Genomic DNA, 57218 nt, shown 5'->3' on the forward strand with positions numbered 1-57218 from the left:
TTATATGCTTATTTTGTTAAAGGTATAATTTTGTCCAATATTAAGGGTTATTTTTCTAGATGCCTGCTTTCACAGGAATAACATAGCATTTACCTTTGGTTGCTCTGGGAAGACCTTGCTTTATTAGTAGGAGTATTAGACGGTGTAAATGAATTATTATTTATAAAAGCAGTAGGACTTTGCTGCTTCATTCTATTAATAATTTGTTGTTGTTTAAGAGTATTTATCTTTTGTTTTCCGGCTATCCTTATAGATTTAGTAATTTTGGCAGTTTCTACAAATATTTCCTTAGGAGTTTGCAGCTGATCAATTCGCTCATAATGTTTTTTAAGAAACTCTTCTTTTATCTTTGGCTTTATTCCTTTTAAATCAACATATGTTCTATATAACTTCTTTAATTTTATTTGTTGCTTGGAAGATTTGTGAGGAAGTGATTTAATCGAATTAACAAGACTACTACCTATTTCTTTTATAATATTAACTGCAGGCGAAGCTATTTTCTTTATTCCTTCATAAATTTTACCTAACCCACTAGCAATAACATCTAATAGTTTAGGCACATATTCTTTAGATATAGGGGGTATATCCCTAATAATATCTCTCGCTTCAGTTAGATTATTAGCTAAATGGAGTAATGCTTTTTTCTCCTCTAACTCGGTAGAGCGATTAGCATATGAACTAGCTATATCTGCCTGAGCATCTATAGTATCGGTAATTATTGATTTAGTATCATTAAAAGAAAGATCTATAGGTGTCTTTTTTTGTGTTATAGGACTGTCTTCTCTTAATTTATCTAGCCTATCACGTATTGCTTGGTCTTTTTGATCATTAAGGCTTTTACTTTTTTGTTCTAGTTTAAGCTCAGATTGCAGCTGCTCAATTAGATCGTCTACTTCATTACCAGATTTTTTTATGGGGATATAAGGTCTATCTTGGAGCTTTGCAAACCTTTCTTCTAATTCTTCAAGTGATGGAGGAGTACCTTTAAGTTTTGCTAGTCTTTCCTCTAATTCTTTTATTATTTGATCGTCCTGCTTTTTCTTAGACATATATATACCTCTATAATAATTCCTAAGTTTTGTAAAAGAAAATTAATAAGATTTTTGCAATAATAGTTATTCCTATTTCAAAAAAATCTTATGATTTACAACAAAAAATAGATTAATTTAATTTTCCGTACGCAAAGCCTAGTTATTAATAACACAAACTACTAACTAAAATAAAGTATTTTTTGATATGAGTTAAGATATAATTATATAAAGCTAGCATTATCCGCATGGATCAGTTTTGCCATTGTCACCTAGTTCCTTGATCACGGGATCTAGTTAAAAATACTAATATTATTAGTATTTTAAGTTGTTTTCTGGATACCACACAATTCAGCTAATTCTGTACATGCCTTATTTTTTCATATAACTTTAAACATTTTTCTTTTTTAACCATTCCCTAACTTTGTCAGTAGTGTAAGTTTTAAAATCAGGGGCATTAAATTCTTTGCAAAGCAATTTTAGCCTCTTCTGAATCTTCTTGTATTTCCTGTAGATAATATTCAATTGCTTTACATACTATAGCCCTTTTGATCTGTCTAAGTTTTTTGCTGACTATGCTAAACTATTATTTAGTTCGTCCGAAATAGTTAAATTCAGTCTTGCCATCTTGTAACCTATCTTTAATTAATAACACATTACGACACATAATAGCACAAACTACAAACTGAAAAAAGCTATAAATACTTATCCAACACATCCGACATAATTTTACGAGCTACAGGGGCGGCGGCTTTACTACCACCTCCGCCATGATCAATAAAGACGGTAACGGAATAACTAGGATCGTGATAAGGAGCGAAGCCTAAGAACAAGGCATGATTACGCCTATCCCAAGCAATAGATTTACGGCTTAAATCATCTTTAGCATTTAGTTTGCCTTGCACCTGCGCAGTACCGGTTTTACCAGCGAGCTGCCTATTTTTGCCTAAAATTCTATTATAATACGCCGTACCTCCCGCAACATTAACGGTATTATACAAACTTTCTTGGATTATTGTGATATTTTCGGGCTTAATATTGACATTATAAAATTCCGGATCATTTTTTAATATTCTAGGCGTATACAGTTTACCGTTACTTGCAATAGCTGTAATAAACCTTGCAAGCTGCATCGGCGTTACCCCTAGAAACCCCTGTCCGATTGCTAAATTAAAACTATCTCCTATTGACCAAGGAAGCTTTAATTTTTTCTTTTTCCACTCTTTTGACGGTACAAACCCGCTACTTTCAGGAGCTAAATCAATACCGGTTTTTGAGCCGAGGCCAAATTCTCTTGCAACTTCAAGAATTTTATCCGGACCTACTATTCTTGCTAATTCATACATATAAATATTACAAGAATGCTTTAAAGCAGACATCATATCTAACGTTCCGTGTCCGCTATGATTCCAACATCTAAAGCTATTAGTACCAAGAGCAGAGCTACCGTCGCAAAAAACGGTTTTATTAGGATTAATGCCTACTTCAAGGGCTGCAAGTACGGTAATTATTTTAAAAACCGAGCCTGGAGGATAAGCATTTTGTATTACCTTATTAATTAAAGGCTTATAAGGATCACTCATTAAACTTTGCCAATAATTTTCCGATAATTTACTGAAATGATTTGATTCAAAACCCGGGGTGGAAGCACAAATTAGTACATTTCCGGTTTTAGTATCCATAACTATTGCCGAAGAACCTTTAGGATGTAAATATTGCTGGATATTTTGCTGAAGAGACGCATCGATATTTAAATGCATATCTTCACCCGATTTAGTAGGGGTTCCTGCTATTTCTCTTACCTGCTTACCATAAGCGTTTACTTCAACTTTTTTATAACCAAATGCTCCTCTTAGTTTGTTATCGTAATATTTTTCAATACCGGATTTACCGATATTAAAATTGCTTAAACTATGTATATTTAATTCCTGCTTCTCTTGCTCATTTATTTGACCAAGATAACCGATTAAATGAGAAGTAATGCTTGAAAAAGGATAAAACCTTAAATAACCTATATCAATAAATATTGAAGCGAGTTTATGCTTTTGTTCTTCAATCATTGATACTTGCTGCCAATCAAGCTGATCAAATATTATTAAAGGAGTGTGGCGACTAGATTTTTTAATTTTTTGCTTAATATAATTATATTTGTCCGGAGATAAATTTAGAATATTACTAATTATTTCTAATTCATCCCTATAATTATTATTAATGCTCCTATCTATTACTAGCTGATAACATGGTTTATTAGTAGCTAAAATATTGCCGTCTAAATCGTAAATTCTTCCTCTAGTCGGTGGCAGTACAACGAAATTAATACGATTCTTATCCGATAAAGTCTTATATTCTTCACTTTTAATAAGCTGTAAATAAAACATTCTTATTCCAAGCAATGATAAAAATCCGAGTTTACCTAATCCGATTATAAAGGCTCTTCGTGAAATTAACTCACCATGTAGTATTTTCTTATTTAGCATACTTTTTAAAGTAATTCATAGGAGAGTCAAGTATAAGACGAATTATATTATAAGAAAATATAGTTGTTAAAAATTGAAAGAAAATTATTAAATATCCGTCTGCTTCTAGCTTCTTGATTGTTATTAGTAAATATTTAAAATTCAATATAAATAAACAATAAACGCAAAAAATAATGAAATTTATTAAATAGTTTTTAGCTACAAAATATTTTGAAGATAATTTATAAATCGTATATGCCGATAAAAAAACTAGCGAATTTGTACCAATAGGCATACCACTTATTTGATCTATAAATAGACCGAAAAAAAATATGTTAAAAATATTTAAGGAATATAACGACATAAAATAATAAATAAATATAATTTCCATCGCCGGAAAGATTCTGCTTTGAATATTTATTTTATAACTCACTAACGGAAATAATATTATAAAAAAACATAGCAAAGCAAACAGCAATTTTAATATTATTTGTAAGCTATTTTTATATATTTCCTGTTTTATCTTTAACATAAATAGTTTTTTATTATATAGTTTTGTACTGCGTCATACCGTGACTTGATCGGCAATTAGGTTGTCATCCCACGACTTGATCGCAGGATCTATATAAACAACATTTTGTGTGGTCATTTTTACTGGACCCCGTGGTCAAACCACGGGGTAACAATAGAAAAATCGCAACCACCCAACAACCATATCAACCGTATACAAAATATAAATTAATTTTCTATTTTGTACAGTTTTAAAAAATGAATATTGATTCTACAATAACTCACAACAACTAGGATTAGGTCTTTTATCATTATCGCTAAGCTCTAATTCTTCTTGTGCCTCGGAACTTGTGGATATAAATAGTTGTTTTGATATAATATTATTTATTGTTGTCGTAGGATAAAAAGACTTAAGCCGTAGGATAGGTATACTAAGTTTATCTGTTATATTTTTATTTTTTGACATATAAAAACCTCCTTTTTAGCTTATAAATGCGTCATTGCCAGAAAATTTAGGCTTTTTGTTGCACAGATCGTTTTATGTCATGCCCGTATATGCGGGGATGACATCAAGTAGGTTTTACCGATCTACGCAACAATGCCTGCTCGCAATGACAAAATCTATAATTATTAGGTAATATTTTAACTTTCTTCCTCACTTTGTTCTATCGGTTCTAAACCATATAAAGATATCATACGTTCAAATACTCTACCGGCAGTAGGGGCAGCTGTCCAACTTGCAGTTGCAAAGCCAAAGCTTTCTTTAGTCGGTTTCGGCTCATCAAATCTAATAAAAATAATATATTGCGGGTTAGATGCAGGCAGCATACCTAAAAACGATGACGCTCTACTATTTTTTAGATATTTCTTTTTTCCCCCTGCCCCTTGTGAAAGTTTTTCTGCCGTACCGGTCTTACCGCCGATAAGATAGCCTTTGACCTCTGCTCTTTTACCGTTACCTTCTTTGACTACCGCTCTAAATAATTTCTTCATTTGGGTGGAGGTATTTTCACTAAAAACTTTTGTACCTATTACTTTTTCATCCTTTCTTTTTAATAAAGTAAGATCATATAAAGTACCGCCGTTAACAACCGGTAACATTGCTCTAACAAAATGCAAAGGGCTAATCGAAATGCCGTAGCCATACGACATAGTAACACTCGTTAACTCATTCCATCTTTTCTCGGAAGGAAATAACGGAGTACCTCGTTCAGGTAATTCTATTTGTAACTGATCTAATAGACCTAATTTCTTTAAGTATTTTTTAAAATTGCTTTTACCGATTTCAAGCATAATTTGACTTGTGCCAATATTTGAAGAATATAGAAAAATCTCAGGTACACTATGCCATCCTTGCCTTGGCGTATAATCCTTAAGCTGGAATCCTCCTACTTTCATATAACTTATATCATAAGCATCATTCATATTTATTGCACCGGTATCAAAGCCGACTGCCATAGTTAATGCCTTAAACACCGAACCCATTTCGTAAATGCCGAGACTTGCTATATTAAACAGCTCTTCCGGTTTGGCTAAACTCGGATAATGCGGATCGAAATCAGGCTTATTTACTAATGCTAAAATCTCGCCATTATTTGGATCAGCAATAATGCCTACTGCTCCTATGGCCTTAAATTGCTTTAAAGTTTTATCAATCTCCTCACTTAAAATACTTTGTAATCTGATATCAATAGATAATTGAAGCGGTTCTTTCCGATTCTTTGGTTCGTTTAATTCATAATCAGAATTAGTTAAATACTTATCATAAGCGAGCTCTAAGCCACTAAGCCCTACCAAGTCTCTACCTACATAACCGACAACATGCGACAATAAATTAGAAAAGGTATAAATTCGTTTCTGCTCTTCTTCAAATTCAAAACCAAGTAACCCAAGGCTAGTGATCTTTTCTTGCTGACTAGGTAGTAAATCCCTTTTTACCCATATAAAGCTTTTATTTGACTTAAGTTCTGCAAGTAATTTAGCTTTATTAATATCAGGTAAAATTTCTGCTAGCTTTTTTACGGAAGTTTCAGGATCAAGTACTATTTGTGGATTAGCAAATAATGAGGCAGAAGGTAGGTTCACTGCTAATAAATTACCGTTTCGATCAACTATTTCTTTTCTAAATTGATGATTTTTTTTAAAGGAATTAATATTTTTATCGTAAACATTCGTAGCAACGATTATCAATCTGTAAGATAAAGTGCAAAAAAGAAAAGAAAAGACACAAATAACCATTAATAATCGGATTTTTGTATTTTTACTACAAACATTCCAAATTGTTAGACTTTTAATTGTAGGTTTCCATTTTTCCAAAATTTGTTTCATATGTTATTTATGGTGTTTCAAACACTAATATTTCTGCAATCCTTATGTCATTTCCACGAAAGCGGGAATCCAGTACTTTAAAACCTTTTCAAAACTTGATTCGAAAAGTAAAAAATCTTTGAAATCAAGATTTTTTGAAAAGCTCGATTTATCTCGCTTTACCCTAGATTCCCGCTTTCGCGGGAATGACATCGAACGCTTTTTCCAAGCCATGCAACAATCCTACCAAGATACGAAGATCAACTGCAAAAAGAGCAAGGAATCCACAAGACAAGAAATGGAGCGTATACTGAATACGTGAGTACCGCAGTACTTAGTAGGATGACGTAGCCAATTTTTGAAGTTCATCGAGTATCCTTCACTCTACTCGAAACAGTCTGTATATACTTATTATTTGTAATTCTTTTGTAACGCCATTTACTACTCTTGGAAATACTAATATTATGATTAAATTTAATATTTTGATCGATATTTGGCCCTAACGGATCTTTGATCATTTGATAAGATTTAACTGTTTCTAATTTTAAATAAGCCGCCGCAAGTTTTTCCAATCTAGCCGGCAAAAGTAGATAAGCTTGCTCTGCTTTTAAAATATGAATATTATTATTCTCACTATTTATCTGTTTTACAACGCTACTTAATTGATAATCAAGAGTTGAGACTCGCTCCTTTATGCTAAACAAACTACATATTGCTATAATTGTTATCAATAATGTTAAATAGTGAAGCTTGCTTATACTCATAATTCATTACTCATATATCGCTTTTGCTGCTCGAAGTTTTGCCGATCTCGCTCTAATATTTAGCCCTACTTCTTTATCTGACGGTGCTAGAGCTTTGTTAGTAATAATCTTAAGCCATTTATTTGGATCAATCGTCATGTCGTCTTTAGCATATTTTGATCTTACTACCGGCTTTTCCGAATTTTCTTTAAAGAAATTCTTAACTATCCTATCTTCTAAAGAGTGAAAAGACACCACAACTAAACGTCCGTCTTTCTTTAATATATTTTTTACATTCACTAAAAACTGCTCTAACTCCCCAAGCTCATCGTTTACATAAATCCTAATGGCTTGAAAGGTTTTAGTTGCAGGATCAATTTTGCCTTTTCTAAATCCTATACTACTTCTAACAATCTCGGCTAACTTGCCTGTACTATCAATGCTCGCCGTTTTTCTATATTCTACAATTCTCTTAGCAATTCTTCGTGAAAAGCGCTCATCTCCGTATTTGTAAATTACGTCAGCTAGCTCTTTTTCCTCTGCCGTATTTACAAACTCCTCGGCACTAAGCCCTTGCCCGCTCATACGCATATCGAGTGGTCCGTCATGCAAAAACGAAAATCCTCTATCTGCTATATCTAACTGCATTGATGAAACACCTAAATCCAGCACTATCCCATCAAATTTTTTTTCCTTAAGCTTTGCAAAACTATCCGCAAAATTTGTTTCTACAAAATCAAATCTCTCACCGTAATTTTGCTGAATTTCTTCGGCTCTTTTAATCACGTTTGGATCACGATCCAAGGCTGTGACATAACAGTTACAGCTTTCTAATATTGCTTTGCTATATCCTCCTGCTCCAAATGTACAATCTAAATAAGACTCACCATCTTTTGGGCTTAAGGCCTCTAACATTTCATTTAGCATTACAGGCACGTGATATTGTATCATTAATGAGCATTCCTTAGAGTTAACCGCTTTTCATGAGCAATTTTTTGAGCGGCATTTAAATATTTCTCAAAATTCTGCGGCTGCCAAATCTCAAAAATCACCCCTTTACCTACAAAACATGCTTGCTCTTCGATTCCTGCATGCTTCATTAAAGATTGCGGCAATGTAACTCTTCCCTCCCCATCAAAGGAAAGTTGTACAGCTTCCCCGAATATCATAGTCTCAAACGCATCACGCTCCTCGGAATAAGGATCAAGCGTCTCTATCATCTGCCTTAATTTCTCGATATGCGAAATACCACACACCTCTATACAATTATTCCTAATCGACGGATAAGCAATTACACCGTTAAATAATTCTTTCCCTAGTACCGCACGGTAATTCGCCGGCACCGACACCCTACTCTTTTTATCAACACCATTTACATACTTAGATAAAAATACATTCATTGGGTTAATTTGGGATTTAATGGGAAATTATAGGATATTATAGGAATATCAAGGAGTCAAGGGTTTTTAACAAGGATGAGTTAAATTATTAAGATGTCATACCATGGCTTGACCACGGTATCCAAAAAAATAATTTAAAATACTAATATTAGTATTTTAGAATGGATTCCGCGATCAAGTCGCGGGATGAAAGAGGGGGAATTGATCCACATAACAACGCCATACAGGAATAACATCGAACCACACAACAAAGCTTAATCCAATGATTTTATGGATTTTTTTTTAAGTGATTTTCACCTTGAACATTCATATTATTTAATATATTAATTTAAGGTAAATGATTATAGTAATTTGATGGCTAAAGTTAGAGAAATAGAAACGAACATGGCTACTCTAATAACAGAACAAACATCTTCTTATGATACAGGTATGGTGTCTGGATATTACCTTACTAGAGCAAGACGACATCCTAACTCCTATTGCTTCTTACAATTTTATCCCTAGCATTAGTTTATCGGCCATTCAAGAAGTACCACTGATATCCTCATCTTCTGCACAAGACTCCGGCTACAACATTACACTAGATAAACTATTCGAACAATTTCATATCACTTACGGAGCATATTCTTTTTACCAATCCAAGTTTTTTCAAACCGCTCAACTAAAACATCTTATAAAAAAGGTTTTAGATCATCAAGGTGATGATATCAATATTCAAGATTCGTTTAATAATACAGTTCTACATAAGGCTATTTACCGCAAACTTTATGATATAGCTGAATTTGTACTAGAAAAAGGAGCTTCAACAGAGTTAAAAGATTTAGATGTCATATATTCAACTCTTCAATTAGTTATTCATGAAGGCTACACAGAAATGGTTAAATTTAATAATATGGAGCAGATCATCGAGATAAAAAACTAATAGAATTAGTACCCGATGATAAACCTGAATTAAAAGCTTTTTTAAGCCTTGCAATAGCGTCTCAAAATAATAATTCTAGCACAATAGATAATTCTCTTGTTACCACTAAAGATATAGAACAATTAAATGATACTACAAATTTCTATACCGGTTCAAAAATATCTAAAATTGTTGTGGTTGCTGATGAAAATCCTGAAGAGTTGGGACTTGAATTAGCTGGTGAAGTACATGAATAGGTTTCTTAAACATACTCAATAATGACATATAGAACTATTTTAATATAGGTTAATTTAAAAAATATTGACTTATTAATTTTTATTATGTTTTATTTGAAATAATTATTGATTAATGTTAATAATGATTTTATTTTTTACATAAATAAAGGTTAATTATGCCGCAACTTAAAATAGGTATTTTTAAAATACATAAATATTGTAAAAATATAAAAACTACAACTCAATCAAACGCTAACTATCCCCTAAAGAAAAAAACTACTGAAAAAAAATTAAACCCCACGGTAAAATATATAAATATGATCCCAACCAAGATATTTGGACACCGGATACTGAACTTCTTGGAACAGATTATGACACATAATTATAAATCTAGCATTCTTGACTACATATATATTGTGAACAAATGCTAAGTTTGAGCTTTAAAATCTAATTTATGTTTAATTTACCTATTGATAATATTATCGTATTCATATACCTAATATCTATTCTACTTATTGGTATATATTACCGAGCTAAACATAGTAGTTTTAAGAACTATGCAAATGTTGAAAGTAAAGCGCAAAATAGTAAGCTGTTATTAATAGCTACGATATTTGTAAGTTCTGTCGGAGGAGCCACCACTTTCGGCATTATGGAAAAGGCTTTTTTGGGGCACGAATATTATGCTTACGCTCTTATACTTACAATACCTATAGATATATTAATTGCAATCTATATAGTGCCTTTAATTGCCAAACATTACGGAGCTGAAAGCATCGGCGATATCCTGAGTACATATTACGGTAATATAGGTCGTTTTATCGGAGGGGTTAGTTCGGTTATCGTTTCAGTGGGGTTTTTGGCTGCTCAAATAAGCGTAAGCGGCTATATTTTTCAATATATCTTAGAAATAAATGATGTAAATGGGGTAATTTTAAGTTATAGTATAGTACTTATATATACTACAATAGGTGGTTTACAATCTATTGTTTTTACTAATTTACTACAATTTTTGGCGATGATAATCGCTATACCAACCATAACTTTTATCAGTTTAAATAAAATCGGTTTTGTAGATTTTATTAATAACCTACCTACGGAAAATGCAAATTTTGATCAGAGCAACCTACTTTCTTATACAATTGCAGCAGCTTTAAGTTTTAGCGTCATGAATCTATATCCTACATTTATTCAAAGAGCTTTAATTAATAAAAATCCTACGCAAACAACTAAAGCAATATATGCAAAATCCGCTATATATTTTTTCTTCTTGATTTGCATTACTTTAAATGGTTTAATTGCTTATAAGCTTTATCCAAACCAACCGTCAAATTTAGTATTACCTTATTTAATCAACCAAATCATCCCGACTTTAATTCAAGGGATAGTAATGAGCGGACTCTTAGCTGCCGTTATGTCTACTGCTGATTCTGATTTAAACGTTACTTCTATAGCTATTGTTAAAGATATAATCAATCCTATTTTTAAGGTTAAAAATCAGCAAAAATTATTATTAATTGCTCAAATTATTAACGTTATAATAGGAAGTTTTGCAATAATTGTAGCTTTAAAATTTAGTAATGTAATTGACTTAGTAGTATTCTTCACTGGTTTCTGGGGACCGGTAATATTAGTACCGTTAATAACAACGCTTTTTGGTATCAGAACATCTAAAACTATAATGGTCTTATCATCACTTGGCGGAACAGCTATCTTCTTAATATGGGAATATTATTCTTTATCGTTGCAATATTTCAACCTTAGAGGAGTGTTTATAGGGACGATGGTGAGTCTTGTGATATTTATTCTAGGATGGTGGTATTCTAATGTCATTACGAGGAAAGTCATATAAAGTATATTACTTAAAGTTTTAAATAATTTAATATATTAACTCAGGTTAATAATTGAATTATGAGGATTTTATGTCTAAGCAAAATAGTATTGAAGGAAAATATAGCATAATAATTCCTATTGAAGACGAGAATGGGAGAATAAAATTTAAGCTTAATTCACGTGATGACGTTAATGGCAGCACTTTAGCTGATATAGCTACGTATTCAGAAAATATGCGTAATATGTATTACTCTACTAAGCAAAAAAATGATGCTGTTAACTCTTTAATGACAGGAACTTTAAATTATTCTATTCATGGTACAATGACTCCATATTATCCTGACTTAACTAAATTTAATATTAATGATTTATCTCAGAATGATGAACCTAAATTAATAGGCGAAGCATGCCAAGAACTTAAAGATCCTATTGAGGATATAAAAAGCTGGCCTTATTGCATGCATCCAGAAACCTGCGCGATATCATTCCTGCGGAAGCAGGAATTCAGTGACAAGTAGAAAATCGAGCTTCTAATTTTTAAAATTTAGTATGTCTAGACTTTTTAGTGACTGGATTCCCGCCTACGCGGGAATGACATAGCGACTCATACAACTAGGTTTTTCATGAGTTATAATATTAGTTTTTTCTGTGCAAAGCATTAAAAATTATCTCAGCAAGTAACTTGTTAATGCCATTTACTTTAGCAAGCTCATCTATGGTTGCGTCGCATACTGCTTTATACGAACCGAAATAATGCAGTAATGCTTTTTTTCGAGTTTCACCTATGCCCTCTATATCGTCAAGGCTTGATATTTTTATAGCACGTGATCTACCTAGTCTATGATTCTTTATGGCAAAATTATGTGCCTCATCTCGCAAGATTTGTAAATATTTCATAACCGGCAAATTCTTATCTAGAGTAAATACTTCCTTACCTATCACATGGAACTGTTCAAAACCGGCATTTCTATCTACTCCTTTTGACATACAAACAAAAGGAATATTCATTTCAAATTTATCCATCACCTCTTTAACGACGCCTAAATGCCCTTTGCCGCCGTCTATAATCATTAAGCTTGGCAATTTATGCGGCTCTTGCCTTAACCTTGTAAACCGCCTTGTTAGGACTTGCCGGAACATCTCATAATCGTCACCTTTTATGTCACCCCTGCAGTTCTTTATGCCATTCCCGCGAAAGCAGGAATCCATTAACCTTTTTGGATCCCCGCTTTCACGGGAATGACATACGAGAGAGGGAGCATGGACATTAAAAACCCGATATTCTTTTTTATCAAAACCGACTTTACTAGCAACTACCATCACTCCAACCGCAAACTTACCTTGAATATGGCTATTATCATAAATCTCAATTCTTTCAGGAATTTCAGAAAGACCAAATAGCTCTTTAATTTCAAACATAATCTCTTGATTTTTTGCAAATTTCTTCAAATACTGCTCTAGAGAAAATAAAGCATTTGTCTCGGCATTTTGAACTAATTTAGCCTTACCGCCTTTATTAGGTACTGTAATATTAAGCTGAAGTATATTGTTGATTTTCTTAATCGCCTCTATCACATTCTCTTTATCATTAATTTCATGATTAATTATAATTGCCGCAGGCACGTGTTGTTTTTGGTAAAATTGTAATAAAAAATATTCTAATACTTCTTCTTTGGTACTATTTTCGGTAGAAGTAAGAAAATAAGGAATATTACCGCATGCTTGCCCTTCCCTATATAAAAACACTTCCACGCAATAATGCCCGTTCTTGTCCACAATAGCGATTATATCTGCGTCTTTAACGACATCTGAAACCCCTGCCTTAAGCTGCACATAACTAAGTGCTTTAATGCGATCTCTAATTTCTGCCGCTTCTTCAAAACGCATCTGACTACTTAGCTCTGCCATCTTTCTAGATAGGTTCTCTTGGAGTTCTTTAGTGCGACCTTGTAAGAAATCTTTAACCTGAGTTACTAAGTCTCTATAGTCTTCCTTGTTTATTTTACCGACGCAAGGAGCATAACAACGTTTTATTTCATATTGTAAGCAAGGGCGAGTACGTGAATTAAAGTAATTATCCGTGCAGGAACGTAATTTAAAAATTTTTTGTAGTTCGGTCAAAGTAGTATTAACTTCCGCACTCGAGGCAAAAGGACCAAAAAACTTCCCGTCACTTAGAATTTTACCTCGATATTTTAGTAATTGTGGGAAATTATGATCTAAACGTAACTTAATGAAAGGAAAAGACTTGTAGTCCTTAAGAAGAATATTAAATTTCGGCTGAAATTTCTTGATTAGCTGTGCTTCTAAAAGTAGTGCTTCAACTTCGGAATTAGTGATGCTATACTCTAAAAAACAAGTATTTGCAATCATCCGAAGCGTCTTATTATCTAAATTGCTTTTAATGTAATTAGTAAGGCGTTTCTTTAAATTTTTAGCTTTACCAACATAGATAACTTGCTTGTTAACATCAAACATTCGATAAACCCCTGAACGTTCAGGAGCATCTATAAGTTTAGATTTAATTAACTCAGTTCCGGTAATTTCTAGGGTCATGTGTATAGTGTCCTATGTCATTCTTAGCTAAAAGCCGAAATCCAGAAAAAATAACCTTAATATTGATATAAAAATTACACATTAAACCTAAAAAAACAAGTTTTTTATAGGTTTTACTGGATTCCCGCCTTTGTGGGCATGACATAGAAGAGTGCACCATGCAACAATAATCTTCAATTCCCCGTTTTATTATACGGATTGTCATTTGCGACTTTAACATTCACTATTTTTCGTGTATTGTCATCAAAGAAAAAGGTTATTTTAAACTCATCTCCTACATTTAAATCTACTTTTGGGTCATAAAGCATAATATGCATGTCACCGGGCTTAAAATCAACATTAATATTACCGGCAATTAAAAATGGATAATCCACTTTTACCATTTTACTAACCCCTTGATCATTAATTGTTTGATGAATTTCTATTCCACTTATCTTATCTGAAGATATATTCACTAAATTATAACTCTTACTTCTACTATTTATTAATGTAAAATACATAGCAGAATTGCTAACTTTACCTTGCACATTTGTTGTAGGTCTTGCCCAAGGCTGTGCAAAGTGAACGGCTGCCTCTGCAGGTAAATCATCGGGCTGATCAGAAGAAGAATTTGTAGCATTAGGATTTTGAGCTGTTTGGTTATCAGCATAGCTTACTGCACAAATTAAAGTTATAAAACTAATTAGTAATGTTTTTAGCATAATAATACCCTTAATAAATTAAAATGAAATATTAGCATAGATTAAATATAAATCTAGTTTTTTAAAAGATATTTTTTGTACACTTCTTGTGGTAATCTCTCTATAGCATAACGAACTGCGGTTCTTGACACTTGTAAAGTATAACAATCCAAAAACTCTATTAATTGTTTTTCATCTTTTTTTCCTGCTTCACGTAGCATCCAACCTACTGCTTTATGCATTAAATCATGTTTATCGTTTAAGAGTAATTTTGCTATTTCAAAAGTCGTATCTAATGTATTATTTTTGATAAAATACCAAGTAGCAACTATAGCTATTCGTCTTTCCCATAGAATTTCCGATTTTGTTAATGTAAAGAGATAATCCTTTTCTTTATCCCATAAATAAGCTCCGATTATATGATGAGCTGATGCATCCACTAAATTCCAATTATTTACGTGTTTTATATTGTTTAAATAAAAATTATACAAAAACTCTTTATCTTGTGCTGTCTGATATTGCATAATCAAAATAGCTAATGCTAAAAATCTCTCTTCATTAAATTCTGAAGTAATAAGTTGGCTTAAATCCTCCATATCCAAATTATAATAACTTTTAGCTATTGTACGTAAAGTCGGCACGGTAACACCAATAAATCAGTCATGCTCTCCATACTCTCCTTCTCTAGTATTCAAGAATAGCGCTCTACATTCTAAAGGAATAGTAACATTCTCAAGTAAAATATTTCTAATTTGTTGTAAATTTTCTCTCATGTTCAATAAGCCATTTTTTACGATGTAATCCCCTGCTATAGCCTCCAAGTTTGCCATTGCTATTAATAATACGATGACAAGGAACAATGATTGCTAACTGATTCATACCATTAGCATTTGCAACAGCTCTATAAGAATTAGGTTTGCCCAAAGCTTTAGCCTGATTTAAATAGCTTCGTGTTTCACCGTAAGGTATATTAATTAATTCTTGCCAACCATTTTTTGAAATGGGCTTCCTAAAAACCATATAGGCGTATTAAATTTTTGTAAAGTACCGTTAAAGTACAATTGAAGATCCTCTTCAATCATTAAAATCGGTTCAGTGCTTCCAGGAATAATAGCAGATTCTGTCTTAATCCTTAGCCTCTCAATTTCACGCTCCAAACCTCTTCTATCAACAAACTCTAGCAAATAAAGCAATTTTTCATCACTAATTGCCAGCATAGAACCAAGAGGCGTATCTAGCCAAGCCGCTTTTAAACTCATTATTTTACCCTAAATATGATTTCTTAATATTATAATATTGATTTTTTATTTAACAATTTTATATTTTTAAAACTAACAATTTATAGGTAATCACTATGATAAAAGCTCATGTTTTTAAATATTCTCAGGTAATTTTAACCAAGAGGGAACTCGCTATAATAAAATTTAGCGAATACAGCGGACTAAGTATACCGGATATTGCTACTATGGCAAAAGAAGAAGAAAAACTAACGGAATAATAGATCAGTATAAAACCGGTAAAATAACTACCGCAAAATTTCGTAAGAAAATGAATGAGCTTATACAAGAAAAAAACGTTAATCCTATATGAGATAATGAGGTATTTGATAAAGGCTGGAATGCTATGTGCAAAATAGCACCTGAAAAGCTAACAGAGCTATATAACTTACAACAGACGCATAAATTGCATATCCACATTATAGGCAATACAAACGAATTACAGTATAATTATATTCAATAAAAAATAGAAAAAGCCCCAAATCAACCCACCATTTCTTATACACTTTCATACAAACTTGGTAACTCAGGTGAGAGAGAATTAAAACATTATACAAAACATTTTTTAGCAGCTCGCGATTATGAACCGGTATGGCATATGGAAGCTCAAAATGACTATGACCAAAACGCTTTAGACATATTAGGAAAATATTACGATAATACGACTACAGATATTATATAAATATTGATAGCTTAAAAATTCTACAATAGCGCATTATGCAATAATTCGCTATTTGCGTTATTTAAGCCAAATCATTTAGCTTCATGATCTTTAGCAAAATCAATTAGGCTTTCCACAACATCACTTAAATTTTCATTATTAAAGTCAATCCTCATTTCTTTTTTAACAACATCAACAAAATAATCATCAATTGAATTTTTCATTTAAAATGGAAGTATTTTTTGTCCAATGAACAATTATTTTCTGCTTAATGATGTCATAGGTATCAAGAGCAATTTGAATAGCATTTTCACGCTGATTTTGATCTTTTCGATTCTGTAAGAAGCTAAGTGCTTTTCTATAAAAAGCTATTGTTAGTGCTGAGTTCACTTGGCACATCATTTTTAAATTCAGCTCTTATTTTTTTAACTCTATTTAAAAGATCACTATCCGATAAACGTTTATTATGATGCTGTATTATTGTGTTATCTATAATGGTAGAAAATTTTTGATAAAAGGCAGGATCGATATCGATATAATCCTTAATAGTATCTTGTATTTGATTAGCCATATCCATGACCGTGATATCTGTCCTTTTGATAAATTGTTCAAATATTTCATCGTCCAAAATGTTAACCGCTTCAGTTTTAGTAATATGACCAGCAATAACATACTCATCAAGCAACTTCATGATTTGAGCGGTATATATTTTTTTATCCGGTTTTTCTTTATAACGCTTTTCCACTATCTCTTTGAGCTTATTAAATTTTATTCATATTGTAAATAAACTCGTTCTTTTTCTTCATAAAATTCATAAGAATTAGAAGCTATAGAAATCAGATTTTTAAATTTATTCAACAAGAAATAAAACTTATTACGTATAGCTTCATCGGCTAAATGCTGTTCGGGCTGTTCAAAATCCAAATCGTTAGGCACATTTATAAAAATATTTTTAATTTCTTGTAGTAACGGAAAAAATGCTTTCAATTTATCATCTACAAAAAATATAGCATCTTCTAAATCTTCTCTATCAAAATTGTTTAAACCATAATTTTCATAAAATTGATGTGCTTGTTTTAATTGATTCGATAACCCTACATAGTCAATTATGTAACCGTATTCTTTAGTTTTCCCTTTTTCTTCAAATAGACGATTCGCACGAGCAATTGTTTGTAAAAGATTATGCTCTTTTAATTCTTTGCATATGTAAATAACGACATTACGCGGTGCATCAAAACCGGTTAGTAATTTTTAATAATTCTATTATTGAATTTTGCTCCATATTGTTCCCTCATGTTTTTTATAAATTTATCTATTTCATTTTCGCTTTCAATATCTTTATAACCGTCCCGGTCATCAGTAGAATATATAACAACTTCAGAACTTACTTTTTATAGTATATTTATGAATTAGCCCACCAAACTTTCTCATAGTGTTTTTTTGCTCTTTTAAAAGCGGTGTACCGGCATATAACAAGCGTTAGGCAAAATAGTTCTCATGTTATCTGCTAAATCACCGTATTGAGTACGATGACCTGCGTCAATAAGAGCCAAGATCTTATCATTAGAATCTTTATAATAATCTTCAAGAACTGAAATGTATTAATTACCGTAGTTATAATAGATACATCGCTTCTGATTAATTTAATTAGCTCTGCCGATATAGTGGCAAGTTTAGGTTCAAGTCCACAAGCTTTAAAAGTACTTTCGATTTGTCCGTCAAGTTCAATTCTATCGGTTATAATTATGATACGTGGACTCACAAGATTAGCGGATTTTAGTAGACATTTGGCAATCATTACCATTGTTAAAGATTTGCCCGTACCTTGCGTGTGCCATATTACCCTACCTTTTCTAATGTTATGCTTTTCACGTTCTCCTATCCTTTTTATAGTTGCATGCGTGCCGAAAAATTGATGATGACGAGCTATTTTTCTTACATCATTATCAAAACCACAAAAATTTTTAACTAAATCAAGTCATCTTTCAGGACGACATAGAGCATAAAGTACTTTATCTTGCTCGGTAGGTGCTACGTTACCTGCTAATTGTTGTTTATCAAAATAATTTCTACAAATAGCAAAATCACCGGCCTAAAGAAGATTTTTGACCTCTTCAGTTAACGGCTAATTAAATTACGTATAATATTGATATTTTGTTTTTTTCTCCCTCTTCTCGCCCAATACTCCAATATTTGTCCGAGCTGCCTACAGTAGCATATTTCGCTTCATTTTTATTTATAGCAATTAATAATTGAGCATAATGAAAAAGATGCGGTATTTCAGCTGATTTTTGATTACATATATGCTGAGATATAGCTTGATCTAATGGCTCGATAGGCGATTTACATTCAATTACTACAAAAGGTATGCCATTAACGAATAATACAATATCACATATACGTATACTACCTTTACGTATGACTCTACCGGCATTTCAAAAACAGCATAATAAACATTATTTTTAGGCGTTATACCTACAATACTATCGGGAAAGGCTGAATCAAAATCAAGTATTACAGTAATTCCTATGTTAGCTGCAATTGCTAATACAATAGTTCCTTTAGGAAATAATCTACTTACTTTTAAGCCTTTTTCGTTTAAAGTCTGTTTATAATATCTAACGTCACTACTTGACTGAGGTATATCACCAGTTTGGATAAAAGGAATTTCACCACCGTAATATCTAGGGTCATTTCTTGGACGAATAGAAAACTTACCACGTTGAATATAAGCTATCTCTCTAAGGGTACTCTTGAATCATCCTTTAACAACCCCAAGCTCTTTTAGATGAATATCCAACTGTGAACGTATATTTACTAAATCTTTTTCGAATTATTGGATTTCTTATTGTTGCAGTTCTGCTATGTTAACTTCTTCCTCATTCTCATATGTATCAATATAACGGGGAATATTTAAATTATATTTATTTTCACGAATTTCTTCGATATTTGCTCGATGAGAATATTTTTCAATGATTTTTCTATTTTTATAAGTATCAACAATTTTATTAATATGCTCGTCTTCTAAAAAATTCTGCCCTTTACCTGCGTTAAAAAATCCACTAGCATCGATAAATAATATATCTTTTCGTTGTTCGTTTTCTCCTTTCTCGTCTCTTGAGCGATCAAATACTAAAATAGCAACAGGAATACTAGTTGAAGTAAAAAGATTAGCAGGCAGACCAATTACTGCATATAATAGATTATCTTCGATTAAACTCTGACGAATTAAAACTTCGCTTCCCCCACGCAATAATACGCCGTGCGGTACTACTATAGCAGCACGTCCACTCTGCGGCTTAGTGGTTTTAATAATATGCAAAATAAAGGCATAATCTCCCTTACTTTTAGGAGGGATACCACGCTCAAAACGATTATACTCATCATTAACTGCGTTTTTATGCCCCCATTTTTCTAAACTAAAAGGCGGGTTGGCAACAACTATATCAAACTCCATAATCTTATCGTTTTCAAGTAACGCCGGATGATTTAGTGTATCACCCCAATAAATATGTGCTCCACCTTCCGCGTGCAAAAACATATTAATCTGTGCTAATGCCCATGTTGTATTAGTCATTTCTTGACCGTAAAGTGGATAATTATCATCCTCTACTTCTTTAGCCGCTCTAATTAATAGTGAACCCGGAGCCACAAGCCGGATAACAAATTGTATTGCCGGACTCCGGAGCAGCAAGCTTGGCAAGTATAAGTTGATACGGCAGCAGGAGTATAAAATTCTCCGGCTTTTGTGCCTGCATCTGAAACAAAGCGTTATATTAGATAAATATAACATTCGCCTATAATATCTGCACTAACTCTATCGGGATTTAAATCTAATTCCGGTTTGTTAAAATCTTCTAACAGCATTTTTAAACGACGATTTCGTTCTTTGATCTTACATAAATTATATTCTGAGTTAAAATCGACACGCAATACTTCACCTAATTTAGCAGAGTTGTCCGAAAACATCATAAAAATTTGCACCTTGTGGTATTACAAATTGTTCTCGTTTTAATTGTTGTTCGGCTCTTAAAGGTTCGTCTTTATATTTTTCTTCATATTTTTTTGCATGCACTTTCCAAACATCTGAAATATATTTAAAGAATAACATTACTAATATGTAATCTTTATAATTTGCTGCATCCATCACACCGTGAAAAGTATCACAAGCAGCCCAAGCAGCACTATTTATTTGATTTTGTTTTACTTGATCAAGCATATCTTTATTTTATCTAGTGATAGATTATATAGGTTAAAAATTGCAAAACAACTAATCTAGTTTTCATAAAAATAGATGGTAACAATTATTTTTCAACTATATGTTTGTTTATAGCTCAAAATTAATAATAAAATATTTAGTTATAAATAAAAACTTACTTAATTTGAACAATTAGTTTATTTGCAGCATATAGAATTTTTAGAAAATTTAGAAAGGTTGGAAAGCCTGAAGATATTTGGTGGAGACAAAGGGGTTCAAGCCTACGACCTGCTGTATGACAGGCAGAGGGTCTATTTTTATATAATTCGAGAACTATCATAATTTCTTCTTATTTCCCCTCTGAAATCCTAATAGTTATAACGTTTTAATCCATTTTATTCAAATAGTCCTTGAATACTATTTTAGATTGCCTTATCTAGCAATTATTATTAAATTCCAAGTCAAATTTTAATTAAATGGAACATATTGGAAACATTATAATTTCGTCAATTGCTATGAATTTTTTTGCAATGATGTTAATTTATTAACTAATCTGTTTTTAGTTAGCAATGCCATAATATTTTTTAAAATTAGGACTTGCATATCCTTTTTAATCGAGTTATATCCGCCGTCAACTTATAGTTAAATATAAAATTTAAATTAAAAAATAATTATGACTAAGGACTCATTTCATTTTACACATAGCGAGCTTATTAAAATTACAATGCCCAGAGAAGGTCAAGTAAAATATAAAGATGATAAATTAGAAGGCTTAGTATTAATAGCATCTTATGGCGGTAGTAAAACTTTTTATTATGGTAAAAAAATAAATGCTAGGTACAAATTAAAGTAATGACTTAACTAAGGCTAAAAAACTTAGAACTGCAAACGTAGCAGTGGAAAGGTTTAAAAGAATATTTAATAAACTTATTACATAGGGTTTTCTTGGAAAGAACCCTATATATGATGATAATATACTTAATGATGAAGAAGAACGAGTTAGATACTTATTAGAAAAAGAAATACAAGCTTTTTTTTAAGCATTTAAAAATGCTACACCGTTAATGAGAGATTATGTTTGTATTTCTCTTTATACTGCTGCTAGGAAAGGAAATGTATTGGCAATGGCGTGGAAAGATATTAATTGGGAAAAAAGACTTGGGAAATTCCAAATACTAAAAATGGGAAACCGCATGTAATACCACTATTGCCACCAGCTATAGAGATATTAGAAAGAAGAAAAAAAGAAACCGACACAAAAGAAATAATTAGCGAGTAAAGCAAAAATAGAAAACTTGAGAATACACGATCTTCGTAGAACCTTAGCCAGCTGGATGGCAAGTAAAAATATTGATACAAATATAATAGGTAAAACTCTTGGTCATAAAAGTATTAAGTCTATTCTAATTTATGCAAGGCTTAATGTTAAGTCAGTAAGAACCCACATGGAACAAGCACTAGAGGGAAAAATACCGATTATTCAATAATGAATATTGTGGCATTTATAACGATTTTTAATAACTTTGAGTTTATTTATATTCATTATCTCTATTTTGTTCGATAGACCAAATATATTTAATTAAATTTCAATTTAAAGCAAAAATAATACTAGATTTATTAAATAATCCGAGCTAAATATAGATCCGGTGATATTGCATAAGGTAATATAAAACGTAGAAATTAGCTAAAGTCGACAAACTAATCTAATTCATACGCACCATTTGAACAATCAAAACAGTGAAGACACATTATGACAAAAATAATACCCCACAATCAAAACACAAAAAAGCTAATCTTAATAATTCAAGCAATACTTCTAAAGTGACCCAAAAATCACATAATAGCTGGGAACACCAAACAAAGCTTTTACCGGTAGTTGCTAGCTTAAAATCCTTAATGGAAGGTGGTAGCGGCAGAAACCATATACAAGAAGACAATTCAGAAAGTGATTGTGATATTCATAAATGTATGATTTTACAAAATGAACTACGAACCACACAACATGAATTTACTTCACGTTACATAGGGGAACTGCTTTGTTTTTATGAAATGCTACACAATGATATTATTGAATTCTTAAAATTAGAACGTGTCAAAAAAAAGCCTTAATTTAACAAACATTAAAAATACTATAGAAGCACTAATAAAACATAGTAATAAATTAATTACTTTCACTAATACTTTGTCACATACTAATCCTTTATTACACAAAAAGATTACTTCTAAAGAACTATGCTATAATAGATTTAATGAAACAGGAAGCAAAGAAAAAGCATTTAAGACTCAGCTATATACCTAAGGAGATGCCTTATACTATAGTTGGGAATTATTATAAGATTAGCAATATATTAAAATATTTAATCACTAATGCAATCGAATATAATGCTAAGGGTGCTATTACAGTAACTGTTAATTCATTTGATAAAGCTCACCAAGCAGTAAAATACGATAAGCCTAAAGAAGTTGTTTTAGCATTCATAATAAAGTCGAGCACACCGATTCTATCTAAAGAGGAAGAGCAACTTATATATTGCTATAACAAAAATTCCGTTTCAATTTAAACATAGCTATAGTAAAACAGTTAATAAACGAAATGGACGGTGAGCTTGATGTTATAAGTACCGAAAAAGAAAGCACCGTTTTTGTTTGTTTTTTACCTATAACTTTACCATGTATTGATAATATAATTAACGAAATAGAATAAATTAAAATTCTTAGCAGAGGATAGAAACTGATTATTTGGTTTCTAATCCTCTGTTTATGTGAAATTTGTCTGAAGAATTAATATAAGCTAATAATTTTTATATTTTTCTTTAACCAATAGCAAAGTAAAAGTACTATTTAGATTACCCTTAATTTAGGCTGTATTTAAGCTTCTTTATCCAAATAAATCCTTTGAATAATCAATTTTTTCATCACTTAATATAAAGCTTTCTTCTGTTATAGACTTTGAAGGAGCAGGATATTCTTGATAACTAACTTCTTTATTCTCTAATTTTTGTAATCTAGTAGTAATTAATGCATTTATTTTATTATTCACTGGTAAAGATAAATTCCTAGTTATTGAGGTGATGTCTTTAAAATTCATTTTTTCAAGAAGTAATGCTGTTATGTCAGTATCACCATTGCTAACAGCCCAATGTAATACAGTTTGACAATGCTTATCAACTGCATTGAAAAGTTGTGATCATTTATTTAAATCAGTGCTAAGAACGCTTAATAGTTTTGTAACTATATTTTTATTACCACTATACACTTCTAAATGTAAAATAATGTAACTGTTGCTATCTTCAGTTGATTTGATAATATTTTCAAAATCCATTGCTTCAAGAAGTAATTTTGTTATATTTGTATTACCTTTGCTAATCGCTAAATGTAATTGCAGTTTGACCACTTTCATCAACAGAGTTTACAAGTCGCAACAATTTTTCTGTGTCACTTAAAAAGCTAAACAATTTTTGAACTATTATTAAATTACTATTTTGTACTGCCAAATGCAAGACAGTATATTTATTACTATCTTTAGTTGGTTTAATAATAGCGTCATTATTCATATTCTCAAGAAGTAACCCAACTATTTCAATGTTTCCTATATCAATAGCCATATGTAAAGGAGTCTGCCCATCTTCATCACATATATTGGTAAATTCTGAAGCAGTCCTCAGCACTGGCTTAACTTTTTCTATACTATTATCTTGTACGGCTAGGTGTAATAGATTTTTCTTAATTTCTCTTTTTAAAATATACTACCTTATTTATCTTTTTGTTACAACTACTTGAAGTTTATTTAGATCTTGTAACAGTGGTTGCATTGCCGGTTGATTACAAAATGTTTCTACTTCAGTTAGCAATCTATCAAACTTCTGTAATTTTGCTCAAGTCGTAATACCTCCCTTTTGTGCAAGATTAGTATTACCTTTATATTTTGTTAATAAATTAATTATTTCCTCTCTACGAGCGGCAAATAAGTCTTGTAATGCATTCATATTTATCTCATAATATGGTATTAAAATATTAACTGCTTTTTGATTTGATAAAGATTTTATACGATCCAATAGGGTTGCTATATTTGCTATATTATTAATACCTTTTTGTTGTTCTTCGTTTAATTTAAATGCAATTTTAACTGCAACATCTGTGCAATCTCTTGAATCATTTGTTCCTCTTCCAACAGGTATTGTTGGATCAGATTTATAAAATTTTTGCTTATTACCGTGAATATTTTGTTCTATTTCTATGGTGAAAGGTGGGACTAGGTTAGGAAATAGAGATGGCCCAAGAAATGTAACAAAGTTTTCTAATGGATTACTAAAAATGAAATTATTTGGATCAATTAAAGTGACTATATTATTTTCTTGTTCCACAGTATGAATGCCAGCAGGAAAACCAGTAATATTATTTATTTGTATTTGCTGAGTACCTAGGTCTCTTTTAAAAAAATCTACTAATACTACGTTATTTAGAAAATTACCTGGTCCAACCCCAATAATAGAACTTGCAGGGCTTGTAAGCATTAATTCATGCAAGGCATAAGTAAAATATATCTTGTTCAATTTGGGTTAATCCTGAGATTGAGTCAGGTAATATATGACTGTTCAAACTTACAGGATCTGAAGGATCAAATTTTACTGCAAAACGTATAACATATAGATTTGAATATCCATTCTGCAGAATATGTTCTTGATATTCTTTAATAATAGGCTCTGTTCCTCCTAAGGTTGCTGTTATAGGAGTATTAATTACTGCATTCATTGTTCTAGGAGTAATAGATGCAGATTCATATTGTGGCACTGGAGTAGCCACTGTTCCATTAGTACCAGTAGAACCTGTAGCATGAGTTGGAAGCACTTCTCCTAAGCCTTGGTGATCTACGTAAAGTTTATACTCTCCATCACATTCTTTATTTCAATAATTTTATTATCTTCACTTAATATACGCTGAAACTTTTTTAATTATCGGAGAATAAATAAGGTGGATTTTTTGTCCATTAATGGCGGTTAACTCCTTAATTAATGGATTTTCTTCAGAAGATGATATATTATTAAGTGACGTATGTGGATCGAATTTATCTTATTTAAAGTATCCAATATATTAAAAGAATTGTTTTATATATATAATTCTAATGTGGCATCTTTTTGTTCAATTTGAGATTCAAAATCTAATATATTTTGTTACTCTTTTAGTTACTAAATTTATTTATCATATATTTATCGTACAACTAATAGAGTAAAGTAAATTTTTTTGATAATTCTGTTGTCCGCACTACATCTCGGCTAGCTACTTTAGCTTTACCTCCTAGCTCCTTATATGTTCCGGCATTATTAAAGCCAACGCTCATCTGCATACCGGACATCCGTGCTTGTATTACGTCCTGCGAACTCTCAACTACTAAATTATTTGTAGTACTTACTACCCTTGATACCTACATACCAAATCTTACAGAGTCAAGATTTTGTAAATTTTTCTTTAAAGTCTACCAGCGATGTGCTTGCTACTAGCTTTCTTATATCGCCTGCTATCTGCATAGTCTGAGTGCCTAACTGGTATAAATTTAATGCCTGATCTAAAACATCAAGCCATTGCGTACCATTTTTATGTATTAAGTGATTGGCAAGCTTTGCCGTGTAGCTTAAATCTTCTTGCATGCCTGTATGCCAGCTTACATTGTAGTAGATAGAGGATTTAGCTGTCATTGCCTATTATATCGACTTTGTCCTCTAAATAAGAAGCTATATGATATTTTAAGGTCAACAGGCAGTAGATTAAGGATTGGACTTTCTTCTAAAGACTTGTCTACTAATTTAAAAATGGAGTATGATCTTTAAAAGGATTTTCAGTTTGATCAGAGCTATAAAAAAGCTTATAATTTTGTCCTATAAATAAATTTAATGCCTCTTTATCTATTGCTTTATATTTATCTGCAATCTCCTTTATTTCTTCTAGCGTATAATTATTAGATAAAATTTTAACAAATTCTTTATGAGGTAGATTAGCTATTTTTGCTAACGTATTTATATCTTGGAAACTCATTTTATCTTGATAATGATTTGTAAAAGTATATTGCTCATTTTCATAGATAAAATTAACTTTAGCATTTTGCCCCAAAGTTATAGGCATAGAAGGACATTCTTCGTCTAGTATTCTAAGAGCAATGCCTTGATATATCTCTATTACAAGAGAATCATAGGTATTAAACTCTGCAATTTTTATAGAAAAATCCTCGTCTACAATCAATTTAAAAGGTCTGTTATTAGCATTTATTTCTAAAGCTCTATTAGTTATATTCAAATTAACACGTGCATTATTTATGTCTATACTACCTAAGCCATTATAGTAATTCATAGTATCGGTGATACCTAAAAAATATTATTAGTATCTAAACTAAAAGAGTGAGTAATATTATCACCTACAGTAACGCCAAGCCAACTATCAAGACCCATGCTCCCTTTGCATTTATATTTTTTGTTGTACCACTCATATTATGTCCTTATTTTTTTGTTAATTTATAAGAAAATAATATTAATAAGTCAATAAGTTGTATTTAATAATTTATTATTCTCTTCACTGCTATAATTACTGAGTGCTAGCAAAGCTTCGTATATTTCTTTCTCAAGTAAATAGTAACCTCAGTTTTTGAGTATGTAGATTATTGTTTTTGCCTAGATTCTGCTGTTGTAAATACTTCCCATAACCAATAATAGTAGGTACAGAATATTTTTTTAGCAAGACATGGAGCAAAAATTAAAACAAAAGGAACATTCAAAGTTTTTACTAAATTTCAAAAAGCCTTAAAACCCTTATCGGAAGTGGTGGAGGCAAAGGGAATCGAACCCTTGACCCTCTGCGTGCAAAGCAGATGCTCTACCCCTGAGCTATGCCCCCGATTATTTATTGGCGAGGTTTTTGGAAATGAAAATATTAAGATAAGCTTTTAACTAATCCCCAAGGTAATGGCTGACCATTGCTCCCTACGACTAAATCTCCGGAAGATTCATATTCGGCAGCTAGAAAAGACTTTTGAGCAGCAATAAGCTTGACCGGTTTGATTTTCTGACCGTTATGAAAATATTCTTTAGCCTGTTCCCTAGAAGTCGGGTTATTTTTGGAAGCTGTTTTTGCTTTAGACATATACTATTAACTTTTTCTTAAACTTGTGAAGAATATAAAACTTTTTCCTAAGCTTGTCAATAACTACCGTGTCGATAAATAGACATTGCCTAGAAAAAGTTGATAATTTGAAAAGTTGACGTCATTACGAGGAAAATTACAAAGTAATTGATGAAGCAATCTAGTAAAATGCGTAGCATTTTTATTATTTTTCTGGATTGCCACGCTCCTTACAGTCGCTCGCAATGACGATTTGGTATCCATGCAACAGGAACCTACAGCCACTTACAATGACGGTATCAACGATTTCTAGGCAATGCCTATAAATATGTTAAGATATCTCAAAACATCATTACCGTTATTACTTCACTTTCACCGACTAATGCTATTTTAAATTCTACTATTTCTGATATCGTTTTTCCATCATATATACTAAACCCTACTCCTTTAAATTCTACTGTTGTGTTGATATCAGCACCATATGATACTAACAGCTTATATATTTCATCATCCTTCATATCTTTAGAAGTACATCGAACGTTTTTAGCAACCGCATGCAAAGATATTCCTCCGGATTTTCTTTGATCCACCTCAGCTCCGTTCTTAAGTAATAGTTTTGCTACATTAAAGTGCTTACTGCTTCATATAAAGTTGAAGTAACTCAAAACATTCTTTTTGCTCAGAGGTTACTATAGGAAATACTTGCAATAGCTCACTATTATAATTTTCTGCCATACTCCCTAATTCTTCTATATTATACAATTTAGGTTTGTAATTGGAAAAAACTAACAAGATGCTACTGTAAAAACTCTCCGTAGCTTGATGAAGATAAAAAGCACTTTTGTTTAATTCGCCTCTTTCAAATGGATATTGGCAATCAATCAAAAACCCGCATCCACTTCTAAACCATTCTTCATAGTAATCTTTAGCAATTTCTTTCATCTCGCTCCAAGGGAAATCTTTAGCTTCGCTAAGTGTAAATTCCTTGCTATCATATAAAAGAATGCCTTCTTTATATCCGTATAAAAATAACGTCCTTTTTCTAACTGCCTGTTTACTTCATCTATTGATTCAAGAATTATTGATATTCGTGAGTCATATGGGATAATTTGCAGCTTTATTACTCCTGTCTTTTTTAATTTGGTATATATTGTATCTTGTAATCTTAAAGCAGTATATCCTTTATATTTACCTTTCTTCAGAATTATCAAAATATAGGTATCGCTATGGCAACCGTTAGGTAGATCACGCACCCAATCACCTCTTGCAAAAGAGCAATACAAGATAATCATAGCGATTTTATCTTGTGCAATATCTAGAATTTGCTACACTATAAAATTAAGCCTAGCTTGGGATTTTAGAGAACGCTGAGGTAAAGTGGTTTGCATTATAATACCCTACAATTTTTAAAAAGGTTGTATTGTCTTAAGAATTAATGGCTTGTTTTATTTCATTCCCGAGAAGGCGGGAATCCAGAAAGTATAAAAATCTCAAAGAATTTTTACTTTTTCTAAAAATGTAAAGAAATTTTAAGAAATAGCTATAACCTTTTGATTTTTTCGAGTTTTGCTGGATTCCCGCCTTCTCGGGAATGACATAGAGTAAAAATCATAGGGTATTATAGGTTTTCATCTATCCATTTGCACCATGACAATATTTATATTTCTTGCCTGAACCGCACGGGCATAGCTCATTACGAGATACCCTACCCCAACTAGTAGGATCGTCAGGGTTTCTATCTTTTGGGTCAATGCGTGATACGAATGGTTTAAGGTCAGTCTCAAGGCTACTTCCTGCGTTATATTTACTAAATGCCGGATCTTCCCGACTCTCACGCATATTTTTCTGAAGTTTTTTATACTCAAGTGAAACATCTTCTTTTTGAACATGTTTTAAGTCAATATGGAAATGGTATACGGTTTGAATAAATAATTCTTTTAAATTATTAAGCATCTGCTCGAATAAGTTAAATGCTTCTCTTTTATACTCACTAAGAGGGTCTTTTTGGCCATAAGCTCGAAGAGATATGCCTTGTCTTAAATGATCTAAGCTATATAAATGATCTTTCCAAACTTGATCAAGGGTAGTTAATAAAATATATTTCACGGCATTATGCATTAACTCGCTACTATAGGCTTCTTCTTTTGACTTATATATATCATAAGCCATTTGTATAACGGTCTTCGTGATTTCTTCTTCCGTTACATCATTTTTACTTACTACATTATGATCAAATTTTATAGAAAAAACACGATGTAATTCTACGCTTAAATTCTCTATATCCCAATCTTCTCTATAAGAGCCTACCGGCATGAAAGTTAATACTATCTTTTTGGCGAGTTCCTCAGTAGTACTATTTAAGAAACCGTGACTATCTTTAGATTTAATAATTTCAGTACGTTGCTCGTATATTATCTTACGTTGGTCATTCATTACATCATCAAAACGTAATAAATTTTTACGCATTTCGTAGTTATGTCCTTCCACTTTTTGCTGCGCTTTCTCAAGTGAACGACTAATCATTGGATGGTGGATAGCCTCTCCGTCTTTCAATCCAAGTGTTCTAAGGACTCCTGATATACGATCTGATGCAAAAATACGCATTAAATCGTCATCAAGCGATAGGAAAAACTTAGTTTTACCAGGATCACCTTGTCTACCTGATCTTCCTCTTAGCTGATTATCTATCCTACGGCTTTCATGCCTTTCCGTACCTATCACAAATAAGCCGCCTGCTTCAATAACCTGCTTCTTTTCTTCGGCAATTTGAGCTTTTATTTCAGCTATTTTAGCTTCATAATTATGTTCTTTATCCAGCTGTTCTATTAACATTTCAGGATTACCGCCAAGCATAATATCAGTACCGCGCCCTGCCATATTAGTTGCAATCGTTACTGCCTTAAACCTACCTGCTTGAGCAATAATAAAAGCTTCCTGCTCATGAAATTTGGCGTTTAATACTTTATGAGGGATTTTTTCTTTATTTAAAACGCTTGAAAGTTCTTCTGACTTTTCTATGCTTATCGTACCGACAAGTATAGGCTGTCCACGATCGTAACAATCCTTAATTAGCTTTAAGATAGCATCATATTTTTCTTTTTTACTGCCGTAAATTTCGTCATCAAGGTCAAGCCTTGTAGCTTTATTATGGGTTGGGACTGCGACCACATCGAGATTATATATATCTTTTAGTTCCGGTGCTTCGGTCATAGCCGTACCGGTCATACCCGATAATTTAGGATAATTACGAAAATAATTTTGGAAAGTAATAGATGCTAAAGTTTGGTTCTCATTTTGAATTTTCACATTTTCTTTTGCTTCTAATGCTTGATGTAACCCTTCCGAATATCTACGCCCTTCCATTACACGACCGGTAAACTCATCAATAATCATTACTTTACCTTCACGCACCAAATAATCTACATTAACAGTAAACATATTATGAGCTCTTAAGGCTTGATTAACATAATGTACTAAAGTTAAATTCTCAAAATCATATAAACTGGTATCCGGTTTTATAATATTTTCTTTACTTAAAAGCAATTCTATATGTGTAATGCCGGTTTCCGTTAAATTGATAGTTTTTAATTTTTCGTCTTTTTCAAAATCACTTGCATTAAGCAAACGTACTATTTTATCAATTTTACCGTATAATTCTGCATTATCATTAACCGGACCCGAGATAACGAGCGGAGTTCTTGCTTCATCTATCAAAATCGAATCAACCTCATCGATGATAGCAAAATTAAAAGGACGAAGTACCCGCTCCTGCAAGCTATACTTCATATTATCCCTTAAATAATCGAAACCGAGTTCATTATTTGTTGCATGAGTAATATCGGCGTTATAGGCGGCTCGCTTTACCTCATCAGGCATACCGCCAACAATACATCCAACCGATAAACCTAAAAAATTGTAAATTTTACCCATGGAAGCAGAATCACGGCGTGCTAGATAATCATTTACGGTTACAACATGTACACCTTTTCCAGTTAAAGCATTTAAGTAAGCAGGAAGCGTTGCAACTAAGGTCTTACCCTCACCGGTACGCATTTCGGTAATCATGCCTCGATGTAATATCAGGCCGCCTATAAGCTGAACGTCAAAATGACGCATACCGCAAACTCTTTTAGCTGCTTCCCTAACTACCGCAAACGCTTCATATACTATATCGTCTAAAGTAGCTCCGTTTTTAAGCTTTTCTTTAAACTCCACAGTTTTATTCTTCAACTCCTGATCTGATAATTTTTGTATAGCAGGTTCAAGCGAGTTAATTTTTGTAATTTCAGAAAATAGTTTTTTTACAGTACGATCATTTGCAGTACCGAAAAGTTTTTTTAAAATAGAAAGCATTAAAGTCCTTATGATATTTTTAGTATTTTAGTACTTAAATATAGGTATATTTTATAAAATTATCAAATGTTATAATTTTATTTAAATGAATAATTTTTTACTACAAATATTTGTAAATTATTATTAATAAATAAAATATTCTCAAATAGCTGTTGACGGTTATATATTATTTTTATAAAATTTAAGCTTATATTTAACACAATTATGAGTCATAAATGAAAAAATTATCTGTTATATTTTTATCAGTTAGCATGCTTTCCGGTATTGCTTTTGCTGATAAAGACAAGGTAGTGGCTACCTATAAAGGCGGTGAAGTAAAAGAATCGCAAATTATGAAAGAATTTAAGCCTCAGCTTAATCTTCAATCAGGTGAAACAATCAAAAATTTTGATGATTTTCCACCACAAGATCAGGAAAAATTAATAAAAATTTATGTTAATAATCTTTTGTTAAAAGAAGAAGTTGCTAAGTCAAATATTACTTCTTCTAAAGAATTCCAGGAAAAACTTGAAAATACAAAAAATCAATTAGCTCAACAAGAATTACTAGCAAACTACATAAAATCTAACATTACAGATAAGATGTTTGATGATGAATATAATAAATATGTCGGTAATCTTAACGGTAAAGAACAAATAAAAGTTGCTCATATTTTAGTTAAATCTCAAAAAGAAGCTAATGATATAAAAACCAAATTAAGCAAAGGCGGAAACTTTACTAAGCTTGCAGAAGAGTTATCTCTTGATAAAGCTTCAGCTTCAAACGGCGGCGTTATCGGTTACATTCTACTAAATCAACCTGGGCAGTTAGTACCGGAATTTGAAAAGAAAGCTTTTGCTTTAAAAGTAAATGAAGTTTCAACTCCTGTAAAAACCGATTTCGGTTGGCATATTATCAAAGTGCTTGAGAAAAAACCTGTGCCTATTCCAACAAAAGAAGAAGCAAAAGTAACTATTGATAATATATTAGCTGCAGAAATACTAAAGAAATATATTGCTGATTTAGAAGCTAAAGCTGATTTAAAAATCATGTTACCTAAAGCAGACAACAAAGCCGGATCGTAATTTATATTTTGTCATTGCGAGAGCGGGCATTCCCCGTATACCAAGTCGTCATTACGAGGAAAAACTGTAAGTTTTGACGAAGCAATCTCAGGAGTTTGTTATTACTGCATGAGATTGCCACGTCGCTTCGCTCCTCGCAATGACGGTTTGGGTATCCACGCAACAATGCCTCCGCAGGAATGACATAGGGTTCACACAGTAAACACGGCCTCTACCCAAGAATAACATTATAACTACTCTCAATCACAGCAAATGCTACACATACAGGATAATCATCAGCAAGAGAAAGGTGAATATTAAAAGGAGAGAGTTTGTTTGTATAGTTTGAGCTAACTTCTACTATAGGCTTACCTAAAGCATTATTTAGTATAGTAATATCTTTAAAATTTATACCTTGACCTATACCGACTCCAAAGGCTTTACTAACAGCCTCTTTAGCAGCAAAACGCTTGGCTAAAAAAGCAGCATGGTTTATTTTCCCCAACAAAGCAAACTGTTTTAATTCCTTTGAAGTTAGAATTTTTTTAGCAAAAAGTTCTGGATATAAATGTAATATTTTTTCGATTCTAGGAATTTGTACTATATCAGTACCAACACCGATAAGCATTTACTTATCGGTTTCATAATCTTCGCCATTCTCATCAATAAAGATTTGATCATCTAAATCAGAATAATCTTCCCCGATATAAACTTCAGGTAAATACTCAAATTTTTCTCCTACAGCTTCTGATTCATCTTGATTAACAAGCGGCTCTATAATAGTTCTTGTACGCAGACTATTTATTAAATCTTGTTCTAACTGAGCTACCGATACTTTTCCAGCAGCAATTCTACGTAATGAGATAACAGGAGGCTTATCACGCTTTTCTTTTTTGATTTGATTAGTTTCTACTTTATAATTTAATAATTTAGCATATCTTGTTGCTAGGACAACAAGCCGAAACCTATCTGGTATAATTTTATTACAATCTTCTGCTGTAATTCTTGCCATAATTTTTCTCCGTTAAAAATAGTATACTACAAATAAATAGGAAACGAATATACGCAGATCAACTTCAAAAAGAGCAAGGAGTTCACAAGGCGAGGAACACAGCGTATACTTAATACGTGAGTACCGTAGCTCTTGTAGAACGACTTAGCCCATTTTTGAAGTTGATCGAATATATTATACCCTTTTTATATCTGCACCGCAATTACTTAATTTTTTTTCTAAATCTTGAAAGCCACGATCTAAATGATATATTCGGTGTAATACGGTTTTACTATTAGTACTAAGACCGGCGAGTATTAGCGATACCGAAGCTCTAAGATCACTTGCCATAACTTCTGCGCCTTTTAACATTTCTACACCTCGAACAACCGCCTTATTACCTCGTACTACTATATCTGCTCCCATTCTACATAATTCAGGGACATGCATGAAACGATTTTCAAAAATATTCTCGGTGATCATTGAAACACCGCTACTAAGCGTCATAAGGCTCATAAATTGTGCTTGCAAATCAGTAGCAAAGCCAGGATAGGGATTAGTTTCTAAATCAACTGAATTTAACTTCCCTTCATAAGTTACTTGAACTCCGTTATTGATCGGCACGACTTTTATACCCGTTTCGATAAGTTTTAAAGCTATATTTTCTACAATATGGTAATCAATCCCACAAATTTTTACATCACCTTTAGTAATAGCTGCTGCAAACATATAAGTACCGGCTTCAATACGATCAGAAAGTACTTTATAGCTCGCTTTATTTAAAGAATCCTTGCCTTTAATTGTTATTTCGCTAGTGCCGATACCTGCAATATCGGCTCCCATTGTGATAAGACAATTACATACATCAACTATTTCTGGCTCTCGACCGCAATTAAAAAGCACAGTTTCCCCCTCTGCTAAAACAGCTGCAAGTATTGCATTAATCGTAGCACCTACGGAAACTTTGTCAAAAACAAAATGAGTACCTTTTAAGCGTCCTTTACTTGAAGCGTTAATATAACCGTCTTCTATTTCAATCGCAGCTCCCATAGCTTTTAATACAGCAATATGCAAATCTACTTGCCTTGCTCCAATAGCACAACCACCCGGAAGCGATACTTTTGCTTTACCGTATTTGGTAAGCAAAGGACCAAGCACCCAAATCGATGCTCTCATTTTACGGACTATTTCATAATCTGCAGTAAAATTATTTATATTTTTGGTATCAATTATAAGCTCCAATTCATCTTGATGTTCTATTATTTCAATATCTGCCCTGTGACTTCGGAGCAAATCTTTCATAGTACTAACATCCGTTAACTTTGGAACATTAGTAATATGCAGTTTATCGGTAAGAATAGACGCTGCCATAATAGGTAGCACGGCATTTTTAGCACCGCTAATATTAATACTACCTTTAAGAGGTGTACCACCGTGAATAATTAATTTATGCATAAATTATTTTGATAAAATTGTAACGTCATTGCGAGGAGAAACTGATTAAATTGTCATACCGTGGTCAAGCCACGGTATGACACCTACACATCCAAATTCACGACATTCAACGCATTTGCTTGGATAAATAACCTGCGAGGTTCAACAACGTCACCCATTAAAGTAGAGAAAATGCCTTCTGCTTCATCAATTTCTGCAACTCTTACCTGAAGCAAAGTTCTTTTTGTAGGGTCAAGAGTAGTTTCCCATAGCTGGTCGGAATTCATCTCACCAAGACCCTTAAAACGCTGAATATTTATACCTCTTTTTCCGCATTCTATAATGGTATTTAACAACTGACTCGGTGTTAAAATATCGAATTCCTGACTTTTCACTATAAGCTTTAATTGCTTACTAAATATATCAAAAATCGTTAAAGCAAGCTTTGATATTTGTACAAACTCAAATGATTCTAACTGCTCTTTCAATAATATTTTACTTTCTTTTAACCCCCTACTAAAGCGGAAGAAATCTATTTTATTTTCATGTTTTAAAACTTCCCAATGAGTCTTATCAGGCGAATCTTCTAAGCTATTTAAAACATCTAAAGCTTTTTTAAGTCTTAAATCACTTTCAGGCTCAAATATTTTGTTATTAAGTAAGTCATTAATCGCAAGAATTTCGGTAATTGAACGATTAAATTTTTTGCTAGCATGGTCAAGCAAGCCGTTAAACTTAACTACTTTATTAATTAGCTCTTCTAAATTATCACCCACTAACTGCTCTTTATCGTCTAGAATTACGGTTGCATCATTAATAGTTGATTTGATCAAATAATCTTGCAGCGCTTGCTCATTCTTTAAATAAAGCTCGGCTGCTCCTTTCTTTACTTTATAAAGCGGTGGCTGAGCTATATATAGATAGCCTTTATTTATTAGCTCAGGCATATGACGATAGAAAAACGTGAGTAATAAAGTTCTAATGTGCGAACCGTCAACATCAGCATCGGTCATAATAATAACTTTATGGTATCTAAGCTTTTCTAAGGAAAATTCTTGTTCAACACTAATTCCAAGAGCTGTAATTAACGTACCGATTTGGTCCGAACCGAGCATTTTATCAAATCTTGCACGTTCAACGTTTAAAATTTTACCACGCAAAGGCAATATAGCCTGAATTTTGCTATCCCTACCCTGCTTTGCAGTACCGCCCGCAGAGTCCCCCTCAACAATAAACAATTCTGAAATAGCAGGATCTTTTGCATGGCAATCTGCAAGTTTACCTGGTAAATTCGAAACTTCTAAAGCTGATTTTCTTCGAGTGAGTTCCCTTGCTTTTCTAGCAGCTTCACGAGCATTCGCAGCTTCCATAATCTTAGCTATAATTGCCTTAGCTTCTGCTGGATGCTCTTCAAACCACTCAAGAACCTTTGTATAAACAGCATTCTCAACAACCGGTCGTACTTCGGAGCTTACTAGCTTATCTTTTGTTTGAGAAGAAAATTTAGGATCAGGCACTTTAACGGAAAGCACACAACATAGCCCTTCCCTAGTATCTTCACCGCTAAAGTCATTTTTAGCTTTTTTATTAAGACCCGTAGTATCAAGATACGAGGTAATAACACGTGTTATCGCTGATTTGAAAGCACTAAGGTGAGTTCCGCCATCACGCTGCCTAATATTATTAGTAAAGCATAAAATATTTTCATGATAAGAATCGTTCCAATGCATCGCAAGCTCAAGGCTTATACCGGACTCAGCATTCTCCGTATTAACTACTATACATGGATGGATAGCGTGCTTCGCTCTGTCTATATATTTTACATAAGCTTCTATACCACCCGTATAATAAAACTCTACTTCTTTAACTTCTTCAAAGCGATTATCGACGAGTAAAATCTTTACGCCTGAATTTAAAAACGCAAGCTCACGAAGACGATGCTCTATAGTGCCGAAATCAAATTCTATATTAGTAAACGTTTCTACAGACGGAAAAAAAGTAACTTCCGTACCTTTTTTATCAATATTTTCTTTGACAACCGCAAGCGGAGCTTCCGTTATACCGTGATTAAATCTAATCAAATATTCCTTATTATTACGCCAAATACGCAGCTCAAGCCATTCAGAAAGAGCATTTACAACCGATACACCAACACCGTGTAGACCGCCTGCAACCTTATAAGCGTTCTGGTCAAACTTACCGCCGGCGTGAAGTTGCGTCATAATAACTTCAGCTGCCGATATTCCTTCTTCTTCATGAATTTCAACGGGTATACCTCTCCCGTTATCGGATACGGTTACTGAACCGTTTTTATTTAATGTTACTCGTACTAGATCGCAATAACCAGCAAGCGACTCGTCGATAGCGTTGTCGACTACTTCATAAATCATATGATGTAGACCCGACCCGTCTCCAACATCCCCGATATACATTCCCGGTCTTTTTCTCACGGCTTCAAGACCTTTTAAAACCTTTATGGAATCAGCACCGTATGATGATTCGTTAAATTTTTCTTCAATTTCCAACATATGATATATTTGGCTCTATTACTTGTTGCTAGAAACAATAAAAATGACTATAACGTAACTTATTAAAATAGTAAAGTTTCTTGATTTAAAATTAGCAAGATAACAAAATAAAGATTGATAATTTAAAAAGTTTATGTCATTGCAAGAAAATTACGAAGTAATTGTACGTCCGCAATCTCAGGATATTTGACGGGATTGCCACGCAGCCTACGGCTGCTCGCAATGACGATATCAATTGATTCTAGTCAATACCAAATTAGCGAGATAACAATGAATATATTAAAGTTAAAAAATATTTTCGACGTAATTAATGATTATGACGTGTTTTTATTCGATCTTTGGGGGGTAATAATTGAAGGGGAGCGTACCTATCCGGGCGTCGTACAAAATATCAATAAGATTATTGAACAAAAAAAAGTATATTTTGTCACTAATGCTCCACGCAATATTTTTTCACTGCATCAAACAATTAAATCGTGGGGATTAAATGCAGAACCGGAAATGATCATTAGCTCAGGCGAAATAGCAGTAGAAATGATACTAGAAAGTAAAGAGCGGTTCGGTATAGAAAAACCAGCAATATATCATTTAGGACATTTAGAAAATGATATAATAAACAGAATTCAATGTCCTATCACTGATGATATTAACAAAGCTAATATTTTCTTAATGACTATTTACAGAGATGAAAACGAAAATTTAGATTTAAACGAATTCAATGAATTATTTAAAATTGTTGTACAACGTAAAATGGTCAATATTTGTGCTAATCCTGACCTTGGAATAAATCAGCACGGTGTTTATAGATATTGTAGCGGCTATTATGCCGAAAAAATAAAGCAGCTTGGCGGAAAAGTAATTTATAGCGGTAAGCCATATGAAGAAATATATAGCAAAATTTTAAAAGAATGTCATAATACCCCTAAGAATCGCATGTTAATGATTGGGGACACTGTTTACACCGATATACTTGCAGCAAATCGCCTTGGTATAGACTCTGCCCTAGTGTTAACCGGAAATTCTAGAGAATATCATATTGATTTTGATAATATTGATGAAAAACTCGATAGTTTAATGAAAGCTGCTGTTAAGCAATCGATTACACCTAGTTTTGTTGTTGATTTATCTTGAATAACTTTGCCGTCATTGCGAACGACTAAAGGTGTTGTCGCATGGCTAGTTTATGTCATTCCCGTGGAAGCGGGAATGACATAGAAAAGCGGAAATGACATCAAAAGAACTCTATTGATATTTTACTCATAATCTGCTATAGAGTAAAACTTAAGCGGTCGTGGTGAAATTGGTAGACGCGCAGCATTGAGGGTGCTGTTCTGTAAACAGAGTGGAAGTTCAAGTCTTCTCGACCGCACCATTTGCCGGTTTTTCACAAAGTCAAATTTTTGTCTGTTTCGACACTTCAGATTTTATATTTACGCCTAAGTTCGTCTTGTTAGCAAATGTTTGTGCTAATTGTATACTCCTGATAAATGAAAAGGAGTTGAAATAAAAACTATTGCTTATTTGTACTCTGTGATTTATATTGATTAGCAAATTGTACACAATTCTGTGCCAAGCCTAGCTACCCAGCTTTAAATAATTATAATAAGTCTATAATAAACTATTAGGTCAATAGGCTATGCATAATTTCAATATATTTAAAAGCATCTTACCAGATCATCACGATCAATTTGCTGAAATTTTTGATCAAATTAACGATCTGATCGAAGATCACAATTATGATGCTGCTGCAAGCAGGCTGGCCAAGCTTCATTATGCCGATTTAGCAGATTTCTTAGACAATCTTAACAATAAAACATATAAAATAATTATTCCTTTATTACAGGATGAAATTAAGCCTGAAACGTTAGTATCATTAAATGCTTATAGTAAACCTTTAATAATAGAAACTTTAGGCATAAAAAAATCTGCAGAATTAATCAATAAGCTAGTTATAGAAGATGCTATTGAAGTAGTAATCGATCTAGACGATGATATAAAAGACCTTATCCTAAGTAATCTCACTAAAGAAAAAAAACACCAAATTACCGTAGGTTGTACATATCCCGAAAATACGGTAGGTAGGGTAATTGAACGCGATTTTATTAATCTTCAAGAAGGATGGACGGTTGAGGAATCATTAAATTTTATCAAGAACGTAAAGAATGACTTTTATGCGGCAATCGTTACGGATAATAAATTACGCCCTATCGGTATTATTTCTCTTAGCACGCTAATTAAAGGCAAAAAAAATGAATTGATAAAAGATTTGATGAGCAAAGATTTTAAGCTTGCAGATGCTTTTACCGACTTAAATGAACTAAGCTTCATTTTTAGACAATATGCTTTAACTATTGTACCGGTAGTAAATAAAAGCGGTAAGTTAGTAGGTAGCGTATCAATCGATAATATAATTTATATTATCGAAGAACAAGCCGGCAAAGATATATTATCATTAAGCGGGGTACACACTCAAGATACTTTCTTCAATGTATTTTATACCGTTAAACATCGTTTTCCTTGGCTCTTTGTTAATCTAATCACTGCCTGCATGACCTCACTTATCATTAACCATTTTAACGATACTATTGCAAAACTTGTAACGCTTGCAGCCACTATGCCTATTGTAGCTTCAATGGGCGGAAATGCCGGAACACAAGCTATGACCGTTACGGTTAGAGCCCTTGCTAATAAAGATATTCATTATAATAATGTCAATAAAGTTATATTAAAAGAAATAGCCGTATCGGCTTTTAACGGTTTTGTACTTGCAATTATCGGAGCAGGACTTAGCTTTGTGATGTTGCTTGACTTAAATCTTAGCGTTATTTTTGCTATTGCAGTTATTTTAAATTTTTTAGTAGCCGGATTATTCGGCTCTGCTATTCCTATAATACTGCATTATTTTGATATAGACCCCGCTACAGGCTCCGGTGTATTTCTAACAACCATAACCGATGCTCTAGGTTTCCTAACTTTCTTAAGCCTTGCTCATATTTTTTTAGTGTAAAATTTGGTGTTTATTCAAATAAACATACATACACATTGCAGCAAACAGTAGCTATCGCTCCAAGACATTTACATATACCACAACTTGTATCCTGATTTTCAAAGTCGGTAATATTATTAATATTATTCTCATAAGATATAATATTATTATCTCTTTGTATATTCTGATTATTATTAATATTTGACTCTTTGAACAATAAATTTGCAACAGTGAGTATTAACTCACCCTGTGATGCAGTTAGATTAGTATTATTTAAGGAGCTAGCTTGTGCGTACTCTTGTACTTCTAAACTATTACGGTTTGACATAGTTATATTTTGACTTTAGGATTAATATTTAAAATAAAATAACAATAATCTTTAGGTTCTGTGAAGGAAAATTAAATTATTTATATTTTCAGATATTTTTTAGCGAACATTAATAAGATTTTTGCAGTAATAGTTGTTCCTATTTCAAAAAAATCTTATGATTTACAGCAAAAAAATAGCAAAAATAGATTAATTTAATTTTCCTTCATAGAACCTAATCTGCAGCTATTTATTACTGCAATTTTTGGCATTTCCTCGAAACGGTTGATATCGTCATGAGCTAAGCGACTGCAAAGAGCGTGGCCATGACGTAAACTTTTCAAATTATCAACTTTTTCTAGGCAATGCCTAATTTTTTAATTAATAGCCCACAAATTATAATGAAATAAGAAATAACTTTTATGGAAGATATAAGCTCTTGGAAAAAAAAGTTTGCAATTTGTGTTTATAGTAAAAAATTACTTGATAAACTCGAATATTTAAATACTAAAGTAGCAAATCCTATAGATATACTCAGATATGCTCGAAATCAAAAAAGGTATCTACTATGCACGTATCACGGTTCTCAAATACGTCAATCAGGTGATCCTTATTACTCCCATCCGATTGAGGTGACGATTATGCTTGCAGAGTTTGTAGCTGAAGAAGTTCCTAAGCTTTTTACGACCATAATGCTACAAGCTGCGTTACTTCATGATACTATTGAGGATACAGAATTAACTGAAGAAGCAATTACCGAAATTTTTGGACCGGAAGTAGCAAAACACGTAGAAGGTCTAACTAGAATTAAATCTTACGGGAAGATAAGTAGCGGAGAAAGCCTAAACTGATTAATTACAGAGAAAAGATACAATACGGCATTAATAAAATTATTTGACCGAATGCATAATGTGCAAACTTTGGGAATTAAATCACCTGAGAAAACTAGAAAAATTATTGAAGAGACTTTAATAAATTTTCTTTTGGTCGCTGCTAATATAAATTATAAACTAGAACGAGAATTTGCTAAGTTATGCCTAAAAGTTTTTAATATTGAACTTGAAAGACACAAAGCTTTTTCTAATAATAACTCTCTGCTTCCTCCTCTAACTTTATAAAATGATTTACTCCAAATGTTATAACCAATTAGAATTGGAATAATCAAGAATAATAATCCCCAGTGATTAAAATAATCTATCAAGTAAATTGTTCTACAAGAAGAAACTGCAAACATTAAAGCTCGTGATAAAGCAAATAACCAAAATATTAATAACTTAAATTTTATAAGAATTAATGGATATATTTTATAGCGTAGATAAGTTAATGTTATATATGAACCTAAATTTACTATTGAGACAATAAAATTATTATGTATGATCTGTTCACTGGTGTAACCAAAGGTATTTTTTAATATATTACTACAATGTGAGTAGGTAAAATAAAATGATACAGGCCATGCACATTCAATTAAAAAATAAGCCAAACAGGTTTTTTTATTGACCTTTTCTTGTAGTAGAAAATGGTTTTTTAATATTTATATCTCCTTTTTCAATAGCATCAGCTAAGCTTTCTTGAAGTTGGTGTTTTGCATCTGCAAATACAGGAGTTTCCTATAAAGTAGTTCGTGCAGTTAGTCCAATCACGGCAATCACTGCTCCCATCCAAAAGGCTATACGCCAACTAAAACTATAGCTGGTAACTATAGATGCTATACCGAGTACTGCAACGCCTACTACAGTAGATGCTGCGACAATCATAGCCACGCTTGAATATTGAGTAGGAGGTTTTGTGATTTCGGTTAAGTAAATTTGAGCCCCTATAATCTCGCCCATTGATGAGATCCCTTGAGCAACTCTACATAATAGTAGCAGCTATACCTATTTCTGAGTAAGGAGCAAGAGTTGTTGTAATAGTAATTGCCATAATAGCTGTGGTGATAATAACAGTTGCTTTTCTGCCTATATTGTCACCAATCCAACCAAATATTATATAGCCCCTACCGGTCTAAAAACGAAAGTAGAACAAAACGCAAAAGCATTAAGAAGTGAATTAACAAAAGGATCATACTTAGAAAAAAAATAAATCATTTAAAAGTATTGCTATATGCACGTAAAGCATTAGGTCACAATACTCAAGAAATATAACAATAGATAAAAATAGTCCTATGCTTCTTTTTGATTACGGGCTAAACTTTTTTGCTCTTTTGCGTAACTTCACATACTTTTTTACAGATTAGTTAAAATTAATAAAGAACTATACTGTTTTATATAAAAATAAAAGTCAATAGGAAATTTCGCTTTATACGATAAATAAAGAAATAAAATGCAATTCATTGTTAGCTTATTTTTACTATTCATTAATGATGTTAATAGTATGATAATAAACTAATTGAGAGAAAAATATTTGTACGTCAATCTTATACTCATATCCTTACCTACTTTTTGTATGTTGCAGTGTGCGGTGAGTGTTTCCTCTTTATAAGATAGGTTATACAAGAAGTCTATTGATGATTTCCTATTTACCTTATTAACCCTAAATCTTTTTTTTCAATTCTTTGTATATAATTATTTGGCGTACCTGTATTTTATTAGAAATAGTATTATTAATTAATTGTTTACCAATTCTATTTACTATATTTTCTGTGCCGCTTAGTTCTAATTTCTTTTTTTACTGCAACTGTTTTTGTTAACACGCTTTTATGAGTAGTTATTTGTTCCGGTTGTTTATAAAAAGGACTATGTGCCCTATCTATATCTTTTAGTATATCTACTATTATATTTTGTGATGTTATTTCTTCACTAAGCTGATTAAATCGCTGTTGTTTTTCTTGATCGGTAAATCTAAAGTAATTCTCATCTTGTAGTAATGCGTTTAATGCTGCAGTTTAAATAGTTTGTTTATATCCTATCTCTGCTAATGCTTGTATATTTTTATAATTACCTATATCTGCTTTTTGTGTTTCTTGATTAATATTATGGTTTAGCTCCTTAATTAACTTTATCCTATCCTGGGATTGACCGAATCTTTAGAACCTTTTAATGATTGTAATCCTATATTTATTGATGAAATTATTTGTGCTACATTATTACCGACTATAGCTGCTGATATCCCCGCCACGTTTACTATATTATTTATTCCATTTGTTATAACCGATGCTATAAATAATGATTTAGTACCTTTATTAATTTTGTCTTGCGTTTGTTGCTGCTCATTATGTATTATAAATCATCTTTACTTTTTACTGTTTCTTGAGAAATTATACGCTCCAAGTTACGCCTTTGTATAACTTCTATATCATCCATACTTCTAAATATTGTAGGCTGCTTTTTAGGTACTGTGTCTATATTATTGGATGATGCCTTTACAATATCTAAATCTTTTTCTAGTGATTGTGCATATTTATTTTCTTCTTCTATAGGTCGTGCCATTCTATTCGCTCCATTTGTATGCCTTTAATCTGTTTTAGGGTTATAGATAATTATTAAAATTTGTTAATAGTTATCTATAATTAAATTACTTAAAATGCAAATTTAAGGTAAATCTTTATCATGAACTAGTGTTAATAGAGCAAAGAGAGATAAATAATAACATAAACTAACTAAAAGTGATTGTATTGTTAAAAAATTCATATATTAATTAAAATACAAAGTTATTTATTAATCATTATGTCAAATACACCTAAGTTAGAAAATCACTATAATAAATTGTTACAAGATATTATGCTTAAAACATTAGAGCAGAATAAAACTGTAGAAACCTATTTAATACAAGAAGATTTTAGTAGTACTTTAGATGAGCTGCAAAAGATAAACGCACAGCTTGAAGAATATTGTAAGATTTTTGCTCTGCTTGAAAGAATTAAAACCGAATTAGCTGAAGAAGATAAAGTATATAACTAATTTAATTTATATAAAAGGTGCAAGCCGCATTTTGCCTTTTATATTCAATAATAATTTCCTGCTTCAACTTCTAGCTTTTTAAAAGGTGATATACCGAGGTTATACCCTATAATAATAGGAATTACTATCATCACCAATCCTAAATTATTAAAATGTTCTGTTAAATAAACAAGTCCAAAAGAACTAATTACATACATAGCGGCTCTTGAATAAGTATATATAAAGCTAGCATAGGTAAATCGTTTTAGAACCGGAAAACTTTTATAAAATATTGGAATTACTGGAGATTCAATTGGAGAAAAAGTAACTACAATTAGTGGAATTAAGAGAATTTGCTAACCTTGCGTTATATTATCTAATATTAATGGACTAGATAGAAGAAAAGTTAAAAATATTACTAATTGCGTTTTTAAAATTTTTAGTGGATGAAATTTATAGCATAAACACGTAAGTGCTAGTGCTACAAAAAATTCTACTATAGAAATAATGAAATTTTGATGTATTACTGCTTCAATGGTATAGTGTAACGCATCTTTAAGTATATTACTACAATGAATATAAGCAAAATAAAACCATACTGGTTGTGCTAGTTGTATTAAAAAATAATAGATTGCATTCTTCTTATTAACTTTTCCCTGCCATACAGGATTATTTTTTATCGTTGCTACATCAATTATATTACTATCTTTTATCGTTTCTTGTATTCTATGCTTAGCATCAACAAAATCCGGTGTTTCTAGCAAAGTAGTCCTAGCAGCACTACCTATTAATGCAATTCCTGAACCTACCCAAAATGCGATACGCTAATTAAAGCCATAGGATGTAACTAAGGTTTCTACGCCAAGGGCCACAGTTAATCCTAAGCTAGCACACACCCCTACAAATGCTACGGTAGGAAAGCGTTTAGGAACTCCAACAGATTCCGTTAAATATAATTCTGCTCCTACTCTTGCGCCCATGGATGACATACCTTGCACTATACGGCATATTGTTACTATCCAGGCGGCACTAGCACCTACTTGGGCATAAGTAGGAAGATTAGCCATAACTATGCAAGAAAATGACATTAAAATAGTGGTAATAATGACTGTGGATTTCCAACCTATATTATCAGCCAAATAATAAAGCTCCTAAGGGTCTAAAAATAAAAGTAGAACAAAAAGAAAAAACTGCAAGAAGTCGATTAACGTGAGTATCATATTGCGGAAAGAAAAGCTCATTAATTAGTACTGCCATATGAACATATAGCATAAGATCAAAATATTCTCAAAAAGTGCCTATAGATATTAAGCCTATGCCTATAGCCCGTTTTTATTCTCTGTTTAAACTTTTTTGTTTTTTTTCGTATCCCAACACAATTTTTTCTAAAAAGTTAATTTATAGCAAGGTTATATTGAGAAGATTTCAAGTCAAGGAAAAAGTTACAATGTGTTATGATTATACTTATTTAAAACTTCTTTGACTAATGAAGTTGTTATTTTTCTTTTGGAAATTAAAGCAAAATAGTTAATATTGTCTAATATTTCTATAATTTTAGAATATTCCCTAGGCAAATTTACTAAAAGAAAATCTATTATTTGTCCGGATATTGTTACCGAAGAAATAGCAAAATGCTTAAATATTAGAATTTTGATTAATTCATCGTCAGGTGAGTTTAATAGAATACTAAGTACTGATTTAATACGTGAAGATAAATCGGGTAAAGTAAAATTTCTGCTTTTATCAGATGCGGTAAGTAAAAGATATTTTTGTTTTTCGTTAATAATATTAAATATATGAAGTAATGTCGGCTCTTGCCAGTTTTCAATATCTTCAATGATGAAAGCATTATATTTGTCTGAAATTTCTTCATTAAAAAAAATATCTTTAATAATATAGGCATTGCTTAAATTTTGCCATATTTTGGTTAAATAAGTTTTGCCTGACGAAGAAGGTCCTTTAATTAATAAAGTAAATTTATAAGGGTTAACGCCAAAGCCGCACTGCCAATTTTTTATAATATTATAAGCTTGATCGTTAGAACTAGAAACAATAAATTCATCAGGATGATATTTATTAGAAGTAATAAAACGAAATATATATTGCTGCACTGTTATAAGAATTTTTTAGTCGTCTATTTGGTAGAATTTGCTAGATTTATAAAATTTAATTAGATTCAAAAGTAAAATTTTTGTAATCCCTGCAATCGGTATAGCAAAAAATATTCCAATAATTCCCAATAAACTGCCGCAGGCAAAAATTGAGAATATAATCCAAAGAGGATGCAACCCTATTTTATCACCGATAATTTTAGGGGTGAAAATATAGGACTCGCAAATATTTCCAACTAGATAAATTATCATTATATATAGTAATTTGGTAGTTACACCAAAAGTTAAATAGCCGATAATTAGAGTTAAAAGAAACGATATAAAAGTACCAAGGAAAGGAATAATAACTAAAAATCCTGTTAAAATGCCAAGTAAAAGAGCGAGATCAATACCTATTACGGTAAATGCAATACTATAATAAGTAGATAATAATAAGCAAATATTTAGCTGTCCTCTTATGTAAGCAGATAACAGATTATTAATTGCCGATAATATTTCAAGGATTTTCGGTCGGGTTTTTATAGGTAATAATGATTTCATGTTTGCAATAATTTTAGCCCAATCACGTAGGAAATAGAATAATATTATAGGTATAAGTAAAAATAAAACAAATATGTTAATAGTTATAATAGTATAACGCCAAAAATTATTAGCAATACTGCCAAGTATAGTAAATATACTATTTATAAAATTGCTTAAAGAATTCTTGATTTTATCGGCAATATCAGGTTCTATCGAATAAATTTTTACCATTATAGGCGGTAATATTTCTGCCTGTAAATAATTGTTATATTTTGGAATATTATTGATAAAAGTAAAAATTTGTCCATAAATTATCGGCACTAAAATAGTTAAGCTTAAGAAAAATATGCTCAAAAATATCAGATAAATTATGCTTGATGCAAATTTATTTGATATTTTAAATTTTGATGCGATAAAACCCATAGCAGGTTGTAGTAAGTAAGATATTATAAATGCGATAAAAAATGGCTTTACTGCGTCTGAAATTAGCATAAAACCGCTGATAAAAAGCCCTAAAAAAACTAGCCAAAATATAACGGTTCTATTCATTATTATTTTCCTCATTTTCTATACGAAGATCAACTTCAAAAAGAGCTAGGAGTTTACAAGGCGAAGATCACAGCGTATACTTAATAAGTAAGAATTGAAGCTCTTGTAAAACGACGACGCCAATTTTTGAAGTTGATCGAGTATTAAGGTTTTTTAACTACTTGTACGGTAGCAGGACGAAGTAGTCTATCTCTAATTTTATATCCTGATTGCATTAAAGTAATAATACTATTCGGTGCATGATCAGGATGTTCTATCTGTGCAATTGCATTATGTAAATTATAGTCGAACATTGATCCTATTTCCGGCTTTATTTCTTCAATATGATGTTTATGAAAGACTTTGTCTAGCTCGTCTTTAGTCATCTGAATGCCTGCAATAATATTTGTGACTTCTACATCAGAATTTGCCGGTTTATGTGCTAATGCTCTTGAAAGATTATCACTAACATTTAGTAGTTCTTTAGCAAATGTAGCAATTGCATAATCTTTTGCTTCGTCACGTGCTTTTTCTAAACGCTTTCTTGTATTGTCTATTTCAGCAGTAGTTCTTATTAGCTTATCTTTTAGCTCTTCAATCTCGGCTTTTAACGCTGTTATCTCCGGATTTGCTGTTTCAACTATCTCTTCAGCAATATCATTTATTGTTTGTTCATTATTTTCTATATTATCGTCTATCATATTATTTACTTTATATTTATGTTCTTTTTTGAGATATATATATATATAATAAAAATTTTTTCAATGGTATACTCGTTTAATTTGAAAAATTGGTGTCGTTGTTTCGTATTGTTTTATCCTCACTTACTAGTATGTACGCTGTGGTCAAAAAATATGAAACGCCTTACTCTGTTCCAAATTAAACTTCGTCTACTATTTATTTTTACTTATGGAGTACAAATTGTATTATGAGACAGTCAGGAAGAAAAAGCAATCAATTACGTCCTATTTCATTAGAGTTATCCCCGCTTATTAATGCGGAAGGTTCATGTCTTATTAAAATCGGTAATACACATGTCATGTGTAGTGCTACTTGTGAAACTACCGTACCGCCATTCTTGAGGGGACAAAATCAAGGCTGGATTACTGCCGAGTACGGTATGCTTCCCGGTTCTACATCACAGCGTATTAAAAGAGAAGCGGCATTTGGGAAACAAGGCGGAAGAACGCAAGAGATACAGCGTTTAATAGGTAGGGCGATGCGATGTGTAATTGACGTGAGGAAACTCGGCGAGAGGCAAATTATCATAGATTGTGATGTTATTAATGCTGACGGCGGTACTAGAACTGCAGCAATAACAGGGAGCTACGTAGCATTGCACCTAGCTATTAGGTCATTGATGAAAAAGAGAGTTTTAAAGGTGAACCCGTTAATTAGTCAAATTGCAGCTATTTCTTGCGGTATATATAAAGGTGAGGCGATACTAGATTTGGATTATTTAGAAGATAGTGATGCGGACGTGGATAGTAATTTTGTGTTTGCAGGTAACGGTAATTTAATCGAAGTACAAGGCACGGCAGAGAAAAATCCTTTTTCCGAAGAGCAGTTTTTAGCAATGTTAAAACTTGCTAAAGGCGGAGCTGCGGAATTATTTACACTACAAAATCAGGTACTGATTGGGTCTTAGAAAGTTGCTAAGTGGATCAGTGTTCCCGTCATTGCAAAAAATGCTAATTTATAGCCTTTTTTGATTATTGCTCTGGATTGCCGCATCGCTTTGCTCCTCGCAATGACGGTGCATGTATCCACGCAACCAATCTTCCACGAGAAGAACGTATTTATTAAGCGTATGGATTATCATCAAAAGCAATATGTTCACCTGATAATATAATTATCTTATCTCGATTGGTATTATTTATAAATACCTTATGATTAAGATCTGTTACTTTAACACTACTATGTGGTCCTAAGATTAATTCCGCAACATTGCCTAGGCTTTCAAACGTAACACGCTGATTAGCTCCAATTGTTGTTTTATTTGGGATATATTAATATTTGCTGTTCTACTTTCTTCGGTAAAAGTAATAGTTCTATATTTTGGATAGTTCATATTTTCCTCTTTGAATGAATTTTAAGTTATAAAATCATTACCACAATATTCCATATACTACTTCAATTAAAAATTTTTTAACCTAGCTCGCTACTCAATTTATAATTGCTATTATAGTGTATTTTTTAAATTTAAGCGGCTATGGTATTAAGATTATATTATTGTCTAGTATGCCTTATAATTATTTTTTATATTAATAAGGTACATGCTTCGGCATGGTTGTTAGAGCAGGGAAGAGATAGATATATTGTAGGAGGGTAATAAAGTTAATAAGATATCAAAAAACGAGAAAAAGCAAAGAGAAGAAGTCGTTTTATACATAAGAGAAAGAGTAGCTTATCTATGGGAATACCTCAAAAAAGTAAGCGATCAGCCGAGTCTTCATGCAAAAATCTTACGACAAATAAAAAGATTAGAGCAGAAGATAGTAGAATTATCCTCTGATCAATATGAGCAATTTGTAAGTAGTACTGTAGAATACAGTATTACCGATACTCAAAATATTGGAGTACATTTTTTGTACAAAGAAGATAAATTTTTGAATGAAAAAAACATAAGCACGGATGCTTCTATTTACTATAAATTGAAGCTATTTGAAGATAAAGATTTTGTTATTGCGGCTCAGCCTAAAATTTTAATGAGTAAGAGTAAAAAACTTAAAGAAGATTTTTTAGGCGAGATATCTCTAATAATTGGAATGTCTAAAAATATCCGCCCTGTTAATATTTTTAATCAAAATATATTTAGCTTTGGACATTCAATTAATATTGGTTCTAAGAAGATGTATTATAATTTTTCTACTTGTGAAGGGATTAAATTTAAAAATGGCATAATGCTTACAAGTTTTACAAAATACCATACTCGGCAAAATTATGGCTATGTATATGATAGTTCAGTTTATGAGCAGTTAGGAATTGCAAAGATAATTAATTTTGGTAAAGAGAATAGAAACTTGTTAACTGCTCAAATCGGTCATTTTTGGGATCGCAGTCTTTCAAATTAAGAAATATAAAATATCAGGTATAAATTTTTCAGCATGGTTAGATGTATAAATGAAGATATAATATTACAGATAATCAGAGATAAAAACTTATTAGGTAAAAAACAAGCTACTAGTTTAAAAGCTATGATCGAAAAAGCAATTATCGATAATGAGATAATGATTGATATATTATATGAAAATAGAATATTGCCGCTAATAAGCAATATTTCTTATATTAAAATTTATAATTATTCTTATATACAAGCCTATGTAGTGAATGGTTATTGTAATATGAAGATGTTCACGGTAATACAATAACTGCTATAAATGCTCTAAAAATATTGTTGAGTAATAATAATATTTTTAGATCTATAATGCTGATCAAGAAATATTATTTTTATAAATTATTAGAAAAAAATTTCGCCCATTTAACTAGTATCAAAGCAAAATATGCTCTTGAATTTAAAGTCGGACCGATTATTGCTAAGAATATTAATTATACCAATAAAATAATAATATTTTTCGTTGTGTTTATAGCCACATTGATTTATCTGCCGGTTTTATTTCATGTTGCTAATAATATAAGCTATTGTTTGCAAAATATTTTAAAATCTCTGTTATGTATAAGGGCAGTAAGAGAATCGCATTCGGTAGGGTTGCATGGATTGAAAAGCGTATTCGGTGTCATACCGTGGTTTGACCACGGTATCCAGAAAATAATTAAAAATACTAATATTAGTATTTTTAACTGGATCCCGCGATCAAGTCGCGGGATGACAGAGGTGGAATCGCTTCACAAAACAAGTAGTACTAAAAATCATTCGGTGGAATCACAAAAATTAATTATCCAAAAGATAAGCTAGGCGTTAAAATTATTATCGAAGATGATGATTATCTAATGATTAAAGAAATAGTGTTATATAATTTACCGTCTTATTTTCATGTTATATCTGTTCCGAAAAGTCTACCAAGCACTAAGCCGAAAGCCCTTAATTATGCTCTAGAATATTCACGTGGCGAGTATCTAGTAGTATATGATGCTGAAGATAAACCTGAACAGCTACTTAAAGCTCTAGAAATGTTTAAAAACTTGCCTCTAGAATATGCTTGTCTTCAAGCTAAGCTTAATTTTATAATAAAAATGAGAATATTTTAACCAAAATGTTGAATATAGAATATAGTTTATGGTTTGAATATATCTTGAAAGGATTAAGTTTGCTAGAACTTTCTACACCTCTTGGGGGTACTAGTAATCATTTTAAAACGGATATATTAAATAAGCTTGGCGGATGGGATTCTTATAATGTAACAGAAGATGTCGAGCTTGGTATAAGAATTTACTCACAGAACTATAAAGTAGCTATTTGTGATTCCTATACTCTAGAAGAAGCTCCGAATAGTTTAGGTAATTGGCTAAATCAAAGATCACATTGGATTCAAGCTTTTTGCAAACATTTTTGGTATTTAAAGCACAAAAAGATAAATGCCAAAAGTTTACTTTATTGCAAGTAATAACAATTTATATTTTCATCGGCTTATCTACTTATAATTTTTGGAGTTTACCCTTTATAATATTTTCTATTGTTATAAATAAAAATTCTCTCTTTTATATCTATATGGTACAGCTCTGTATATATTAAAAAATTCTTTAAAAAGCGGAAAAGTAAAATTTCAGGATATAGTAGCTTTGAGCTTATGGGCTAGTTATTTTATATTACATACTGTAGCGTAATATAAAGCAGTATTTGAAATAATTTTCTGCCCTTTGAATTTGAAATGGAGTAAAACTAAACACGGCACTAGTTTAGAGGATTTTGAGAAAGAATAGACCTCTAATAAAAAAAATTTTATTCTTGCCCCTTGAACTAACAAAAATAAAATATATATAGTATGTACATTTAAAGATTTAATAATTGGAGGTTAAAATGTCTTTTAAACCATTACATGATAGAATTGCAATAAAGCCTATCGAACAAGAAGAAAAAACTAAAGGTGGAATTATTATTCCGGATACTGTAAAAGAAAAGCCGATGCAAGGTGAAATAGTAGCCGTAGGTAATGGTATTCGTAATAAAAAAGGCGAAATTCATCCTTTAGAGCTAAAAGTAGGCGATAAAGTTTTATACGGTAAATGGGCAGGCACCGAAATTGAAATTAACGGCACCAAACTGATCGTTATGAAAGAAAGCGACGTATTTGGTATTATTAATTAATTATTTATTTTAAGGAGAAATTAAATATGGCAACAAAACTTATTAAACACGGCTCAAAAGCTCGTGAGCAAATGTTAGAAGGCATTGATATACTTGCAGATGCAGTAAAAGTTACTTTAGGTCCAAAAGGCAGAAATGTACTTATCGAGCAATCATTCGGTTCACCGAAAATTACAAAAGATGGTGTGACGGTTGCAAAATCGATCGAGTTAAAAGATAAAATTAGAAATGCAGGAGCTCAGCTATTAAAATCAGCTGCTACAAAAGCTGCAGAAGTAGCCGGTGATGGTACCACTACAGCTACGGTGCTGGCTAGAGCTTTGGCTCGTGAGGGTAATAAGCTAGTAGCTGCCGGTTATAATCCTATGGATTTAAAGCGTGGTATGGATTTAGCGGTAAACGCAGTAGTAGAAGAAATTAAAAAATCCAGTAAAAAAATCAATAGCCAAGAGGAAATCGCACAAGTCGGTACTATCTCTTCAAACGGTGATAAGGAAATCGGTGAGAAAATTGCTAAGGCAATGGAGGAAGTCGGTAAAGAAGGCGTGATAACTGTTGAAGAAGCAAAGAATTTTAGCTTCGATGTTGAAGTAGTTAAAGGTATGATGTTTGATAGAGGTTATCTATCACCGTATTTTGTAACGAATTCCGAGAAAATGGTTGCTGAGCTTGAAAATCCTTTCATCTTACTATTTGAGAAAAAATTATCAAATTTACAACCGATGTTACCTATACTTGAGGCTGTAGTACAATCACAACGCCCGCTATTAATTATTGCTGAGGATGTTGAGGGCGAAGCTCTTGCAACGCTTGTAGTCAATAGATTACGTGGTGGTTTAAAAGTTGCGGCAGTAAAAGCTCCCGGTTTTGGCGATAGAAGAAAAGCAATGATGGAAGATATTGCTATCCTAACTAAAGGTGAGCTTATTACTGAAGATTTAGGTATGAAGCTTGAAAATGTGAGTATTAAGAGTCTAGGGACGGCAAAAAGAGTAACAATTTCTAAAGAAAATACCGTAATTGTTGACGGTAACGGTGATAAGAAAAATATTGAAGATAGAGTATTACAAATTAAATCTCAAATAGCTGAAACTACTTCTGATTATGATAAAGAAAAACTACAAGAGCGTTTAGCTAAACTTTCCGGCGGTGTTGCCGTATTAAAGGTTGGCGGTGCTACGGAAGTTGAAGTGAAAGAGCGTAAAGATCGTGTTGAAGATGCACTTGCTGCTACAAGAGCGGCAGTTGAGGAAGGTGTTGTTGCCGGTGGCGGTGTAACATTACTTCATGCATCACAACCTTTAACAAAGCTTAAAGTAGAGAATAAGGATCAACAAGCAGGTATTGAAATAGTAATAGAAGCTTTAAAGGATCCGCTAAAACAGATTGTTGAAAATGCTGGTGAAAACGGTGGCGTAGTAGTTGGTAAATTACTAGAACATAAGGATAAAAATTATGGCTTTAATGCTCAAGATATGCAATATGTCGATATGATTAAAGCAGGAATTATTGATCCGGCTAAAGTAGTGCGTACTGCACTTCAAGATGCTGCTTCTGTTGCTTCGTTAATTATTACCACGGAAACTTTAATTGTTGACGAACCTTCTGATAAGGCAGAGCCAATGCCAATGCGTGGCGGTATGGGAGGCATGGGTGGTATGGATTTCTAAGTCTATATCTCTATAAGATAGGTTATGCAATAGATCTAATAAACCTGTTTTATTGTATTGCTCGTTCCCCTCATTGTAAGGAGGCATTGTTGCGTGGATCGCAAAACCTGTTCAATGTCATATCGTGGCTTGACCATGGTATCCAGAAAAAAATACTAATAATATTAGCATTTTAAACTGGATCCTGCTACAAGCTCGCAGGATGACAATTAAGAAACTGGTCCACGCAGGCAATTCCTGCTCTGCAATGACGATTTTAACAACGTTGTACAACACATTATTAAGTCGCAGTAGGACACTGAAAAGCTGATTTATGCAACAAATGGGTTTTAAAGCGATTCTTTGCCTAATTTGAAAATAAACTCTTTAATAAAACTCTTCCTCAAAAAATAAAATATAGAATTTCTTGTAATTATTTAATGAGTGCAAATATTTTTTAATTAATTATAATAGCTCAACCTTTGGTATTTATCCTATGAGACTGTTAACAAAATAATTTTAAAGTTCATTAAATTCTTTTTAACTGCAAATTATAAGATTTTTTTGAAAATAGGGATATTTATTACTGTAAAAATCTTATTAATTTTCGTTTAAAAATCTCTTTAATTATCAATTAAAGTTATTTTGTTAACAGCCTTATATAGGATGATCAAAAGGTTTAAAGCGGTTTTACGCTTTAATTATTAAGAATAGATTTCTTGTTGTAGTTATAGGCAAGGTTAATCTATAATGTATAGATTCGTTTAATTTAAAAAATTAGTAATAACAGTTTCTAGCTTTTGGTCGGTTAAACTATGCCAACTAAAATTAGTAAGGTTTTAGAAAAATTACTATTCTTATTTTAAAAAAGTCTTATAATTTATACAGTTAAGAAAGACTAAAATAAGATAATTTAAATTTTATATATAAAACTTAAAAAATGAGGTTCTAAAAGCAATCTAAAGGATAAAAGATAAAATAATAGGGTAGGGTAGTGCGAAGCTCGCCACAAGCTTAATTTTTCCTATTAATATCAACTAAAGCTGGGTTTTATTAATATTTACTAAAAATAGCAAATTAATTAGAAATATTAATAGAACTTAATTAAGTTTATTGCTTTAATTGGTGTGTAGTTATTGTAAGTATAACTATTAACTGAATTAGTATAAATTAAAGAGGTAGTTTTGCTTCAAAGGGTTATTAAACATTTAAATCACAATTTATCTAAAAATGATATTGCTGCTCAAATAATAGGTAGGATCAAACATCCAATATCAATTTTATATAAATTATATCGTAAGGGTATAAAGTTAGAAGAATTAACAGATATTTTTGTGATAAGCATAGTGGTAATAGATGAAGAGAAATGTTATAAAGCTTTAAAAGTAGTTCATGATCTTTATGAGTATGAAAAGGATAAATTTACAAATTATATTATTAATCCTAAGCCAAACGGCTATCAATCTTTGCATACTATTATCACAACTGAGGATAATTATAAAATAGAGATACAAATATGTGATCGTAAGATGCATTATCATGCAGAGAGCGGTGAAGCTGCACAATTGGAAATATAAAAATAGTTTTTAGCTGATATACTACTTCTTTTAAAAGGAGTATATGCATACAATTAGTATAAAATATTTTTATAAGAAAATTAATAAGATTTTAGAAAAACATGATATTTATTTTTTAAATTTATCGATAATCAATGGTTAAGCACAAGTTA

Annotated in this window: 67 protein-coding genes, 2 tRNA genes and 10 pseudogenes; 27 read left to right on the forward strand and 52 right to left on the reverse strand. The window is 31.8% G+C overall.

Features of this window, described 5'->3' with window-relative positions:
- Nucleotides 1-89: 89 nt before the first annotated feature.
- The 8 genes from RJP_RS04380 to mraZ form a co-directional block, all read right to left on the reverse strand.
- Nucleotides 90-1049: a hypothetical protein gene (locus RJP_RS04380; RefSeq protein ID WP_014120899.1), complete on the reverse strand. Its 960-nt coding sequence runs from the start codon at nt 1047-1049 to the stop codon at nt 90-92.
- Nucleotides 1050-1723: 674 nt separating this feature from the next.
- The gene (gene mrdA, locus RJP_RS04385) at nt 1724-3505 is read right to left on the reverse strand and encodes a penicillin-binding protein 2 (RefSeq protein WP_014120900.1); all 1782 of its coding nucleotides are present in this window, start codon (nt 3503-3505) and stop codon (nt 1724-1726) included.
- Complete coding sequence (locus RJP_RS04390; RefSeq protein ID WP_014120901.1) at nt 3495-4016, reverse strand: hypothetical protein; 522 nt, start codon at nt 4014-4016, stop codon at nt 3495-3497. Before RJP_RS04390 ends, mrdA begins: the two co-directional genes overlap by 11 nt.
- Before the next feature lie 249 nt (nt 4017-4265).
- Complete coding sequence (locus RJP_RS04395) at nt 4266-4460, reverse strand: hypothetical protein (protein WP_014120902.1); 195 nt, start codon at nt 4458-4460, stop codon at nt 4266-4268.
- A 176-nt stretch (nt 4461-4636) separates the two neighbouring features.
- Nucleotides 4637-6322, reverse strand: coding sequence for a peptidoglycan D,D-transpeptidase FtsI family protein (locus RJP_RS04400; protein WP_014120903.1), 1686 nt, complete (start codon nt 6320-6322; stop codon nt 4637-4639).
- A 344-nt stretch (nt 6323-6666) separates the two neighbouring features.
- Nucleotides 6667-7065, reverse strand: coding sequence for a cell division protein FtsL (gene ftsL, locus RJP_RS04405; RefSeq protein WP_014014497.1), 399 nt, complete (start codon nt 7063-7065; stop codon nt 6667-6669).
- Nucleotides 7066-7071: 6 nt separating this feature from the next.
- Nucleotides 7072-7995 carry a 16S rRNA (cytosine(1402)-N(4))-methyltransferase RsmH gene (gene rsmH, locus RJP_RS04410; protein ID WP_014120904.1) on the reverse strand — a complete coding sequence of 308 codons (924 nt, stop codon included), beginning with the start codon at nt 7993-7995 and terminating at the stop codon, nt 7072-7074.
- Nucleotides 7995-8444, reverse strand: coding sequence for a division/cell wall cluster transcriptional repressor MraZ (gene mraZ / locus RJP_RS04415; protein WP_014120905.1), 450 nt, complete (start codon nt 8442-8444; stop codon nt 7995-7997). The genes rsmH and mraZ overlap by 1 nt, the downstream gene beginning before the upstream one ends.
- A 418-nt stretch (nt 8445-8862) precedes the next feature.
- On the opposite strand from mraZ, the gene RJP_RS04420 reads away from it, so the two are divergent.
- The 3 genes and pseudogenes from RJP_RS04420 to RJP_RS04435 all read left to right on the forward strand — a co-directional run.
- The gene (locus RJP_RS04420; protein WP_225981227.1) at nt 8863-9366 is read left to right on the forward strand and encodes an ankyrin repeat domain-containing protein; all 504 of its coding nucleotides are present in this window, start codon (nt 8863-8865) and stop codon (nt 9364-9366) included.
- 669 nt (nt 9367-10035) lie between these two features.
- The gene (locus RJP_RS04425; RefSeq protein WP_014120906.1) at nt 10036-11433 is read left to right on the forward strand and encodes a sodium:solute symporter family protein; all 1398 of its coding nucleotides are present in this window, start codon (nt 10036-10038) and stop codon (nt 11431-11433) included.
- A gap of 214 nt (nt 11434-11647) precedes the next feature.
- A pseudogene (locus RJP_RS04435) lies at nt 11648-11860 on the forward strand (hypothetical protein); the annotation flags it as partial.
- A 190-nt stretch (nt 11861-12050) separates the two neighbouring features.
- Here RJP_RS04435 and uvrC read toward each other — a convergent pair.
- From uvrC to RJP_RS04460, 4 genes and pseudogenes are all read right to left on the reverse strand, one after another.
- Entirely contained in the window at nt 12051-13970 is a 1920-nt protein-coding gene (gene uvrC, locus RJP_RS04440; protein WP_014120908.1) for an excinuclease ABC subunit UvrC, read from the reverse strand.
- A gap of 173 nt (nt 13971-14143) precedes the next feature.
- A complete protein-coding gene (locus RJP_RS04445; protein WP_014014504.1) occupies nt 14144-14671 on the reverse strand; it encodes a copper chaperone PCu(A)C in 528 nt (175 codons plus the stop codon).
- Between the two features lie 53 nt (nt 14672-14724).
- Entirely contained in the window at nt 14725-15303 is a 579-nt protein-coding gene (locus tag RJP_RS04450; RefSeq protein ID WP_332844265.1) for a DNA alkylation repair protein, read from the reverse strand.
- Between the two features lie 94 nt (nt 15304-15397).
- A pseudogene (locus tag RJP_RS04460) lies at nt 15398-15909 on the reverse strand (methylated-DNA--[protein]-cysteine S-methyltransferase).
- A 95-nt stretch (nt 15910-16004) separates the two neighbouring features.
- On the opposite strand from RJP_RS04460, the gene RJP_RS09615 reads away from it, so the two are divergent.
- Together RJP_RS09615 and RJP_RS11410 are read left to right on the forward strand one after the other, a co-directional pair.
- Nucleotides 16005-16148, forward strand: coding sequence for a hypothetical protein (locus RJP_RS09615; RefSeq protein ID WP_014014506.1), 144 nt, complete (start codon nt 16005-16007; stop codon nt 16146-16148).
- Between the two features lie 50 nt (nt 16149-16198).
- Nucleotides 16199-16390, forward strand: a pseudogene (locus tag RJP_RS11410) (hypothetical protein).
- 290 nt (nt 16391-16680) lie between these two features.
- Here RJP_RS11410 and RJP_RS11065 read toward each other — a convergent pair.
- From RJP_RS11065 to RJP_RS10605, 12 genes and pseudogenes are all read right to left on the reverse strand, one after another.
- Nucleotides 16681-16812 (reverse strand): hypothetical protein, encoded by a 132-nt coding sequence (locus RJP_RS11065; RefSeq protein WP_014014507.1) that lies wholly within the window; start codon nt 16810-16812, stop codon nt 16681-16683.
- A gap of 134 nt (nt 16813-16946) precedes the next feature.
- On the reverse strand, nt 16947-17333 hold the full coding sequence (locus RJP_RS04470; protein ID WP_225981228.1) for a hypothetical protein: 387 nt from the start codon (nt 17331-17333) through the stop codon (nt 16947-16949).
- Between the two features lie 23 nt (nt 17334-17356).
- Nucleotides 17357-17575, reverse strand: coding sequence for a hypothetical protein (locus tag RJP_RS04475; protein ID WP_037215356.1), 219 nt, complete (start codon nt 17573-17575; stop codon nt 17357-17359).
- Between the two features lie 171 nt (nt 17576-17746).
- Nucleotides 17747-17800: pseudogene (locus RJP_RS11580) on the reverse strand (hypothetical protein); the annotation flags it as partial.
- Nucleotides 17783-17979: pseudogene (locus RJP_RS11415) on the reverse strand (type I restriction endonuclease subunit R); the annotation flags it as partial. The pseudogenes RJP_RS11415 and RJP_RS11580, both read right to left, overlap by 18 nt.
- Nucleotides 17966-18141: pseudogene (locus tag RJP_RS11585) on the reverse strand (hypothetical protein). The pseudogenes RJP_RS11585 and RJP_RS11415, both read right to left, overlap by 14 nt.
- The gene (locus RJP_RS08030; RefSeq protein WP_081497922.1) at nt 18096-18518 is read right to left on the reverse strand and encodes a DEAD/DEAH box helicase family protein; all 423 of its coding nucleotides are present in this window, start codon (nt 18516-18518) and stop codon (nt 18096-18098) included. Before RJP_RS08030 ends, RJP_RS11585 begins: the two are co-directional and overlap by 46 nt.
- 199 nt (nt 18519-18717) lie before the next feature.
- A complete protein-coding gene (locus tag RJP_RS11590; protein ID WP_081497975.1) occupies nt 18718-19008 on the reverse strand; it encodes a type I restriction endonuclease in 291 nt (96 codons plus the stop codon).
- Nucleotides 18945-19328, reverse strand: a pseudogene (locus RJP_RS11595) (restriction endonuclease subunit S); the annotation flags it as partial. The pseudogene RJP_RS11595 and the gene RJP_RS11590, both read right to left, overlap by 64 nt.
- Nucleotides 19329-19433: 105 nt before the next feature.
- The gene (locus RJP_RS10595) at nt 19434-20240 is read right to left on the reverse strand and encodes an N-6 DNA methylase (RefSeq protein WP_225981229.1); all 807 of its coding nucleotides are present in this window, start codon (nt 20238-20240) and stop codon (nt 19434-19436) included.
- Between the two features lie 119 nt (nt 20241-20359).
- Nucleotides 20360-20560 carry a hypothetical protein gene (locus tag RJP_RS10600; protein WP_225981230.1) on the reverse strand — a complete coding sequence of 67 codons (201 nt, stop codon included), beginning with the start codon at nt 20558-20560 and terminating at the stop codon, nt 20360-20362.
- Nucleotides 20535-20807, reverse strand: coding sequence for a type I restriction-modification system subunit M N-terminal domain-containing protein (locus tag RJP_RS10605; RefSeq protein WP_225981231.1), 273 nt, complete (start codon nt 20805-20807; stop codon nt 20535-20537). The genes RJP_RS10600 and RJP_RS10605 overlap by 26 nt, the downstream gene beginning before the upstream one ends.
- Nucleotides 20808-21459: 652 nt before the next feature.
- Here RJP_RS10605 and RJP_RS04490 point away from each other — a divergent pair.
- From RJP_RS04490 to RJP_RS04505, 6 genes are all read left to right on the forward strand, one after another.
- Entirely contained in the window at nt 21460-21639 is a 180-nt protein-coding gene (locus tag RJP_RS04490) for a hypothetical protein (protein ID WP_014120910.1), read from the forward strand.
- 291 nt (nt 21640-21930) lie between these two features.
- Entirely contained in the window at nt 21931-22065 is a 135-nt protein-coding gene (locus tag RJP_RS11070) for a site-specific integrase (RefSeq protein ID WP_014120911.1), read from the forward strand.
- A 16-nt stretch (nt 22066-22081) separates the two neighbouring features.
- Nucleotides 22082-22273: a tyrosine-type recombinase/integrase gene (locus RJP_RS04495; protein WP_014120912.1), complete on the forward strand. Its 192-nt coding sequence runs from the start codon at nt 22082-22084 to the stop codon at nt 22271-22273.
- Nucleotides 22274-22523: 250 nt separating this feature from the next.
- Nucleotides 22524-22895, forward strand: coding sequence for a hypothetical protein (locus tag RJP_RS04500; RefSeq protein WP_014120913.1), 372 nt, complete (start codon nt 22524-22526; stop codon nt 22893-22895).
- Nucleotides 22876-23085, forward strand: a complete 210-nt coding sequence (locus tag RJP_RS08045; protein ID WP_014120914.1) for a hypothetical protein — start codon at nt 22876-22878, stop codon at nt 23083-23085. Before RJP_RS04500 ends, RJP_RS08045 begins: the two co-directional genes overlap by 20 nt.
- Before the next feature lie 4 nt (nt 23086-23089).
- Entirely contained in the window at nt 23090-23347 is a 258-nt protein-coding gene (locus RJP_RS04505; RefSeq protein WP_014120915.1) for a hypothetical protein, read from the forward strand.
- Nucleotides 23348-23664: 317 nt separating this feature from the next.
- Here the strand turns inward: RJP_RS04505 and RJP_RS04510 are convergent, their stop codons facing one another.
- From RJP_RS04510 to secA, 14 genes are all read right to left on the reverse strand, one after another.
- Nucleotides 23665-23874 (reverse strand): hypothetical protein, encoded by a 210-nt coding sequence (locus tag RJP_RS04510; protein ID WP_014014516.1) that lies wholly within the window; start codon nt 23872-23874, stop codon nt 23665-23667.
- Nucleotides 23875-23973: 99 nt separating this feature from the next.
- Nucleotides 23974-24186, reverse strand: coding sequence for an ankyrin repeat domain-containing protein (locus tag RJP_RS04515; RefSeq protein ID WP_014014517.1), 213 nt, complete (start codon nt 24184-24186; stop codon nt 23974-23976).
- The gene (locus tag RJP_RS04520; protein WP_332844266.1) at nt 24149-24529 is read right to left on the reverse strand and encodes an ankyrin repeat domain-containing protein; all 381 of its coding nucleotides are present in this window, start codon (nt 24527-24529) and stop codon (nt 24149-24151) included. The genes RJP_RS04515 and RJP_RS04520 overlap by 38 nt, the downstream gene beginning before the upstream one ends.
- A 132-nt stretch (nt 24530-24661) precedes the next feature.
- A complete protein-coding gene (locus tag RJP_RS04525) occupies nt 24662-25339 on the reverse strand; it encodes a hypothetical protein (protein ID WP_014120919.1) in 678 nt (225 codons plus the stop codon).
- A complete protein-coding gene (locus RJP_RS04530) occupies nt 25305-25634 on the reverse strand; it encodes a hypothetical protein (RefSeq protein ID WP_014120920.1) in 330 nt (109 codons plus the stop codon). Before RJP_RS04530 ends, RJP_RS04525 begins: the two co-directional genes overlap by 35 nt.
- A 370-nt stretch (nt 25635-26004) precedes the next feature.
- On the reverse strand, nt 26005-26139 hold the full coding sequence (locus RJP_RS11075; protein ID WP_014120921.1) for a hypothetical protein: 135 nt from the start codon (nt 26137-26139) through the stop codon (nt 26005-26007).
- A gap of 91 nt (nt 26140-26230) precedes the next feature.
- On the reverse strand, nt 26231-26479 hold the full coding sequence (locus RJP_RS04535) for a hypothetical protein (protein WP_014120922.1): 249 nt from the start codon (nt 26477-26479) through the stop codon (nt 26231-26233).
- A 103-nt stretch (nt 26480-26582) separates the two neighbouring features.
- On the reverse strand, nt 26583-27128 hold the full coding sequence (locus RJP_RS04540; RefSeq protein WP_014120923.1) for a hypothetical protein: 546 nt from the start codon (nt 27126-27128) through the stop codon (nt 26583-26585).
- A gap of 465 nt (nt 27129-27593) precedes the next feature.
- Nucleotides 27594-27668, reverse strand: a tRNA-Ala gene (locus tag RJP_RS04545).
- A gap of 36 nt (nt 27669-27704) precedes the next feature.
- Complete coding sequence (locus RJP_RS04550) at nt 27705-27914, reverse strand: hypothetical protein (RefSeq protein WP_004998070.1); 210 nt, start codon at nt 27912-27914, stop codon at nt 27705-27707.
- A gap of 320 nt (nt 27915-28234) precedes the next feature.
- A complete protein-coding gene (locus RJP_RS04555) occupies nt 28235-28483 on the reverse strand; it encodes a hypothetical protein (RefSeq protein WP_024704608.1) in 249 nt (82 codons plus the stop codon).
- Nucleotides 28484-28526: 43 nt separating this feature from the next.
- The gene (locus RJP_RS10610; RefSeq protein WP_225981232.1) at nt 28527-28835 is read right to left on the reverse strand and encodes a HEPN domain-containing protein; all 309 of its coding nucleotides are present in this window, start codon (nt 28833-28835) and stop codon (nt 28527-28529) included.
- On the reverse strand, nt 28832-29185 hold the full coding sequence (locus tag RJP_RS10615; protein WP_225981233.1) for a hypothetical protein: 354 nt from the start codon (nt 29183-29185) through the stop codon (nt 28832-28834). Before RJP_RS10615 ends, RJP_RS10610 begins: the two co-directional genes overlap by 4 nt.
- A 340-nt stretch (nt 29186-29525) precedes the next feature.
- Nucleotides 29526-32246, reverse strand: coding sequence for a preprotein translocase subunit SecA (gene secA, locus RJP_RS04565; protein WP_014014526.1), 2721 nt, complete (start codon nt 32244-32246; stop codon nt 29526-29528).
- Between the two features lie 215 nt (nt 32247-32461).
- Here secA and RJP_RS04570 point away from each other — a divergent pair, with 215 nt between their 5' ends.
- The gene (locus RJP_RS04570; protein WP_014120924.1) at nt 32462-33310 is read left to right on the forward strand and encodes a foldase protein PrsA; all 849 of its coding nucleotides are present in this window, start codon (nt 32462-32464) and stop codon (nt 33308-33310) included.
- A gap of 211 nt (nt 33311-33521) precedes the next feature.
- Here the strand turns inward: RJP_RS04570 and acpS are convergent, their stop codons facing one another.
- The 4 genes from acpS to gyrB form a co-directional block, all read right to left on the reverse strand.
- The gene (acpS, locus tag RJP_RS04575) at nt 33522-33917 is read right to left on the reverse strand and encodes a holo-ACP synthase (protein WP_014120925.1); all 396 of its coding nucleotides are present in this window, start codon (nt 33915-33917) and stop codon (nt 33522-33524) included.
- Nucleotides 33918-34301, reverse strand: coding sequence for a DNA-directed RNA polymerase subunit omega (rpoZ, locus tag RJP_RS04580; RefSeq protein ID WP_014014529.1), 384 nt, complete (start codon nt 34299-34301; stop codon nt 33918-33920).
- A 174-nt stretch (nt 34302-34475) separates the two neighbouring features.
- Entirely contained in the window at nt 34476-35735 is a 1260-nt protein-coding gene (murA, locus tag RJP_RS04585; RefSeq protein WP_014014530.1) for a UDP-N-acetylglucosamine 1-carboxyvinyltransferase, read from the reverse strand.
- Nucleotides 35736-35818: 83 nt separating this feature from the next.
- The gene (gene gyrB, locus RJP_RS04590; RefSeq protein WP_014120926.1) at nt 35819-38242 is read right to left on the reverse strand and encodes a DNA topoisomerase (ATP-hydrolyzing) subunit B; all 2424 of its coding nucleotides are present in this window, start codon (nt 38240-38242) and stop codon (nt 35819-35821) included.
- Between the two features lie 270 nt (nt 38243-38512).
- Between gyrB and RJP_RS04595 the strand changes: the two genes are divergently transcribed.
- The 3 genes from RJP_RS04595 to mgtE all read left to right on the forward strand — a co-directional run bounded on the left by RJP_RS04595 (nt 38513) and on the right by mgtE (nt 41249).
- A complete protein-coding gene (locus tag RJP_RS04595; RefSeq protein WP_014014532.1) occupies nt 38513-39373 on the forward strand; it encodes a TIGR01459 family HAD-type hydrolase in 861 nt (286 codons plus the stop codon).
- Between the two features lie 154 nt (nt 39374-39527).
- Nucleotides 39528-39614 (forward strand) — tRNA-Leu (locus RJP_RS04600).
- A gap of 264 nt (nt 39615-39878) precedes the next feature.
- Nucleotides 39879-41249 (forward strand): magnesium transporter, encoded by a 1371-nt coding sequence (mgtE, locus tag RJP_RS04605; RefSeq protein ID WP_014120928.1) that lies wholly within the window; start codon nt 39879-39881, stop codon nt 41247-41249.
- A gap of 10 nt (nt 41250-41259) precedes the next feature.
- Here mgtE and RJP_RS04610 read toward each other — a convergent pair whose 3' ends face one another.
- Nucleotides 41260-41556 (reverse strand): hypothetical protein, encoded by a 297-nt coding sequence (locus tag RJP_RS04610; RefSeq protein ID WP_014120929.1) that lies wholly within the window; start codon nt 41554-41556, stop codon nt 41260-41262.
- A 401-nt stretch (nt 41557-41957) separates the two neighbouring features.
- Between RJP_RS04610 and RJP_RS04615 the strand changes: the two are divergent.
- Nucleotides 41958-42528, forward strand: a pseudogene (locus RJP_RS04615) (HD domain-containing protein); the annotation flags it as partial.
- A complete protein-coding gene (locus RJP_RS11600; RefSeq protein ID WP_390889712.1) occupies nt 42507-42653 on the forward strand; it encodes a guanosine polyphosphate pyrophosphohydrolase in 147 nt (48 codons plus the stop codon). The pseudogene RJP_RS04615 and the gene RJP_RS11600, both read left to right, overlap by 22 nt.
- Here RJP_RS11600 and RJP_RS11420 read toward each other — a convergent pair.
- The 3 genes and pseudogenes from RJP_RS11420 to RJP_RS10620 all read right to left on the reverse strand — a co-directional run.
- Nucleotides 42616-42793: pseudogene (locus RJP_RS11420) on the reverse strand (proline/betaine transporter); the annotation flags it as partial. The gene RJP_RS11600 and the pseudogene RJP_RS11420 sit on opposite strands and share 38 nt — an antisense overlap.
- A 352-nt stretch (nt 42794-43145) precedes the next feature.
- Entirely contained in the window at nt 43146-43367 is a 222-nt protein-coding gene (locus tag RJP_RS04620) for a hypothetical protein (RefSeq protein ID WP_041405561.1), read from the reverse strand.
- A gap of 1386 nt (nt 43368-44753) precedes the next feature.
- Complete coding sequence (locus tag RJP_RS10620) at nt 44754-44963, reverse strand: hypothetical protein (protein WP_014120932.1); 210 nt, start codon at nt 44961-44963, stop codon at nt 44754-44756.
- A 237-nt stretch (nt 44964-45200) separates the two neighbouring features.
- On the opposite strand from RJP_RS10620, the gene RJP_RS04635 reads away from it, so the two are divergent.
- Nucleotides 45201-45434, forward strand: coding sequence for a hypothetical protein (locus RJP_RS04635; protein ID WP_014120933.1), 234 nt, complete (start codon nt 45201-45203; stop codon nt 45432-45434).
- 44 nt (nt 45435-45478) lie between these two features.
- Here the strand turns inward: RJP_RS04635 and RJP_RS04640 are convergent, their stop codons facing one another.
- From RJP_RS04640 to grpE, 6 genes are all read right to left on the reverse strand, one after another.
- Nucleotides 45479-45631: a hypothetical protein gene (locus tag RJP_RS04640; protein WP_014120934.1), complete on the reverse strand. Its 153-nt coding sequence runs from the start codon at nt 45629-45631 to the stop codon at nt 45479-45481.
- Between the two features lie 138 nt (nt 45632-45769).
- On the reverse strand, nt 45770-46177 hold the full coding sequence (locus tag RJP_RS07165) for a hypothetical protein (protein WP_014120935.1): 408 nt from the start codon (nt 46175-46177) through the stop codon (nt 45770-45772).
- Between the two features lie 60 nt (nt 46178-46237).
- A complete protein-coding gene (locus RJP_RS04650; protein ID WP_014120936.1) occupies nt 46238-46552 on the reverse strand; it encodes an MFS transporter in 315 nt (104 codons plus the stop codon).
- A 303-nt stretch (nt 46553-46855) separates the two neighbouring features.
- Nucleotides 46856-47524, reverse strand: a complete 669-nt coding sequence (locus tag RJP_RS04660; RefSeq protein ID WP_014120937.1) for an HdaA/DnaA family protein — start codon at nt 47522-47524, stop codon at nt 46856-46858.
- Between the two features lie 15 nt (nt 47525-47539).
- Nucleotides 47540-48595, reverse strand: a complete 1056-nt coding sequence (locus tag RJP_RS04665; RefSeq protein ID WP_014014612.1) for an AI-2E family transporter — start codon at nt 48593-48595, stop codon at nt 47540-47542.
- A 143-nt stretch (nt 48596-48738) separates the two neighbouring features.
- Entirely contained in the window at nt 48739-49275 is a 537-nt protein-coding gene (grpE, locus tag RJP_RS04670) for a nucleotide exchange factor GrpE (RefSeq protein ID WP_014120939.1), read from the reverse strand.
- Nucleotides 49276-49502: 227 nt separating this feature from the next.
- Here grpE and rph point away from each other — a divergent pair, with 227 nt between their 5' ends.
- The 9 genes and pseudogenes from rph (at nt 49503) to RJP_RS04705 (ending at nt 57079) form a co-directional block, all read left to right on the forward strand.
- Complete coding sequence (rph, locus tag RJP_RS04675; RefSeq protein WP_014120940.1) at nt 49503-50222, forward strand: ribonuclease PH; 720 nt, start codon at nt 49503-49505, stop codon at nt 50220-50222.
- Nucleotides 50223-51162: 940 nt separating this feature from the next.
- A complete protein-coding gene (locus RJP_RS04680; RefSeq protein ID WP_024704610.1) occupies nt 51163-51648 on the forward strand; it encodes a hypothetical protein in 486 nt (161 codons plus the stop codon).
- A 33-nt stretch (nt 51649-51681) separates the two neighbouring features.
- Nucleotides 51682-51945: a hypothetical protein gene (locus RJP_RS10625; RefSeq protein ID WP_225981242.1), complete on the forward strand. Its 264-nt coding sequence runs from the start codon at nt 51682-51684 to the stop codon at nt 51943-51945.
- A gap of 23 nt (nt 51946-51968) precedes the next feature.
- Nucleotides 51969-52490: a hypothetical protein gene (locus RJP_RS10630; RefSeq protein WP_231839091.1), complete on the forward strand. Its 522-nt coding sequence runs from the start codon at nt 51969-51971 to the stop codon at nt 52488-52490.
- 35 nt (nt 52491-52525) lie between these two features.
- Nucleotides 52526-52783 carry a glycosyltransferase family protein gene (locus tag RJP_RS10635; RefSeq protein WP_024704611.1) on the forward strand — a complete coding sequence of 86 codons (258 nt, stop codon included), beginning with the start codon at nt 52526-52528 and terminating at the stop codon, nt 52781-52783.
- A gap of 5 nt (nt 52784-52788) precedes the next feature.
- A complete protein-coding gene (locus RJP_RS10640; RefSeq protein ID WP_024704612.1) occupies nt 52789-53139 on the forward strand; it encodes a glycosyltransferase family 2 protein in 351 nt (116 codons plus the stop codon).
- 413 nt (nt 53140-53552) lie between these two features.
- Nucleotides 53553-53840, forward strand: coding sequence for a co-chaperone GroES (locus tag RJP_RS04695; RefSeq protein WP_014014607.1), 288 nt, complete (start codon nt 53553-53555; stop codon nt 53838-53840).
- Between the two features lie 26 nt (nt 53841-53866).
- Nucleotides 53867-55510, forward strand: a complete 1644-nt coding sequence (groL, locus tag RJP_RS04700; protein ID WP_012151120.1) for a chaperonin GroEL — start codon at nt 53867-53869, stop codon at nt 55508-55510.
- Between the two features lie 1163 nt (nt 55511-56673).
- A pseudogene (locus RJP_RS04705) lies at nt 56674-57079 on the forward strand (bifunctional (p)ppGpp synthetase/guanosine-3',5'-bis(diphosphate) 3'-pyrophosphohydrolase).
- Nucleotides 57080-57218: the final 139 nt, after the last annotated feature.

The organism is Rickettsia japonica YH (assembly GCF_000283595.1).
GTDB lineage: Bacteria > Pseudomonadota > Alphaproteobacteria > Rickettsiales > Rickettsiaceae > Rickettsia > Rickettsia rickettsii.

Excerpts from the sequence above, each read along its gene's own strand:
- RJP_RS04505 (WP_014120915.1), top strand. The coding sequence starts at position 23,090 with ATGCCTTATACTATAGTTGGGAATTATTATAAGATTAGCAATATATTA.
- RJP_RS10635 (WP_024704611.1), top strand. The coding sequence starts at position 52,526 with ATGATTAAAGAAATAGTGTTATATAATTTACCGTCTTATTTTCATGTT.
- rph (WP_014120940.1), top strand. The coding sequence starts at position 49,503 with ATGAGACAGTCAGGAAGAAAAAGCAATCAATTACGTCCTATTTCATTA.
- RJP_RS04490 (WP_014120910.1), top strand. The coding sequence starts at position 21,460 with ATGACTAAGGACTCATTTCATTTTACACATAGCGAGCTTATTAAAATT.
- RJP_RS10615 (WP_225981233.1), bottom strand. The coding sequence starts at position 29,185 with ATGATTATCTTGTATTGCTCTTTTGCAAGAGGTGATTGGGTGCGTGAT.
- RJP_RS04550 (WP_004998070.1), bottom strand. The coding sequence starts at position 27,914 with ATGTCTAAAGCAAAAACAGCTTCCAAAAATAACCCGACTTCTAGGGAA.
- RJP_RS04620 (WP_041405561.1), bottom strand. The coding sequence starts at position 43,367 with ATGGGCGAGATTATAGGGGCTCAAATTTACTTAACCGAAATCACAAAA.
- RJP_RS04380 (WP_014120899.1), bottom strand. The coding sequence starts at position 1,049 with ATGTCTAAGAAAAAGCAGGACGATCAAATAATAAAAGAATTAGAGGAA.
- RJP_RS04535 (WP_014120922.1), bottom strand. The coding sequence starts at position 26,479 with ATGACAGCTAAATCCTCTATCTACTACAATGTAAGCTGGCATACAGGC.
- RJP_RS10640 (WP_024704612.1), top strand. The coding sequence starts at position 52,789 with ATGTTGAATATAGAATATAGTTTATGGTTTGAATATATCTTGAAAGGA.
- RJP_RS04425 (WP_014120906.1), top strand. The coding sequence starts at position 10,036 with ATGTTTAATTTACCTATTGATAATATTATCGTATTCATATACCTAATA.
- RJP_RS10620 (WP_014120932.1), bottom strand. The coding sequence starts at position 44,963 with ATGGCACGACCTATAGAAGAAGAAAATAAATATGCACAATCACTAGAA.
- RJP_RS04515 (WP_014014517.1), bottom strand. The coding sequence starts at position 24,186 with ATGAAAGTGGTCAAACTGCAATTACATTTAGCGATTAGCAAAGGTAAT.
- mgtE (WP_014120928.1), top strand. The coding sequence starts at position 39,879 with ATGCATAATTTCAATATATTTAAAAGCATCTTACCAGATCATCACGAT.
- RJP_RS10610 (WP_225981232.1), bottom strand. The coding sequence starts at position 28,835 with ATGAAAGAAATTGCTAAAGATTACTATGAAGAATGGTTTAGAAGTGGA.
- RJP_RS10600 (WP_225981230.1), bottom strand. The coding sequence starts at position 20,560 with ATGATGTTTTCGGACAACTCTGCTAAATTAGGTGAAGTATTGCGTGTC.
- secA (WP_014014526.1), bottom strand. The coding sequence starts at position 32,246 with ATGCTTTCTATTTTAAAAAAACTTTTCGGTACTGCAAATGATCGTACT.
- murA (WP_014014530.1), bottom strand. The coding sequence starts at position 35,735 with ATGCATAAATTAATTATTCACGGTGGTACACCTCTTAAAGGTAGTATT.
- RJP_RS10625 (WP_225981242.1), top strand. The coding sequence starts at position 51,682 with ATGGTTAGATGTATAAATGAAGATATAATATTACAGATAATCAGAGAT.
- RJP_RS09615 (WP_014014506.1), top strand. The coding sequence starts at position 16,005 with ATGATAAAAGCTCATGTTTTTAAATATTCTCAGGTAATTTTAACCAAG.
- RJP_RS04445 (WP_014014504.1), bottom strand. The coding sequence starts at position 14,671 with ATGCTAAAAACATTACTAATTAGTTTTATAACTTTAATTTGTGCAGTA.
- RJP_RS04420 (WP_225981227.1), top strand. The coding sequence starts at position 8,863 with ATGATACAGGTATGGTGTCTGGATATTACCTTACTAGAGCAAGACGAC.
- mraZ (WP_014120905.1), bottom strand. The coding sequence starts at position 8,444 with ATGAATGTATTTTTATCTAAGTATGTAAATGGTGTTGATAAAAAGAGT.
- RJP_RS04400 (WP_014120903.1), bottom strand. The coding sequence starts at position 6,322 with ATGAAACAAATTTTGGAAAAATGGAAACCTACAATTAAAAGTCTAACA.
- grpE (WP_014120939.1), bottom strand. The coding sequence starts at position 49,275 with ATGATAGACGATAATATAGAAAATAATGAACAAACAATAAATGATATT.
- RJP_RS04395 (WP_014120902.1), bottom strand. The coding sequence starts at position 4,460 with ATGTCAAAAAATAAAAATATAACAGATAAACTTAGTATACCTATCCTA.
- mrdA (WP_014120900.1), bottom strand. The coding sequence starts at position 3,505 with ATGCTAAATAAGAAAATACTACATGGTGAGTTAATTTCACGAAGAGCC.
- RJP_RS04510 (WP_014014516.1), bottom strand. The coding sequence starts at position 23,874 with ATGAATTTTAAAGACATCACCTCAATAACTAGGAATTTATCTTTACCA.
- groL (WP_012151120.1), top strand. The coding sequence starts at position 53,867 with ATGGCAACAAAACTTATTAAACACGGCTCAAAAGCTCGTGAGCAAATG.
- RJP_RS04595 (WP_014014532.1), top strand. The coding sequence starts at position 38,513 with ATGAATATATTAAAGTTAAAAAATATTTTCGACGTAATTAATGATTAT.
- RJP_RS04635 (WP_014120933.1), top strand. The coding sequence starts at position 45,201 with ATGTCAAATACACCTAAGTTAGAAAATCACTATAATAAATTGTTACAA.
- RJP_RS04640 (WP_014120934.1), bottom strand. The coding sequence starts at position 45,631 with ATGTATGTAATTAGTTCTTTTGGACTTGTTTATTTAACAGAACATTTT.
- RJP_RS04665 (WP_014014612.1), bottom strand. The coding sequence starts at position 48,595 with ATGAATAGAACCGTTATATTTTGGCTAGTTTTTTTAGGGCTTTTTATC.
- RJP_RS10605 (WP_225981231.1), bottom strand. The coding sequence starts at position 20,807 with ATGCTTGATCAAGTAAAACAAAATCAAATAAATAGTGCTGCTTGGGCT.
- RJP_RS04540 (WP_014120923.1), bottom strand. The coding sequence starts at position 27,128 with ATGAATTACTATAATGGCTTAGGTAGTATAGACATAAATAATGCACGT.
- rsmH (WP_014120904.1), bottom strand. The coding sequence starts at position 7,995 with ATGATACAATATCACGTGCCTGTAATGCTAAATGAAATGTTAGAGGCC.
- acpS (WP_014120925.1), bottom strand. The coding sequence starts at position 33,917 with ATGCTTATCGGTGTTGGTACTGATATAGTACAAATTCCTAGAATCGAA.
- gyrB (WP_014120926.1), bottom strand. The coding sequence starts at position 38,242 with ATGTTGGAAATTGAAGAAAAATTTAACGAATCATCATACGGTGCTGAT.
- RJP_RS04390 (WP_014120901.1), bottom strand. The coding sequence starts at position 4,016 with ATGTTAAAGATAAAACAGGAAATATATAAAAATAGCTTACAAATAATA.
- RJP_RS04570 (WP_014120924.1), top strand. The coding sequence starts at position 32,462 with ATGAAAAAATTATCTGTTATATTTTTATCAGTTAGCATGCTTTCCGGT.
- RJP_RS11065 (WP_014014507.1), bottom strand. The coding sequence starts at position 16,812 with ATGAAAAATTCAATTGATGATTATTTTGTTGATGTTGTTAAAAAAGAA.
- RJP_RS04695 (WP_014014607.1), top strand. The coding sequence starts at position 53,553 with ATGTCTTTTAAACCATTACATGATAGAATTGCAATAAAGCCTATCGAA.
- ftsL (WP_014014497.1), bottom strand. The coding sequence starts at position 7,065 with ATGAGTATAAGCAAGCTTCACTATTTAACATTATTGATAACAATTATA.
- RJP_RS11075 (WP_014120921.1), bottom strand. The coding sequence starts at position 26,139 with ATGTCCGGTATGCAGATGAGCGTTGGCTTTAATAATGCCGGAACATAT.
- rpoZ (WP_014014529.1), bottom strand. The coding sequence starts at position 34,301 with ATGGCAAGAATTACAGCAGAAGATTGTAATAAAATTATACCAGATAGG.
- RJP_RS04610 (WP_014120929.1), bottom strand. The coding sequence starts at position 41,556 with ATGTCAAACCGTAATAGTTTAGAAGTACAAGAGTACGCACAAGCTAGC.
- uvrC (WP_014120908.1), bottom strand. The coding sequence starts at position 13,970 with ATGACCCTAGAAATTACCGGAACTGAGTTAATTAAATCTAAACTTATA.